This is a genomic window from Symbioplanes lichenis (assembly GCF_030709675.1).
Lineage (GTDB): Bacteria > Actinomycetota > Actinomycetes > Mycobacteriales > Micromonosporaceae > Actinoplanes > Actinoplanes lichenis.
This window is the reverse complement of sequence record NZ_JAUZQD010000024.1, coordinates 1-57671: the sequence shown is the minus strand read 5'-3', so window position 1 is coordinate 57671 and position 57671 is coordinate 1. Positions and strand designations below refer to the sequence as shown.

At 71.6% G+C, this 57671-nt stretch carries 47 protein-coding genes, 2 pseudogenes and 1 riboswitch (1 of these 50 running past the window's edge); of the genes and pseudogenes, 33 read left to right on the top strand and 16 right to left on the bottom strand.

Annotated features, from left to right (window positions below):
- The 3 genes from RAN62_RS38765 to RAN62_RS38755 form a co-directional block, all read left to right on the top strand.
- Positions 1-837, top strand: the 3' portion of a protein-coding gene (locus tag RAN62_RS38765) for a polysaccharide deacetylase family protein (RefSeq protein ID WP_305789869.1). 183 nt of this gene lie to the left of the window's left edge; 837 of the gene's 1020 nt are visible here — the last part of the coding sequence; its start codon lies off the left edge, out of view; the stop codon is at positions 835-837.
- Between the two features lie 89 nt (positions 838-926).
- Positions 927-1235 carry a DUF3303 family protein gene (locus RAN62_RS38760; RefSeq protein WP_305789868.1) on the top strand — a complete coding sequence of 103 codons (309 nt, stop codon included), beginning with the start codon at positions 927-929 and terminating at the stop codon, positions 1233-1235.
- Positions 1236-1266: 31 nt separating this feature from the next.
- On the top strand, positions 1267-1896 hold the full coding sequence (locus RAN62_RS38755) for a trimeric intracellular cation channel family protein (protein ID WP_305789867.1): 630 nt from the start codon (positions 1267-1269) through the stop codon (positions 1894-1896).
- Positions 1897-1922: 26 nt separating this feature from the next.
- Here the strand turns inward: RAN62_RS38755 and RAN62_RS38750 are convergent, their stop codons facing one another.
- Positions 1923-2474, bottom strand: coding sequence for a sigma-70 family RNA polymerase sigma factor (locus tag RAN62_RS38750; protein WP_305789866.1), 552 nt, complete (start codon positions 2472-2474; stop codon positions 1923-1925).
- A gap of 99 nt (positions 2475-2573) precedes the next feature.
- Positions 2574-3599: a serine hydrolase domain-containing protein gene (locus RAN62_RS38745; RefSeq protein ID WP_305789865.1), complete on the bottom strand. Its 1026-nt coding sequence runs from the start codon at positions 3597-3599 to the stop codon at positions 2574-2576.
- Between the two features lie 99 nt (positions 3600-3698).
- On the opposite strand from RAN62_RS38745, the gene RAN62_RS38740 reads away from it, so the two are divergent.
- From RAN62_RS38740 to RAN62_RS38730, 3 genes are read left to right on the top strand one after another with little or no spacing between them, the layout of a single operon-like run.
- On the top strand, positions 3699-5681 hold the full coding sequence (locus RAN62_RS38740; protein ID WP_305789864.1) for a bifunctional copper resistance protein CopD/cytochrome c oxidase assembly protein: 1983 nt from the start codon (positions 3699-3701) through the stop codon (positions 5679-5681).
- Positions 5682-5723: 42 nt separating this feature from the next.
- Entirely contained in the window at positions 5724-6260 is a 537-nt protein-coding gene (locus RAN62_RS38735; protein ID WP_305789863.1) for a copper chaperone PCu(A)C, read from the top strand.
- Complete coding sequence (locus RAN62_RS38730) at positions 6257-7426, top strand: Dyp-type peroxidase (protein ID WP_305789862.1); 1170 nt, start codon at positions 6257-6259, stop codon at positions 7424-7426. The genes RAN62_RS38735 and RAN62_RS38730 overlap by 4 nt, the downstream gene beginning before the upstream one ends.
- Before the next feature lie 22 nt (positions 7427-7448).
- On the opposite strand, the gene RAN62_RS38725 is transcribed toward RAN62_RS38730, so the two are convergent.
- The gene (locus tag RAN62_RS38725) at positions 7449-8885 is read right to left on the bottom strand and encodes a PepSY-associated TM helix domain-containing protein (protein ID WP_305789861.1); all 1437 of its coding nucleotides are present in this window, start codon (positions 8883-8885) and stop codon (positions 7449-7451) included.
- 64 nt (positions 8886-8949) lie between these two features.
- Complete coding sequence (locus RAN62_RS38720) at positions 8950-9468, bottom strand: CGNR zinc finger domain-containing protein (protein ID WP_305789860.1); 519 nt, start codon at positions 9466-9468, stop codon at positions 8950-8952.
- 25 nt (positions 9469-9493) lie between these two features.
- On the opposite strand from RAN62_RS38720, the gene RAN62_RS38715 reads away from it, so the two are divergent.
- A complete protein-coding gene (locus tag RAN62_RS38715; protein WP_305789859.1) occupies positions 9494-10030 on the top strand; it encodes an alpha/beta fold hydrolase in 537 nt (178 codons plus the stop codon).
- A 42-nt stretch (positions 10031-10072) separates the two neighbouring features.
- On the opposite strand, the gene RAN62_RS38710 is transcribed toward RAN62_RS38715, so the two are convergent.
- On the bottom strand, positions 10073-12310 hold the full coding sequence (locus RAN62_RS38710) for a carbohydrate-binding protein (RefSeq protein ID WP_305789858.1): 2238 nt from the start codon (positions 12308-12310) through the stop codon (positions 10073-10075).
- 92 nt (positions 12311-12402) lie between these two features.
- Here RAN62_RS38710 and RAN62_RS38705 point away from each other — a divergent pair, with 92 nt between their 5' ends.
- The 7 genes and pseudogenes from RAN62_RS38705 (at position 12403) to RAN62_RS38675 (ending at position 20128) form a co-directional block, all read left to right on the top strand.
- Complete coding sequence (locus RAN62_RS38705) at positions 12403-12981, top strand: DUF4232 domain-containing protein (RefSeq protein WP_305789857.1); 579 nt, start codon at positions 12403-12405, stop codon at positions 12979-12981.
- A 196-nt stretch (positions 12982-13177) separates the two neighbouring features.
- Positions 13178-14140 (top strand): S1 family peptidase, encoded by a 963-nt coding sequence (locus RAN62_RS38700; protein ID WP_305789856.1) that lies wholly within the window; start codon positions 13178-13180, stop codon positions 14138-14140.
- 100 nt (positions 14141-14240) lie between these two features.
- Positions 14241-14448: riboswitch (cobalamin riboswitch) on the top strand.
- 175 nt (positions 14449-14623) lie between these two features.
- A pseudogene (locus RAN62_RS38695) lies at positions 14624-16831 on the top strand (ribonucleoside-diphosphate reductase subunit alpha); the annotation flags it as partial.
- Positions 16831-17826, top strand: a complete 996-nt coding sequence (locus RAN62_RS38690) for a ribonucleotide-diphosphate reductase subunit beta (protein ID WP_305789854.1) — start codon at positions 16831-16833, stop codon at positions 17824-17826. The pseudogene RAN62_RS38695 and the gene RAN62_RS38690, both read left to right, overlap by 1 nt.
- Before the next feature lie 72 nt (positions 17827-17898).
- Entirely contained in the window at positions 17899-18462 is a 564-nt protein-coding gene (locus RAN62_RS38685; protein ID WP_305789853.1) for a GNAT family N-acetyltransferase, read from the top strand.
- On the top strand, positions 18459-18944 hold the full coding sequence (locus RAN62_RS38680; RefSeq protein ID WP_305789897.1) for a sigma-70 family RNA polymerase sigma factor: 486 nt from the start codon (positions 18459-18461) through the stop codon (positions 18942-18944). Before RAN62_RS38685 ends, RAN62_RS38680 begins: the two co-directional genes overlap by 4 nt.
- The gene (locus RAN62_RS38675; protein ID WP_305789852.1) at positions 18941-20128 is read left to right on the top strand and encodes a hypothetical protein; all 1188 of its coding nucleotides are present in this window, start codon (positions 18941-18943) and stop codon (positions 20126-20128) included. Before RAN62_RS38680 ends, RAN62_RS38675 begins: the two co-directional genes overlap by 4 nt.
- Here RAN62_RS38675 and RAN62_RS38670 read toward each other — a convergent pair.
- On the bottom strand, positions 20122-20541 hold the full coding sequence (locus tag RAN62_RS38670; protein ID WP_305789851.1) for a BLUF domain-containing protein: 420 nt from the start codon (positions 20539-20541) through the stop codon (positions 20122-20124). The genes RAN62_RS38675 and RAN62_RS38670 overlap by 7 nt on opposite strands.
- Positions 20542-20669: 128 nt before the next feature.
- On the opposite strand from RAN62_RS38670, the gene RAN62_RS38665 reads away from it, so the two are divergent.
- Positions 20670-21446 (top strand): DNA-formamidopyrimidine glycosylase family protein, encoded by a 777-nt coding sequence (locus RAN62_RS38665; RefSeq protein WP_305789850.1) that lies wholly within the window; start codon positions 20670-20672, stop codon positions 21444-21446.
- Between the two features lie 406 nt (positions 21447-21852).
- Positions 21853-23157: an MFS transporter gene (locus tag RAN62_RS38660; protein ID WP_305789896.1), complete on the top strand. Its 1305-nt coding sequence runs from the start codon at positions 21853-21855 to the stop codon at positions 23155-23157.
- Between the two features lie 99 nt (positions 23158-23256).
- Here the strand turns inward: RAN62_RS38660 and RAN62_RS38655 are convergent, their stop codons facing one another.
- Both RAN62_RS38655 and RAN62_RS38650 read right to left on the bottom strand, forming a co-directional pair.
- Positions 23257-23697 (bottom strand): GvpU-like protein, encoded by a 441-nt coding sequence (locus RAN62_RS38655; protein WP_305789849.1) that lies wholly within the window; start codon positions 23695-23697, stop codon positions 23257-23259.
- A 503-nt stretch (positions 23698-24200) separates the two neighbouring features.
- A complete protein-coding gene (locus RAN62_RS38650) occupies positions 24201-25100 on the bottom strand; it encodes an ATP-grasp domain-containing protein (RefSeq protein WP_305789848.1) in 900 nt (299 codons plus the stop codon).
- 203 nt (positions 25101-25303) lie between these two features.
- Here RAN62_RS38650 and RAN62_RS38645 point away from each other — a divergent pair, with 203 nt between their 5' ends.
- Complete coding sequence (locus tag RAN62_RS38645) at positions 25304-26782, top strand: hypothetical protein (protein ID WP_305789847.1); 1479 nt, start codon at positions 25304-25306, stop codon at positions 26780-26782.
- Positions 26783-26952: 170 nt separating this feature from the next.
- On the opposite strand, the gene RAN62_RS38640 is transcribed toward RAN62_RS38645, so the two are convergent.
- Positions 26953-28476 (bottom strand): alpha/beta fold hydrolase, encoded by a 1524-nt coding sequence (locus RAN62_RS38640; RefSeq protein WP_305789846.1) that lies wholly within the window; start codon positions 28474-28476, stop codon positions 26953-26955.
- A 187-nt stretch (positions 28477-28663) separates the two neighbouring features.
- Here RAN62_RS38640 and RAN62_RS38635 point away from each other — a divergent pair, with 187 nt between their 5' ends.
- The 4 genes from RAN62_RS38635 to RAN62_RS38620 all read left to right on the top strand — a co-directional run bounded on the left by RAN62_RS38635 (position 28664) and on the right by RAN62_RS38620 (position 33783).
- Positions 28664-29203, top strand: coding sequence for a DUF5565 family protein (locus tag RAN62_RS38635; RefSeq protein ID WP_305789845.1), 540 nt, complete (start codon positions 28664-28666; stop codon positions 29201-29203).
- Positions 29204-29366: 163 nt separating this feature from the next.
- On the top strand, positions 29367-31625 hold the full coding sequence (locus tag RAN62_RS38630; protein ID WP_305789844.1) for a catalase: 2259 nt from the start codon (positions 29367-29369) through the stop codon (positions 31623-31625).
- Positions 31626-31744: 119 nt separating this feature from the next.
- Positions 31745-32338 carry a GNAT family N-acetyltransferase gene (locus tag RAN62_RS38625; RefSeq protein WP_438874603.1) on the top strand — a complete coding sequence of 198 codons (594 nt, stop codon included), beginning with the start codon at positions 31745-31747 and terminating at the stop codon, positions 32336-32338.
- Between the two features lie 323 nt (positions 32339-32661).
- Positions 32662-33783 (top strand): DUF6807 family protein, encoded by a 1122-nt coding sequence (locus tag RAN62_RS38620; protein WP_305789843.1) that lies wholly within the window; start codon positions 32662-32664, stop codon positions 33781-33783.
- Positions 33784-34236: 453 nt separating this feature from the next.
- Here the strand turns inward: RAN62_RS38620 and RAN62_RS38615 are convergent, their stop codons facing one another.
- The 5 genes from RAN62_RS38615 to RAN62_RS38595 all read right to left on the bottom strand — a co-directional run bounded on the left by RAN62_RS38615 (position 34237) and on the right by RAN62_RS38595 (position 42126).
- Positions 34237-35343 (bottom strand): Gfo/Idh/MocA family protein, encoded by a 1107-nt coding sequence (locus RAN62_RS38615; protein WP_305789842.1) that lies wholly within the window; start codon positions 35341-35343, stop codon positions 34237-34239.
- 384 nt (positions 35344-35727) lie between these two features.
- Positions 35728-37287 (bottom strand): mannitol dehydrogenase family protein, encoded by a 1560-nt coding sequence (locus RAN62_RS38610; protein ID WP_305789841.1) that lies wholly within the window; start codon positions 37285-37287, stop codon positions 35728-35730.
- A complete protein-coding gene (locus tag RAN62_RS38605) occupies positions 37284-38570 on the bottom strand; it encodes an enolase C-terminal domain-like protein (RefSeq protein WP_305789840.1) in 1287 nt (428 codons plus the stop codon). The genes RAN62_RS38610 and RAN62_RS38605 overlap by 4 nt, the downstream gene beginning before the upstream one ends.
- Positions 38571-39105: 535 nt before the next feature.
- Positions 39106-40572: a glucuronate isomerase gene (gene uxaC / locus RAN62_RS38600; RefSeq protein WP_305789839.1), complete on the bottom strand. Its 1467-nt coding sequence runs from the start codon at positions 40570-40572 to the stop codon at positions 39106-39108.
- Between the two features lie 264 nt (positions 40573-40836).
- Complete coding sequence (locus tag RAN62_RS38595; RefSeq protein WP_305789838.1) at positions 40837-42126, bottom strand: Gfo/Idh/MocA family protein; 1290 nt, start codon at positions 42124-42126, stop codon at positions 40837-40839.
- A 326-nt stretch (positions 42127-42452) separates the two neighbouring features.
- Between RAN62_RS38595 and RAN62_RS38590 the strand changes: the two genes are divergently transcribed.
- The 8 genes from RAN62_RS38590 (at position 42453) to RAN62_RS38555 (ending at position 50317) form a co-directional block, all read left to right on the top strand.
- Positions 42453-43442, top strand: a complete 990-nt coding sequence (locus RAN62_RS38590; RefSeq protein WP_305789837.1) for a LacI family DNA-binding transcriptional regulator — start codon at positions 42453-42455, stop codon at positions 43440-43442.
- 76 nt (positions 43443-43518) lie between these two features.
- Positions 43519-44745 carry an ABC transporter substrate-binding protein gene (locus RAN62_RS38585; protein ID WP_305789894.1) on the top strand — a complete coding sequence of 409 codons (1227 nt, stop codon included), beginning with the start codon at positions 43519-43521 and terminating at the stop codon, positions 44743-44745.
- 14 nt (positions 44746-44759) lie between these two features.
- Positions 44760-45713, top strand: coding sequence for a carbohydrate ABC transporter permease (locus tag RAN62_RS38580; RefSeq protein WP_305789836.1), 954 nt, complete (start codon positions 44760-44762; stop codon positions 45711-45713).
- On the top strand, positions 45713-46549 hold the full coding sequence (locus tag RAN62_RS38575; protein ID WP_305789835.1) for a carbohydrate ABC transporter permease: 837 nt from the start codon (positions 45713-45715) through the stop codon (positions 46547-46549). The genes RAN62_RS38580 and RAN62_RS38575 overlap by 1 nt, the downstream gene beginning before the upstream one ends.
- 6 nt (positions 46550-46555) lie before the next feature.
- Entirely contained in the window at positions 46556-47221 is a 666-nt protein-coding gene (locus tag RAN62_RS38570; RefSeq protein WP_305789834.1) for a hypothetical protein, read from the top strand.
- Between the two features lie 62 nt (positions 47222-47283).
- Positions 47284-47922, top strand: a complete 639-nt coding sequence (locus RAN62_RS38565) for a GntR family transcriptional regulator (protein WP_305789833.1) — start codon at positions 47284-47286, stop codon at positions 47920-47922.
- Positions 47909-48922 (top strand): 1-aminocyclopropane-1-carboxylate deaminase, encoded by a 1014-nt coding sequence (locus RAN62_RS38560; protein ID WP_305789832.1) that lies wholly within the window; start codon positions 47909-47911, stop codon positions 48920-48922. Before RAN62_RS38565 ends, RAN62_RS38560 begins: the two co-directional genes overlap by 14 nt.
- Positions 48923-48973: 51 nt before the next feature.
- Entirely contained in the window at positions 48974-50317 is a 1344-nt protein-coding gene (locus RAN62_RS38555; RefSeq protein ID WP_305789831.1) for a DUF4832 domain-containing protein, read from the top strand.
- Here RAN62_RS38555 and RAN62_RS38550 read toward each other — a convergent pair.
- The gene (locus RAN62_RS38550; RefSeq protein WP_305789830.1) at positions 50288-50827 is read right to left on the bottom strand and encodes a hypothetical protein; all 540 of its coding nucleotides are present in this window, start codon (positions 50825-50827) and stop codon (positions 50288-50290) included. The genes RAN62_RS38555 and RAN62_RS38550 overlap by 30 nt on opposite strands.
- A 146-nt stretch (positions 50828-50973) precedes the next feature.
- Here RAN62_RS38550 and RAN62_RS38545 point away from each other — a divergent pair.
- Positions 50974-51204 (top strand): annotated as a pseudogene (locus RAN62_RS38545) (STAS domain-containing protein); the annotation flags it as partial.
- A gap of 57 nt (positions 51205-51261) precedes the next feature.
- Here RAN62_RS38545 and RAN62_RS38540 read toward each other — a convergent pair.
- Positions 51262-52425, bottom strand: a complete 1164-nt coding sequence (locus tag RAN62_RS38540) for a PucR family transcriptional regulator (protein WP_305789829.1) — start codon at positions 52423-52425, stop codon at positions 51262-51264.
- 75 nt (positions 52426-52500) lie between these two features.
- Here RAN62_RS38540 and RAN62_RS38535 point away from each other — a divergent pair, with 75 nt between their 5' ends.
- The 3 genes from RAN62_RS38535 to RAN62_RS38525 all read left to right on the top strand — a co-directional run.
- Entirely contained in the window at positions 52501-53421 is a 921-nt protein-coding gene (locus RAN62_RS38535) for a proline dehydrogenase family protein (protein WP_305789828.1), read from the top strand.
- 10 nt (positions 53422-53431) lie between these two features.
- A complete protein-coding gene (pruA, locus tag RAN62_RS38530; protein ID WP_305789827.1) occupies positions 53432-55051 on the top strand; it encodes an L-glutamate gamma-semialdehyde dehydrogenase in 1620 nt (539 codons plus the stop codon).
- 343 nt (positions 55052-55394) lie between these two features.
- Positions 55395-57671, top strand: a 2277-nt coding sequence (locus RAN62_RS38525; RefSeq protein WP_305789826.1) for a DNRLRE domain-containing protein, incomplete at its 3' end; no start/stop codon positions are given.

Below are 57671 nucleotides of genomic sequence, written 5' to 3'. Positions count from 1 at the left end.
TCGAACACGACGACCCTGCTGAACACGTTGCGGCAGAACAACGTCCGGGCGACGCTCTTCAACGTCGGCCAGAACGCCGCGGCCAACCCGTCCCTCGTCGCGGCCGAGGTGGCGGCCGGCATGTGGGTCGCCAACCACAGCTACACGCACCCGCACATGCTGACGCTGAGCGCCTCGGCCATGTCGTCCGAGCTGTCCCGCACCCAATCCGCCATCCAGGCCGCCGGGGGCGGAACACCGAAGATCTTCCGGCCCCCGTACGGCGAGACCAACGCCACCCTCGAAGCGGCCGCGAGCGCCCTGGGCCTGCGTACCGTCACGTGGCAGGTCGACTCCCAGGACTGGAACGGCGCCAGCACCGCCCAGATCGTGCAGGCCGCGAGCAGGCTGACCGACGGCCAGCTGATCCTCATGCACGACCAGTACGCCACCACGATCGCCGCCATCCCGCAGATCGTTGCGGGCCTGACCAGCCGGGGTCTCTGCGCCGGCATGATCTCCCCGACGACCGGCCGCGCCGTGGCCCCGGACGGCGGCAGTGGCGGCCCGACCACGCCGCCGCCCTCGGGTGGCAATTGCACGGCGACCTATAGCGAGGGCCAGAAGTGGAGTGACCGCTTCAACGGCCAGGTCACGGTGGCCGGCTCGAACGCGTGGACGGTCACGGTCACCGTCACGTCCCCGCAGCGGGTCATCAACACCTGGAACGCGGCCGTGAGCTGGGACAGCACGGGCAACGTGATGACGGCCCGGCCCAACGGGAGCGGGAACACGTTCGGCTTCACGATCCAGCACGGCGGCAACTGGAACTGGCCCGCCCTGACCTGCCGCGCCTGACGGCCCCGGCGCGACCATTGACGTCTCGCCGCGACATCACTACGGTGATGTCTCGGCGGGACATCAGGTTGTCCCCGGAAGGACGGATCATGCCCACATCGACGAGCCCCACCTTCATGGTGGTGGCGACCCTCCGGCCGGACACGGATCTCGCGGCGTTCAACGCGTTGCGGGAGGACGAGCACAAGCAGCTGGAAGTGCTGCGCGCGGAGAAGAAGGTCGGCGCGCACTACATCTCCCCGGCCCGCGGAGCGACCTTCGTCGAGGTGATCGCCGCGGACGAGCAGGAGGTGGCGGCGACGCTCGCCACCCTGCCGTTCGCCCGGTTCTTCGACGCCGAGGTCTATCCGACCGCGCCGCCGGACGCCGCGGAGGTCGCGCACCGCGCAAGGCTCTGAGCACGCCGGGCCCGGCTGGGAGACTGCTGTGATGTCTCCCGGTACGGTCGTCACGGTCCTCGAGCTCGTCGGGCTCTCCGTCTTCGCCGCGTCCGGCGCGCTCATGGCGATCTCGAAGGAGTTCGACGTCGTCGGGATCGTCGTGCTCGCGCTGCTGACCGCGCTCGGGGGCGGGGTGCTGCGCGACGTGATCATCGGGGCCACCCCGCCGGCGGCGTTCAGCGACGTCACGTACCTGCTGGTGCCGCTGAGCGCGGCGGCGGTGTGCTTCTTCGCGCATCCGCTGGCGGAGCGGCTGCGGTTCACGATGCTCGTCTTCGACGCGGCGGGGCTGGGGCTCTTCGCCGTGACGGGGACGCTCAAGGCGCTCGGGGCCGGGCTGGGGTCGGTGCAGGCCGTGCTGCTCGGTGTCACGACCGCGGTCGGCGGGGGAGCGCTGCGCGACATCTTCGCCCGCGAGACCCCGGCGGTGGTCCAGGTCCACACCGACCTGTACGCGATCCCCGCCGCGACCGGCGCCGTCCTCGTCGCCGCCGCGCATCCCACGCCGCTGCCCCTGCCCGTCGTCGCGGTGACCGCCGCCGTGCTGGTCTTCGCCTTCCGCCTCGCCGCGATGACGCGCCACTGGAAGGCCCCGCAAGCCTGGCACCGCAAAGCCTGACCGGCCCGCAGCGCCGGCAGGCTCGATCAACCCGCGCCGCGGACGGACGGGCGGGCCTCGGCGAGCGCGGCGGCCAGGTCGTCCCGGGCCCGCGCCACCCGGCTGCGGATCGTCCCCACCGGACAGCCGCAGATCTCCGCCGCCTCCGCGTACGACAGCCCCGCCACCTGTGTCAGCACGAACGCCTCCTGCCGCTCGGGGGCCAGCCCGCCCAGCAGGTCACGCAGCGCGTGCTCCTCCTCGAAGCGGACCGAGTCCGGCTCGGCCACCCCGTGCCAGTCGCCGAGCGTGACCAGCCGGGGCCGGCTCGACGCGTGCCGCACCGCGTCCGCGGCCACCCGTTTGGCGATGGCGAACAGCCAGGTGCGTACCGTCGACCGCCCGGCGAAACCCGGCAGCGCCCGGAACGCGCGCAGGAACGTCTCCTGCGTCAGGTCCTCGACGTCGCGCCGGTGGGCGAGGCTGCCCAGGAAGCGCATGACATCGCGCTGCGTGGCCCGCACGAGCGCCGCGAAGGCCGCCGGGTCCCCGCCCGCGGCGGCTCCCGCGAGCGCGTGCAGGTCATCCTCCGGCGGCACGGAACTCCTCGGGCTTGAGCGATCACAACCGTCGGATCACAAGTCGCTCGGCTCGGTCCATAAGTTCCCGGCGTCGCGCACCATGCCAAGAGGAAGCAGTCAGGTGCCGCAGAACACGCGATCCATGAACGCGTCGACGGCGGCGTCGACGTCGCCGGTGAAGTCGGGTGTGAAGGCGATCGTGGCCTGCCGGCGCCGGTCCGCCGTGGCGTAGGAGAAGGTCTGGTAGGCCAGCGCGTCGCCGTCGTTGCCATAGACCGTGACGCCGCACGTGGTGTGCTGCCACCACGCGAGCCCGAGCCCGTACGCCCGGGTGCTCCGGGTGGTCTTCATCTCCCGCAGCAGGCCGGCGGGCAGGAGCCGGCCGCCCAGCAGTGCGCCGAAGAAGCGGTTGAGGTCGGCCGTCGTGGAGATCATCTCGCCGCTCGCGCCCATCACCGAGGGGTTCATCACCGTGTAGTCGACCAGGCCGCGGTCCTCGATCGGCACGTAGCCGTGCGGGTGCGCCCCGGGGATGCGCGGCGACGTCCCCGGCAGCGAGGTGGCGCGCAGCCCGAGCGGCCGGATGATGCGGCGCTCGATCTCCCGGGCGTACGGCCGGCCGGTCACCCGCTCGATCAGCTGCCCGAGCAGCAGATAGTTGGTGTTCGAGTAGGCGAAGACGCCCGGCGTTCCTTGCTCCCGGGCGCGCGCCCGCTCGATCAGCTCGGCCGGCGTCCACGTGCGCCGGCGGTTGTCCAGGAACGCCGGGTCCGGGGGCAGCGTCAGCGTGGGAAGGTAGTCGGGCACCCCGCTGGTGTGATCGAGCAGCGGCCGTACGTCGTCCAGCCGCACTCGTCCCTCGGCGACGAGCTGCAGCACCACCGTGGCGACGAACGTCTTCGTGACGCTGCCCACCCGGAACCGCCCGTGCACCGGCACCGGCCGCCCCGAGCCGCGGACGGCGGCGCCGCTCACCCCGCGCCACACGCCGTGCTCGTCCCGTACCTCGGCCAGCGCCCCGATCGCCCCCGCGGCCACCACCGCGTCGAGCCGTCCCTGCAGGTCATCCGTCGGAGCCGCGACGGCGGCGGCCGGCCCGGCCAGCACCGCCACGATCGTCGCCCCCGCGATCGTCATCCTCATGCTCCTGACCCTCGCCGACCCGCGCGTGTGACGGAACCGGGACCTCCCTTAGGGAACTTTCCGGCCGGCCGGAGCGACTGTTGCGGGGTGCGTAGTGCGGTGAAGACGCCGTCCCTGGTCGCTGCGGCGACGGGGACGGCCGTGGTGGTCCTGGTGGCGGCGTTGCTCTTCGGCGGGGCGGTGGACGGCAGCGTGCTGCCCGGCATCCCCAGCCCCGGCGGCCTGACGCTGTGGGGGCTGCCCGCGCTCACTATGCTCGCGAACGTGCTCGGCGTCCTGACCGTCGGCCTCACCGCGACGGCGGCGTTCCTGCTGCCCGGGGACGGTCCGAGCGTGGCGGCGCACGGCTGGCGGCTGCTGCGCACGACCACCTGGCTCGCGCTGGGCTGGGCGGCGACCTCCGGGGCGCTCGTCGCGTTCACCGTGTCCGACCTGCTCGGCGTACCCCTGGGGCAATTGACCCGGCAGTCGGTGACCAGCTTCGCCTTCTCGATCAACCAGGGTCAGGCCCTGGTCGCGCAGGCCGGGCTCGCGCTGCTGCTGGCCGTCCTCACCCGCTGCGGGGTGTCGCGCGCGCTCGCCGCCGTCACCGCCGTCGTCGCGATGATCGCGCTGCTCCCGCCCGCGTTCACCGGGCACTCGGCGGGCGCGGGCGACCACCAGATCGCGGTCACCAGCCTGGCCCTGCACGTTCTCGCGGCGTCACTGTGGGTGGGTGGTCTGGCCGGACTGCTGCTCGTACGCCGCCACCGCCGTTTCGTGGACACCGCGGACCGCTACAGCCGGCTCGCCCTCGCGTGTTTCGTGGCGACGGCGATCAGCGGCACGGCCAACGCGGCCGTCCGGCTCGGCACGTGGGACGCCCTGCTCGATTCCCGGTACGGCGTCCTGGTCCTGCTGAAGGTCCTGGCGCTGCTGGCCGTGGGGCTGCTCGGGGCCGCCCACCGCAGCCGCACGCTCCCCGCGCTCCGGGCCGGCCGGCCGGGCGCCTTCCTCCGTCTCGCCGCCGGTGAGCTGATCGTGCTCGGAGCCGCGGTCGGCCTGGCCGTGGCGCTGTCCCGCAGTCCCACGCCCGTGCCGGAGACGGAAGCCGTGCCGGATCCACTGGTGGAGCTGCTCGGCTTCGACCAGCCGGGGCCGATCACGGCGGCGCGGCTGTTCGGCAGCCCGTTGCTCGACATGTTCTTCCTCACGGTCGTGGCCGTGGGCGTGTTCGCCTATCTCATGGGTGTCCGGAGGCTGCGGCGGGCCGGGCACGCGTGGCCAGTGGCACGCACCGCCTCCTGGGTGGCCGGCCTGCTGATCCTCGGCGCGGTCACCTGTCTCGGCGTCGCCAAGTACGCGTACGTCCTCTTCAGCGTGCACATGGTCCAGCACATGGTGCTGTCGATGGTCGTACCGATCCTGCTGGTCGGCGGCGCGCCGGTCACCCTGGCCCTGCGCGCGCTGCGCAAGCCGGCCGACCCGCAGGTGCGCGGCGCCCGCGAGTGGCTGCTCATCGTCCTGCACAGCCGGGTCTTCCGGGTGCTGAGCCACCCGGTGGTGGCGCTCGGCATCTATGTGGCCAGCCTCTACGGGCTCTACATGAGCGACCTGCTCGGGACGGTCATGCGCTACCACCTCGGGCACCTGGCCATGCTCGTGCACTTCGTGCTGGCCGGCTACCTGCTCTTCTGGGTGCTGATCGGCATCGACCCCGGCCGCCGCCGCATCCACCCCGCGCTGCTGACCGTGGTGCACTTCCTGTCCATGGTGGCGCACGCCTTCTTCGGTTTCGTGCTGCTGCAGTCCACCGACGTCATCGCCGCCGACTGGTACGTCGCCGTGCATCCCGCGTGGGCGCAGTCCCTGCTGGCCGACCAGCACCTCGGGGCCGGGCTGGCGTGGGCGTTCGGCGAGGTGCCGGCCGCGGTCATCATGCTGCTGCTGGTCCGCCAGTGGATCCGCTCCGACGAGCGCGAGCAGGCCCGCCTCGACCGGGCCGCCGACCGCGCCGAGGCGTCGGGGGAGGAGGACGAGCTCGCCCGCTACAACGCCTTCCTGGCCGCGGCCGCGCGAGACGCGTCACAGCGGGAAGGTTGATCTCGCGGGAACTACTCCCGCGCCCGGCCCGACGAAACCTGCATGCGAAACACTTTGACCCTCGCGGCCGTGGTCCTCGCCACCTGGGGGCTCACCGGCTGCGGTTCCGACACCGGCTCCGCCGACGCCGCGGCGACGCCGGCCCCCTCGGCCGCCACGACGCTCACCATCAAGGACCCGTGGGTGAAGGCGGCCACCGCCGGCACCATGACCGCCGCGTTCGGCGTGCTGACCAATGACACCGGCGCGGACGTCACCGTCGTCGGCGTGGAGTCCCCGGCCTCGCCCATGGAGCTGCACGAGATGGCCATGCAGGACGGCCAGATGGTGATGCGGCCCAAGGAAGGCGGCTTCGTCGTCAAGGCGCACGGCACCCACGAGCTGGGCCCGGGCGGTGACCACCTGATGCTCATGAAGCCGGCCGCGGCGATCGAGGCCGGCGACGAGGTGTCGTTCACGCTCAAGCTGGCCGACGGCACGACGGTGCCCTTCACCGCGGTGGCCAAGCCGTTCGCGGGCGCCGGCGAGAGCTACGCCCCGTCGGCCCCGGCCATGCCGATGGGGAGCATGGCGCCGTGACGTCGCGCCGCCGCATCCTCACCGGGGGCGCGGTGGCCGGGCTGGGTGCGGTCGCGGGGGCCACGGTGGTCGCCGCGACCCGCCCGGAGACGCCGGTCCCGGTCGCGGCCACGACCGCCTCCGACACGGGTACGGCCACCGTCCCGTTCCACGGCCCGAGGCAGGCCGGGGTGGCCGAGGACCCGCCCGCGCACGCCGCGTTCGTCGCGTTCACCCTCGCCGCCGGCACGGACAAGCGGGCCCTGGGCCGCATGATGCGCCTGCTGTCCGACGACGCCGCCCGTCTCACCCGGGGCACCCCGGCGCTCGGTGACACGGACGCCACCCTGGCGGCGCTGCCGGCCCGGCTGACCGTGACGTTCGGCTTCGGACCCGGCCTCTATGCCCGGGCGGCCGCGAAGTCCCCGGTCGCCGATCTGCCCAGGTTCTCCATCGACCGGCTGCAGAAGCAGTGGTCCGGTGGCGACCTGCTGCTGCAGATCTGCGCCGACGACCCGCTGACGGTCGCGCACACCCAGCGCATGCTCATCAAGGACGCCCGGCCGTTCGCGGCGGTGCGCTGGGTGCAGCAGGGCTTCCGGCGCAGCCCGGGCGTCCAGGCGCCCGAGCACACCCAGCGCAATGTGCTCGGTCAGCTCGACGGCACGGCCAACCCGCGCGGCGCCGAGATCGACCCGGCGGTGTGGAACCCGGACGGCTCGACGCAGCTGGTCGTGCGGCGGATGCGGGCCGAGATCGAGAAGTGGGACCTGCTGGCCGTGGCCGACAAGGAGAACGCCGTCGGCCGCCGCCTGGACTCCGGCGCCCCGCTGAGCGGCACGAACGAGCACGACAAGCCCGACTTCGCGGCGCTCGACGACTCGGGGCTGCCCAAGATGCCGGACTTCTCGCACGTCACCCGGGCCCGCGTCGAGGACCCGGCCCGCAAGATCCTGCGCCGGCCGTACAACTACGACGGCGCCCCGGACGCGCTCGGGCAGCCGGACGCGGGCCTGATCTTCGCGGCGTACCAGCGGGACATCGCCGGGCAGTTCGTGCCCATCCAGCAGCGCCTGGCCGACAAGGACCTGCTCAACGAGTGGATCACCCCGATCGGCTCCGCGGTGTTCGCGGTGCCGCCGGGGTGCGCCGAGGGCGGTTGGATCGGTGAGCACCTCCTGGGCTGACTTTCCGGCCGGCCGGGAGCGCTCAGCTCCCGGCCGGCGCCGGGGAGACCGGGACGGGCGGCTTGCGCTTGCGGAGCGCGCCCACCAGGACGTCGACCAGCAGGAAGACGGCCAGCGGCAGCCCGAACAGCGGCAGGAACCAGCCGATGGCGAAGACCACGGGCACCCCCACGACGATGGCCCAGGCGGGCAGCTGCTGCCAGGCGCCGCGCGCGGGCGCAGACCCGACCGGGGCCCGGCGACCGGAACGGGTGGGCCGGCGCTGCCACCACATCCGGTAGCCCCAGACGATCACCGTGATCAGGCCCAGCGCGAGCGCGGCGAGCACGATCTGGTTGGCCGGTCCGAAGAGGTCGCCCATGTGCGCGTAGATGCCCCACTGCGTGAGCTTGGCCATGACCGGCCACCCCGCGAAGTCGATCCGGTCGCTGATCGCGCCGGTGGTCCCGTCGACGGCGATGCTGTCGCGCCCGACCGGCCAGCGCGCGTCCTCCTCGGTGACGGTCCAGGCCGTACCGGCGTCGGCGGGCGGGGTGACCGTGAGCCGGCCGCCGATGCCGTTCTCCGTCGCCGTCCGCATGACCCGGTCGATGGCAGCCGGGTCGACGGTCGCCGCCCCCGCCGGTGCGCCGCCCCCGTGCTCGGCGTGCTCCCCGGTCGCCGGGGCCACGGCCGGAGCGGCGAGCGCGGTGGACACGGCAGGCCGGCTGCCGTGCAGGCCGTCGACGAGCTGGCCGAAGTTGGCGCCCGCGTACTCCGACCAGGTCAGCCCGGTGGCCGACAGGAACAGCAGACCGACCGACAGCCACAGGCCCAGGGAAGCATGGAAGCTGCGGGTGCGCCGGACGCCCTTCCTCGCGGCGAGATCCGGGGCGAGCAGCTTGCGGGCGCTGCGCCGGCCCCGCTGACGCCGCCACCACAGGACCACGCCGCCCAGCACGACGACCCACAGCCAGCTGGCGGCGAACTCCGAGTAGTAGAGGCCGATCGGGCCAAGGTTGAGATTCGTGTGCAGGTCGTCGAACCACGTGCGGACGGGGGTGGCCGCCCACCACGTGGTCAGCTGACCGGTGACCGTGGCGGTGTACTGGTTCACGTACACCGTGTGCTTGTGCTCCTCGTCCAGTCCCGCCGCCGTGAAGTCGACCTGGGTGGCCGTGTCCCCGGTCCCGGGCCGCACCGCGGCGACCGTCCCCTCGGGATGCGTGACCCGCGCCGCGGCGATCTGCTCCGACAGCGCCCGGGGCGCGCCGCCCGGCGTGACGACGAGCTCGTCGGCGTAGACGGCCCGCTCGATCTGCGGGGTGAACGCGTACGCCAGCCCGGTCAGCGCCGCGACCAGGATGAACGGCGCGACGACGAGGCCGGCGTAGAAGTGCAGCCGGAGCAGCAGGGGCCCGAAGCCGCGCCGGGACGGCGGCGCCGGGGGAGCGGAGGTGGCTTGCACGGTCGCAGTCATGCTGCATAGGTCGCCCCGCGCGGCCGCCCGGTTCCCGCGGTTTCCGGCCCGGCAAAAGGTCAGATCAAAGGGCCCGGCGGCTGCGGTGCCGGCGGACGGCGTCACGGTTGGCGCAGCGCGTCGAGCAGTAGCGCTGCCGGCCCGTCCGCGAAAGGTCGGCGAGGATCAGCGAGCAGTTGCCGGCCGCGCAGCGCCGCAGCCGGTGCATCCCGCGCCCGGCCAGGTGAAAGGCCGTGCCCACGGCGACGAGCGCATGGAGTACGGCCCCGAGCGGCCGGCCCTCGTCGCGATAGTGCAGATGCCAGCCGCCGCCGTGGCTGGTCAGCCGGGGGTAGGCCGCGGCCGCCGCCAGCATCGCGTTCAACCGCGCGGCGCGCGTCTCGTCGTCGCCGGCGTCGACGACCGCTTCCCAGTCGTCCAGCATGGACTTCACGTGGATCAGATCGTCCTCGCCCGGCGGGCCGTCCAGCAGCAGCCCGGCCGCGCGGCACCGCTCGGCCAGCGCTTCGGGCGTCGCCGGCCGCTCGTTGGCCAGCGCGACCGCCAGCCGCACGGCGTCGGCGCCGTAAGGGTTGAGCTGCACACGGGAATTACACCACGATGGGTCCGTGGAACCGGCCTTCGTGCTCCTGCACAGTCTCCTGCTCGGCCCGCGCACCTGGGCGCCCGTGGCGGCGGAGCTGACCGCCGCCGGCGCCACGGTGGTGATGCCCACGCTGATCGCCGGGGAGGACCTGGCCGCCACGGTCAACGCGGCGCTCGCCCATCTGCCCGGGGAGCAGCCAATCGTGCTCGTCGCCCACAGCAACGCCGGGCTCTGGGTGCCGGCGTGGACGACGTGGTGGCCGGAGGCCGACGTCACTCGCTTGTTTCCCGACGCCGAGACGCGGGCGGCGGTCGAGGCGGAGCAGCCGCGCCTGCCCGTGAGCTACTACGAGCAGCGGATCCCCGCGCCGGCCGGCTGGGACGACCGGCCGTGCGGGTACCTGGTGTTCGGGCCGCCGTACGACGCCGTGGCCCGGGACGCCCGGGACCGCGGCTGGACTGTCGCCGAGGTCCCGGGCGGGCACTTGCACCAGCTCACCGATCCGGGTGCGGTGGCTGCGGTCCTCCGGCGGTTCCGGACCTGGACGCCCCCGGCCTGACCGGCCGTGGCGAGCACGGCAGCAGGGCGGGGACGGCGAGGATCAGGTGTCGGCGGGGACGAACTCGAAGTAGTCCATGCCGTGGTGGTAGCCGCTGCTCGCCGCGTTCTTGCCGGTGACCGTGCAGGTCAGCTCGACCGGGCCGGGCCCGTGCAGGTCGAGCACGCCGACCTCCTGCGGGCCGTAGGCCGGGCTGACCGCGTAATGGTCCTTGGGGGTGCCGATCGCGGCGCCGTCCGACGACCACTGGCAGATGCCGCGGTTCGGGAACATCTTGACGCCGGTGGTGAGCTTGTAGCGACCGGCGACCGGGACGGTGAAGCGGTAGCGGACGGCGTTGCCCACGGCGGTGAAGCCCGCGGTGACGTAGCCCTTCGCGCTGGCGGCGTCCTCGGCGAGCACCAGCACCTGGTGGCCGGTCGGGCTCACCGGTACCCGGTTCTCCGCCTCGACGCGGAAGCCGTACTGCGGTTCCAGGACGAAGGTGTCGACGCCGATGCTGTGGCTGCCCTCGGCCCCCGGCGCGGTCACGGTGAAGGAGACGGTGTTGTCGCCGGCCCGCAGGGTACGGACGCCGAGATCGTGGTCCGTGAACGAGTAGCCGGTGGAGTAGAGGTCGATCGGGGCGCCGATCGGGGTGCCATTGATCGCGACCTGGGTGACGCCGCGGGCGGGGGCGTGCTTCATCCGCAGGCGTACGCGGTGCGGGCCGGCCGCCGGCACGCGCAGGGTGTACGACGCCTGGTCGCCCACCGCGTCCGGCTCGAAGAGGCTGAGCAGGCCCTTGCTCGCCGCCGGGTCGGTGATGTCCCAGGCGGGGTCGCCGGCCGACGTGACCGGGGTGACGTCCTCCGCCTCGACGGACGTGATCGGCGACAGCACCACGAGCGACACGGCGTTGGGGCTGAGCGTGTACGACGCGGGGGCCGCTGTGGTGCCCGCGGGAAGCACGTAGTCCTCGACCTTCTCCAGCTCGCCGCCGGACTTGGTGACGTTCCAGTTGCTGTGCGTCGCGTCGACCAGGTAGCGCTGGACGCGTACCTGGCGGCCGTTGAACGTCGCCGGGGGCAGCGTGACGCTGAGCTGCACCGTGTTGCTCGCGGTGCCGGTGTACTGGTAGTTCGTGGTCATCAGCGCGACGCCGGACTCGTCCCGGGTCGCCAGCGTGTTGACGCCGATGCCGTTGGCCGGGGCCGTCCCGGGCGTCGCGAGCCGGTTCTTCTTCAGCATCGTCTGCATCTTGACGACGTTGTAGTACGGGAAGACCGCGCCGTCCACGGCATTGTTGAACATGGACTTGCGCGGGTTGTTGTGCTCGTAGACCCAGTGCATCGGCATGTCCATGCCGCCCTGGACGTAGTAGTTGCCGAGCGTCGCCATGGCGGCCGCGTGGATCACCTGGTCCTGCTCGACCGGGCCCACCGACTGGTCACCGGCGAAGATCCCGTACTCCGTGACGAAGACGGGCGTGGTCGTGCTGCCGAGCCAGGACTGGACCTGCGCCTTCTGACCCTGGACCGCGCTGGGGTTGGCGTCGTGCGAGTAGTCGTGGAACGACACGAAGTCGAGGCGCTTGGCCGGGTTGGTGTCGGCCTGGTAGAGGTTGATGAAGTCCTGCAGGTACCGCGCGTCGAACTCGTACGCCGCCGGCCCGCCGATCCGCAGCTTGAGCCCCGGATCCAGCTCGGCGTTGACCTCGTTGATGATCGAGTAACCGATCTGGTACCACTTGTAGTAGTCGCCGACCGGCAGCCTCGTGTCGGTCTCGGGCGGCGACGGGTCCCAGATCTTGTCCGGCTCGTTGAAGAACTCGATGTACTGCAGCCCCGGATAGCGCAGCTTGCGGTCCCGGATCCCGGTCTTGAGCACCTCCCGGCACTTGGCCGGCGCCTGCAGCGTCATGAGCACCTGGTCGCACTGCCCGAAGTTGATCAGCATGCGGTCGGCGTAGCCCGCCGCCTGGTCGAACGTCTTGTTGTTGAAGGAGTACGTGTCCTTGGTCTCGTCGTAGTACCAGGTCACGTTGCCCCAGCCCCGGCCCACCCGGGGCGCGAGCTCGTCCACCCGGGCCAGATCCCGCTCCCCGAGCTCGGAGAAGTTCTGGTACCAGGCGGGATTGTTCAGCTCGCCCACCGGGTCGGCGGCGGCGTTCACGCTGATCGTCGTCGTGGCCGCCAGCGCCGGTCGGGCGCTGACAGTCGTCAGTGACAAGCCGGTCACCACGGTCGCGGCGGCCGCCGCGGCCACGACCCGGCGACCCGCATTCTCGAAGATGGACATCGCGCGAAGGTACCAACTTCGATCTTGGCTGTGGGTGCACGTGGCACGAATCCGTGAGCAGTCGCGCTCGTGATCTCAATACCGTCTTTCCTGTGCGCCGGACCACGACGGTCCGGCCGGGACGAGGGGCTCAGGTCATGCGGGTGCTGGCGATGGTCGTGGCGGGGATCGCTGTGGTGGCGAGCGGGTCGATCGCGCACGCCGCGACGGCGGAGGCGGGGACGGCGAGCCCGTGCGCGGAGGGGGCGCTCGCGGTCGTCGGGGAGGACGCCGGCATGACCGGGGACGAGGACGCCTGGTTCGAGGAGGTGCGGCTGACGCTCACCAACACGGCGTCCGCGGCGTGCCGGGTGGAGGGGCCGCTCGGGGTGCGGCTCACCGGGCCGAGGTCGCAGGCGTTCACGGCGGCCTTCGACGTGCCGGCGGGCGCCGGCCCGCACGGTGAGGTCGTGCTGGGTGCGGGCGACTCGGCCCACGCGACCGTACGGGTGCAGGTGCTGCCCGGCGCCGAGGACGTCTGGGAGCCCGACTGGATGCGGGTGCGGCTGGCGGGCACGGGCGTGTCACTGGTCGCGGCGTGGCCCGAGGGGCTCGCCATCACGCAGCTCACGGCGCCGCTGCCCGGCACCGGCCTGCCCAACAGCGTCGGCCCGCTGACCGCGGGGGCATGACCGCGCGGGACGCCCCGGCTCGACAAGATCGATTATCGTCCCGGCCATGCAACGAATCGGCGGCGGCTGAGCGTCGAGTGATCTGGAGACCGAGCAGTCACCGCGGCTACCTTGGCGCGGCACCGGACCAGTCGGGAATGAGTGGATGAGCGACCCTGAGCATCGGCACCTCGCACGCACGGGCAGGAAGGGAGTGGTGGCCGCCGGCCTGATGGTGACCGCGGCGCTGGTCGCCCTGCCCGCGGCGCCCGCCGGGGCGATCGCGCGCGGGCAGAACGCGCCGGTCGGCAAGTGGCCGTTCGCGGTGAAGATCATCGACAACGGCATCCCGACCGCGGACGGCGGCACCCGGGACAGCGCCTGCTCCGGCGGGCTCATCTCGCCGAGCTGGATCCTCACCGCCGGGCACTGTTTCAAAACCTTCTCGGGCAAACATGTCTCGCGCACGGTGGCCGAGGAGACGATCGCGGTGATCAACCGGGCCGATCTCACCACCGACGAGGGCCACGAGATCGACATCGTCGCGGTCAAGCAGAACAAGAGCGCCGACGTCGCCCTGGCGAAGCTCGCGCGGCCGGTCACCGACGTCACCCCGATGGTGCTGACCCGCAAGGCGCCCAAGGTGGGCACGACGGTCCGGCTCACCGGCTACGGCTTCACGAGCCGCAACGCGACGAAGCTGCCGCAGCGCATGCAGACCGGCACGTTCCGGGTCACGTCGATCAGCGACATCGAGATCGGCATGGAGGGCAAGTCGCCGCACGGCAACACGAGCGCCTGCGAGCACGACTCCGGCGGGCCCTACTTCACCGAGGCCGCCGACGGCACGGCCACCGTGGTGGGCGTGGTCAGTCATGGTCCGTCGTGCCCGCACACCGGCTCCGACGCGGCGGGACGCATCGACAACATCCTGCCCTGGATCAAGTCCGTCGTCGGCAAGGACCTCGACCGGCCCTCGCCCAGCCCGTCGCCGAGCCGCACCCCGAGCACCGCACCGAGCACCGTCGCCGCCCCGCCCGCCACGACCGCCGGGTTCGAGGTGCCGAAGGCGGCCTGGCTCGCCGTACCCGTGGGCGGTGTGGCCGTCATCGGCGCCGCCGTCGCCGCAGCCACCCGCCGGTCCCGCCGCCGCAGCGACCGCTTCCGCCACGGCCGGTGAGCCGCGCCCGACAAAGCGAGGCCAGGTGAAGCGAAGCCGGTGAGATGCACCACAGCGCGACACACCATCTGGTGTTGCGACGCCGACGGCACGCCCATATATGGTGTCTCTCGCAGCTGGTTCGGCCGCCCGTCCGCGGGCGGCCGAGGCAAGAGGGAACCCGGTGCGAGTCCGGGACTGCCCCGCAGCGGTGAGTGGGAACGACCGCCGTCACACAGCACTGGGCCCCCGGGCCTGGGAAGCGACGGCCAGTAGGAGCATGCACGGCGCCCGCGAGTCCGAAGACCTGCCAGCGCGCCGCGCACCGACCGGTGCGCGGCGGTCGAAGGCCGCGCGGGACGGCCGACGCCGTCATGCCGCTCCCGCGCGCTCTCGCCCGGGAGCCGGTGGCGTCCCCCCTCGCGCGTCCCTGGCTCGCGAGGAGAGAGCATGCAAGTCGCCCCCCACGACATCGCCGAGGCGATCGGGCGTCACGCCGCCGGCCTGGACGAGGTCGATCCGCAGCGGATCGCCACGAGGACCGTCAACGGCCTGCCCGCCGGCGCCACGGCCGAGCAGCGCGATCAGCTGGCGATCCGGACCGCCGCCGAGCTGATCGGCGAGGAGCCGCAATATTCGCGGCTCGCGGCCCGGCTGCTGGCCGCCTTCGTGGCCGGGGAGGTGCGCGGCCAGGGCGTCGAGACCTTCAGCCAGTCCATCCGGTACGCCCACAGCCTCGGCCTGATCGGCGACGGCACCGCGGCGTTCGTGGCCGCCCACGCCCCCGAGCTCGACGACGCCCCCGACCCGGACGGCGACCGGCGGTTCGAGTACTTCGGACTGCGTACCGTGGCGGACCGTTACCTGCTGCGCCACCCGCACACCCGCGCGGTGGTCGAGACTCCGCAGTTCTGGCTGCTGCGCGTGGCCTGCGGGCTGTCCCGGACGCCGGCCGAGGCGATCGGCTTCTACCGGCTGATGTCGTCGCTGGCGTACCTGCCGAGCTCGCCGACGCTTTTCAACAGCGGCACCCGGCACACCCAGATGTCGTCGTGCTTCCTGGTCGACTCGCCGCGCGACGAGCTGGACTCGATCTACGAGCGCTACCACCAGGTCGCCCGGCTGTCGAAGTTCTCCGGCGGGATCGGCATCGCCTGGTCGCGCGTCCGGGGCCGGGGCGCCCTGATCCGGGGGACGAACGGCCGGTCGAACGGCATCGTCCCGTTCCTCAGGACCCTCGACGCGGGCGTGGCGGCGGTCAACCAGGGCGGCCGGCGCAAGGGGGCGGCGTGCGTCTATCTCGAGCCGTGGCACCCGGACGTCGAGGAGTTCCTGGAGCTGCGCGACAACACCGGCGAAGACTCCCGGCGTACGCACAATCTGAACCTGGCCCATTGGATCCCCGACGAGTTCATGCGCCGCGTCGAGGCCGACGAGGACTGGTCGCTGATCGACCCGTCCGACGCGCCGGAGCTGCCCGACCTGTTCGGCGCCGAGTTCGAGGAGGCCTACCGGGCGGCCGAGAAGAAGGCCGTCAGAACCGTCAAGGCCCGTGACCTGTACGGCCGGATGATGCGCACGCTCGCGCAGACCGGCAACGGCTGGATGACGTTCAAGGACCGGTCCAACGCGCTGTCCAACCAGACCGGCGCGCCGGGCAACACGATCCACCTGTCCAACCTGTGCACCGAGATCCTCGAGGTCAACAGCGACGCCGAGACCGCGGTCTGCAATCTGGGCTCGATCAACCTCGGCGCCCACGTCGGCCCGGACGGCGTCGACTGGGACCGGCTGCGCGCCACGGTCCGTACGGCGGTCACGTTCCTGGACCGGGTGATCGACATCAACTACTACCCGTCCGAGCAGGCGGCGGCGTCGAACCCGCGCTGGCGGCCGGTCGGGCTCGGGCTGATGGGTCTGCAGGACGCGTTCTTCACCCTGCGCCTGCCCTTCGACTCTCCTGCGGCGCTCGAGCTGTCGACCCGGGTCCAGGAGGAGATCTTCCTCACCGCGCTGGAGGCGTCGGCGGAACTCGCCGCACAATTCGGGCCCCACCCCGCGTTTCCCGAGACTCGCGCGGCGCGCGGCGACCTGCACCCGGACCTGTGGGGCGCAACGGTCTCGCAGCCGTCGCGCTGGTCCGCGGTGCGGGAGGCGGTCCAGGAGCACGGGCTGCGCAACTCGCTGCTCGTCGCGATCGCGCCGACGGCCACCATCGCGTCGATCGCCGGCTGTTACGAGTGCATCGAGCCGCAGGTGTCCAACCTGTTCAAGCGCGAGACCATGTCGGGCGAGTTCCTGCAGATCAACACCTATCTGGTACGCGAGCTCAAGGCGCGCGGCCTGTGGACGGCCCCGATCCGGGAGCAGATCCGGCGGGCCGAGGGTTCCGTGCAGGGCATCGAGGCGTTGCCTTCCGAGGTTCGCGAGCTGTTCCGGACCGCGTGGGAGCTTCCGCAGCGGGCACTGATCGACCTGGCGGCGGCGCGGGCTCCGTACATCGATCAGTCGCAGTCGTTGAATTTGTTCTTGAGCGCGCCGACCATCGGCAAGCTCTCCTCGATGTATCTGCACGCCTGGAAGTCCGGGCTCAAGACCACCTATTACCTGCGCTCGCGCCCGGCGACGCGCATTCAGCAGGCGACGGTGTCCGTGACGCCGGCCGAAGCCTGTTCCCTGGAGAACCCCGATTCCTGTGAGGCCTGCCAGTGATGCTGCTCGACCCCGGCCTGGATCTGACCCTGCGCCCGATGAAGTACCCGCACTTCTTCGACCGCTACAAGGACGCCATCAAGAACACCTGGACCGTCGAGGAGGTCGACCTGCACGGTGACCTCGCCGACCTGGCCGCGCTCGCGCCCGCCGAGCAGCACCTGGTGTCGCGGCTGGTCGCGTTCTTCGCCACCGGCGACACCATCGTGGCCAACAATCTGGTGCTGAGCCTCTATCAGCACATCAACTCGCCCGAGGGGCGGCTCTATCTGTCGCGCCAGCTGTTCGAGGAGGCCGTCCACGTCCAGTTCTATCTGAACCTGCTGGACACCTATGTCCCCGATCTCGGCGAACGGCAGGCGGCGTTCTCGGCGGTGGAGAACATTCCGTCGATCGCGCGCAAGGCGGAGTTCTGTTTCAAGTGGACCGACTCGGTCTTCGAGGTGCGCTCGCTCACCACGAAGGCGGACCGGCGGGCCTTTCTGCTCAACCTCATCGCCTTCGCGGCGTGCGTCGAGGGCCTGTTCTTCTACGGCGCCTTCGCCTACGTCTACTACCTGCGCTCCCGCGGCGTCCTGCCGGGGCTGGCGAGCGGGACGAACTGGGTGTTCCGCGACGAGTCGATGCACATGGCCTTCGCCTTCGACGTGGTCGACACCGTCCGCGCCGAGGAGCCCGACCTCTTCGACGCCGGGCTGGAGCAGCAGGTGCGCGCGATGATGACCGAGGCCGTCGAGTGCGAGGTGCAGTTCGCCGAGGACCTGCTCGGCGGGGGCGTGTCCGGCATGAGCAGCGCCGACATGCGCGAGTACCTCCAGCACGTCGCCGACCGCCGGCTGGCCGTGCTCGGCCTGGCCCCGCTCTACGGCTCGCGGAACCCGTTCGCCTTCATGGAGCTGCAGGACGTCCAGGAGCTCTCGAACTTCTTCGAGCGCCGCGTCTCCGCCTATCAGGTCGGCGTCACCGGCGGCGTCACCTTCGACGACGACTTCTAGCCCCACCGGTTGACCAGAGGGAGGAGCGGCAGGCGCAGCATCGTTCGTCAGTGGCACGTCTAGGGTGACTGCGTGACCGGGTTTCCGATTGCTGAGTGGTCGAGCGCGCGGCTGATCCTGCGGCAGGTCGAGGAGCGGGACGCCGGCGAGGTGCACGCGGTCTGGCAGGACGAGCGGTTCGTGCGGTGGGCGCCGGTGGGATATCCGCATGCTCACGGCGACCTGGCGGCGGCGACCGAGTGGTGCACGAGCGGGGCCGAGAAGCGGCGGGCGGATCGGCGCACAGTGGAGTTCGCGCTGCAGCCGCGGGGCGGGGAGCGGATGGCCGGGCTGGTCGGGCTGTTCGGCACCGACTGGGACAACGGCGTCGCCGAGATGCATTACTGGACTGCACTGTGGGCGCGCGGGCGGGGCTATGCCGCCGAGGCCGCCCGGGCGGTGGGGGAGTGGGCGCTGCGCGACGCGGGGCTCGAGCGGATCGCTCTGGTGGCGGCGGCGGGCAACGCGGCGTCACGGCACGTGGCGGAGGCGGCCGGCTTCCGGCTCGAGGGGATGCTGCGCAGTGCGGCGGCGGTGCGCGGCGGAGGCCGTACGGATCATGCGGTCTATGGGTTGGTCCGCGCCGACCTGGCCTGAAAGTTTCTCGCGGGGCGCTGCAACCGGATCCGCGCGGATCCCGTCTTTGTCTCCGGCGCCAGGCGGACGACCTGGTGCAGGAGACGCTCACCGCGGTCTACTCGCGCTGGCACCGGGTCGCGCAGGCGGACAACATCGACGGGTACGTGCACCGCATGCTCGTCCGGACGTTCCTCGACGAGCGGCGGCGGGGCTGGTGGAAGATCGGCCTCTTCGGCGACCGGGTGGTGGACAGCGCCGTCCTGGACACGGGAACCGAGGAGCGCACGATGCTGCGCGCCGCCCTCGACCGGCTGACGCCACGCCAGCGGGCCGTGCTCGTGCTGCGGTTCCTGTGTGACCAGAGCGTCGCCGACGTCGCGCACCACCTCGGATGCGCCGAGGGCACGGTCAAGTCGCAGACCAAGCACGCGCTCACCGCCCTGCGCAGGATTCTCGGCCCCGCAACGCCGGACATGACGAGCACAGGAGGACGGCAATGACTTCCCCCGACGAGCGCGCGGCGGCCGACCTGCTCGGCCCGCTGGCGACGGAGCCGCCCGGCCCGTCCCGGGTGGACGTGCCCGAAACCATGCGCGCGGGCGCCCGCCGCCGGCGCAACCGTCGCCGTCTGGCCGCCGGGGGCGCCTTCGCCGCGGTGCTCCTGGCCGGCGGCAGTCTCCTTCTCGTCCCGGACAAGGAGGTCAAGGTGCCCGTGCCCACCGCGTCCCGGTCGGTCGCCCCGGCGCCCCGGCTGCCTCCCAGCTGCCCGGTCACCCGGCTCCCCACCGGCGACGTCAAGAAGGCGGTCGTGCACGCCGTCGACTCGAGCGGGCGGTACATGACCGGGCGGACGTATCCCGACGGGCGCGCCTTCGGGACGTACCCGGTGACGATCTGGCGGGACGGCAAGCTGCTGACCACCGTCGACTTCCCGGGGTCCGACCAGTCCCTCGACGCGATCAACCGGTCGGGCGACGCGGTGGGATCGTCGTTCACCGGCGACACCCCTTATCCGTACGTGTGGCACGACGGCACGCTGACGCAGCTCAAGGGCGGCGCGGGCAGTGCGTCCGCGATCAGTGACGCCGGCGTCATCGTGGGCGTGCTGGGGACGCGGCCGGCGCGCTGGGCATCCTGGGACGCCGAGCCTGCCCTGCTGCCGCTGCCACCGGGGACCACCCAGGGCTCGGCCGTCGACGTCGACGAGGACGGCACGGTGCTCGGGATGGTGGGGCCGCCGATCGGGCCGGGTGCGGACGACACCGCGTACCTGTGGCTGCACGGCGGCGAGGTCCGCAAGCTGCCGCCGCCGCCCGGAGCCGGCTTCTTCGCGGCGGCCGCGCTGCGGCACGGGTGGGTCGTCGGCAATGCCGGGTACGCGGACGACGATTCGCTGACCTGGGCAGGCTATCGCTACGACATCGCGAAGAACCGGATGGAGCCGTTGCCGGCGGCCGCCGCGTCACCGGTCGACGTGGCCGCCAACGGCTGGGTGGCGACCGAAGGTGGCGGACCGGACCCGGCGGTGGTCGCCGACGGGGACACGATGCGTCTCGCTGCCTACGGCGCCGGTGACTATCAGATCTGGGGCATCAGCGACGACGGGACGACGGTCGTGGGGAGCTTTGTCCCGGCACAGGACCTGGCCAACGAGCCGTTGGTGTGGCGCTGTCGTCCTCAGTAGGACATGCGGAGCGTACGCATCCGTTGCATGACTGTGAGCGCGGTCGCGGAGCCGATGCGCTGGGGGCTCAGGTCCAGGTCCGGGAGCACGTCGGCCAGGGCTCCGCGGAGCTCGGCCGAGGTGGCGTCGACCAGGCCCATCGACCAGTCGGGGAAGCTGCGCTCGGGCACGTCCTGCACGGCGAGCAGGGTGGCGTTGGTGTGGCGTGGGTCGCCGGCGATCGTGCAGAAGGCCTGGGTGACGAGGCCGGCGTCGCCCTCCAGGCATTGCAGGAAGTACTCGCGGTTGAACAGCAGCACGCCCGTGATGTCGCGGCCGGCGTTGTTGGTGCGGGCCTGGTCGCGGATCTGGAAGATGCTCTCGGGCGGGGCGGTGGTGCGCTGGCTGCTGTAGATCAGCTGGGTGGCGGCCATGGGTTGAATGTACGCTTTGACCCGAGTGTCGCGGCTTCGGTTCGATCTTTCTCGGGCATGGCGTGGCTTTCGCGCGGTCGTGGCGTGGCTGTCGTGGGCCGTGGCGTGGCTTTCGTGGGGGGCATCGCGTGGCGGAGGGTGATTCGATCCGGCGGCTGGCGGGCCGGCTCGGTGCTGCCTTCGCCGGTCGAGTGACGGTTGCGGCGTCGGCCCGGGCCTTCGCCGGCGACCGGCTGCTCGAGGTGGTCCCGGTGGGCAAACATCTGCTGATGCGCTTCGCCGGCGGGTTCACCGTGCACAGCCACCTGCGGATGCAGGGCGCGTGGCGCCAGCACCGGCCCGGCTGGCGCCCGTCCGCGCGGTCCGTCCGGCCGGTGATGTGGTTCGACTTCGGGGCGGCCGGGGTGCTCGCCGCGCACGAGATGCCGGTGCTGGAGATCCTCGCCACCGCCGACGAGCAGCGGGTCGTCGGCCATCTCGGCCCGGACATCCTCGCCGGGGACTGGCCCGAGCGGCTGCCCACGGCGGCGGCCGCGGTGGGTGCGCAGCCCGCGCGGCTCATCCGGTCGGCGCTGCTGGACCAGCGCAACGTGTGCGGGATCGGCAACCTGTGGGCCGTCGAGGGCCTGTTCATCGCCGGGGTGTGGCCGCACACCCCGGCCGGGGACGTGGATGCCGTCAAGGTGCTGGAGCTGGTGGGGCGCATGATGCGTCTCGGGCTGCGGCAGGGCACACAGAGCACGACCGGCAACCTGCGCAGAGGCCAGACCCACTGGGTGTACGGACGGTACCGTCGCCCGTGCCGCCGGTGCGGGACGCCGGTAGCGTTCACCGCGGCGGGCGCGGATCCCTACGCGCGCGAGACATGGTGGTGCCCGTTCTGTCAGCCGGCGCCGCTCGGGTGACTCTCGTGCCGGGCCTTCCTTGAGTCGCGGCTCCTGAGTCACGGCTCTTCTATGCGGCCTGCGAGGTTTCGCCCTGATAGTCGTGGCCGCCTTGCCCCTGAGGTCCTGTCGTGCCTGCGCTGGTGCGTTCTAATCGCGGCGTCGAGGGTTGCGGCGGAGGAGGACGGCCCGCCGATCGGCATGTCGACGCCACCGGGTGTGGGGGATGGTTCGGCCCCGGGGATAGCGGGGTCGTGCGGGATAGTGAGGCAGCGTGACTCGTATCTGATACGGTCGCCGGTGGCGAGACAGGGTGTCTCGAAACTGGAGGGCCCTCGCTTCCATGTGTGAGAACTGCACTTCGCGTCCGATCGGCCACACGGGCGAAGACGGCTCTGCCATTTCCCCGGTCAGCGCGGACGCCGGCATAGGCGGGGCAGCGGCAGGCGGCGACGACAGGGCGACCGGCTCGGCCGGGGAAGTCAGGGCGGCGGGGCGTGCTCCCCGGTTCGCGGCTTTACGAGTTCGGGACAGCCGGACGTACCTGATCGGCACCGGTCTCGCGATGATGGCCGACAACATCGAGCACGTGATCACGTACTGGATGCTGTGGGAGAAGTTCCATTCGCCCACGCTGGCCGGGTTTCAGGTGATCAGCCACTGGGTTCCTTTCCTTCTCTTCTCCGTTGCCTTCGGGGCGCTGGCCGACCGGTACGACTGCCGGCGGGTCATCCAGGTGGCTCAGCTGCTCTTCATGGTGGTGTCGGCGGGTTGGGGCATCCTGTTCCTGACCGACTCGTTGCAGATCTGGCACGCCTGCGTGCTCCTCGTGCTGCACGGGTGTGCGGGCGCCCTGTGGGGGCCGGCCGAGCAGATGATGCTGCACGACTTCGTGGGGCGGGAGGCGCTGCCCAGCGCGGTGCGGCTCAATGCCACGTTCCGGAGCCTCGGCGTCCTGTGCGGGCCGGCGGTCGGGTCGGCGCTGCTGCTCGGGCTCGGGCCCACGTGGGGCATCTTCGCGAACATCCTGTTCTATCTGCCGCTGACGTTGTTCCTGTTCCGGACCCGCTACACCGGGCATGTCCGGGACGCGGCGCCCGGCCGGGCGAGGGTCGGGTTCCGGGACGCGTGGCGGACGTTGCGGGGGCTGCGCGGGGATCACACGCTGGTGGCGATGATCGTGCTGGCCGGGCTGGGATCGTTCTTCGTGGGCGCCTCGCTGCAGTCGACGATGCCCGAGTTCGCGGCCTCGCTGGGCGGCGGCTCGGAGGGCACGGCCTACGGCGTGCTGCTCTTCGCGAACGGCGCCGGCGGGGTGATCGGCGGCATGGTGCTCGAGGCGACCGGGTGGATCCGGCCCAGCGTGCGGGCCGCCCTGGTGTGCACCCTGCTGTACGGCCTGACGACGCTCGCCTTCGCGGTGACCAGCAACTATCCGTTCGCCCTGCTGATGCTGGTCGTCGGGGGCATCGCCACGCTCGCGTCGACCTCGATCGCCCAGACCGTCGTGCAGTTGCGCGCCCCGGTGGCGCAGCGGGGGCGGGTGCTCGGGGTCTACAGCATGTCGTCGAGCGGGCTACGGCTGGGCAGCGGCTTCACGGTCGGTCTGGCCGGCGCGGCGGTCGGCGTGCACACGTCCCTGGCGGCGAGCGCGGCGGCCCTCTGCGCGGGCACGGTCGCCATCTGGGGATACACGCGCACCAAAGGACGAGGCATGGCCCAGCCCGACTGAAAAGAGCCGACCTGAGACGCCGTGACTTGAGACGCTGTCACTCAGCCGGATGATTCGGCGGGTCGGAACCCGCGGTGATCGGTGGGCGAGGCCGGATGGTCAGGCCGTCGGGCTCGCGGGCGACCACCCGGAGACGTCGCTGAGCCGCCCGCGCCACAGGCTGCCCTCGTTGCCGGTGGAGACGCGAGCGTTGCGCAGGTGGATGTACTTCGTGGGCGCCGACAGCGCGAGGTGCTGCTTGTGGGACACCTCGTGCCCGGCGTCCCGGACTTTCACCGCTTCGTGGGCGAGGTCGGACTGCTCCTTCACGTACTCGGCCATGCCGGTGTAGAAGGCGTCCTCGTAATTGCTGAGCGCGCTGACCTCCGCGAACCACTGCCACTGCGGAATCAGCTCGCCGGTCACGACCAGTCCGCCGACGGTCAGACTCAGCTTGATCCCCGGCTCGGCCCGCTCGGTCAGCTGATCCATCAGCGCCACATACGTCGCCAGCACGCTGTCCGGCTCGAACCAGTCCCGTGCGTCCGTCCCGTCCAACATGAGCCGAATCTAAGACACCCGCCACCCCGCCCGCGCCCGAACGACGATCTTCCCGCACCCGCACCCCGCACTGGCGCACCCCGCGCAGCCCGCACCCCGCAGCCCGCACCCCGCGCAGCCCGCACCCCGCGCACCCCGCGCCCCGCCCGGCGGCCATCAAGGCGCCAGCCACCCAAGCAAGCGACGGTCCGGCGACCTGCCCGGTCCTCGAGCGTGGCCGAGCGAGCGCCCGCCGCGTGCGCGAGGAGCAGCTGGCCACAGGCGCACGGCGGCCGTCGAGGCATGGCATGGCGGCGAGCTCGGCGGTGACCCGGCGCGTAAAAGACGTAGAGGCCCGGCGGTGACGCGCGTGAGGAAGGCTCGGCTGCTCCGAGATGTCGCAGGCGTCGGTGCATTCGGCGCTGCGCGGCGGGGCGACAATCTCGCGCTCTCGCAGTAGTTCGCTGCCGCCCGCTGTCGTCGGGTGGGCCACTGCTGCTGTCGTCGGGCGGGGCCGGGGAGGGTCAGCGCACCACCGCCCGGGCCCGGTCGGCGATGGCCTGGGCGAAGCGATCGAGGGCCGCGGCGCCGCCGAAGGCGAAGCCCAGGCTGGGCTCGGTCAGCTCGACCTCGAGGACCAGCGGGCCGTCGGCGCCGGTGACGATGTCGACTCGGGCGTAGAGCAGAGCGCTCACGTCGATGCCCAGCTCGCGGGCGGTCGCCGCCAAGGCCTGCTCGGCCACGGCTCGGGTGGAGTCGCCGGGGCTGGCCGGGGAGAGCTTCTCGCTGAGGTAGAGGTCGTCGGTCTCGACCGCGCCGCCTTGGAGCATGGGGCCCTTGGTGAACGCGTGGGAGTAGCGGCCGGCGAGGTAGACCAGCGCCGACTCGCCGTGTTCGTCGACCGTGCGCTGGTAGGGCTGGACCAGGGCGACCGAGCCCGCCGCGTGCAGTCTCCGCAGGTGGGCGTGGGCCTCGTCGGACTGGGCGGCGGTGAAGCGGCCGGCGCCCCGGGAACCCGCGCCCACAGCCGGCTTGATGACGATCTCGCCCTCGGCGGTGTCGGTGCGGCCGGTGAGCTCGTCGAGGGCAGCGAGCGCCGGGGCCAGTTGCTCGCCGGGTGGCACCAGGCGGGTCGGGATCACGGGCACGCCGGCGGCCGCCAGGGATACGAGATAACTCTTGTCTCGGTTGTGGCGCACCACCTCGGAGCCGTTGGCGAGATGCGGCACCGAGGCGCACCAGCGGTGGAACTCGTCGAGCCGGTCCGGGTAGTCCCAAGTGGCCCGGAGCACGACGAGGGTGTCGGTGCTCATTTCGTCACCCCACGGCTGCCACCGCGCGGGGAGGCCGTGCACCCGGAGGGCCTCGACCAGCCCCGCCTCGTCGCCGTCGCCCTCCGGCAGCCCGGCGCAGGAAGCCAGCATGACCTGCATGTTCGTACCCCCGTGAGGTTGTGGTCGGTCCTTGCCCGCACACATTGACACGGGCGAGGGATCCGCCGCCAATGGAACGCCGCCGGCCTGTGGATAACTTTTCGGGCCGCATCGGCCCCTGTGGACAGAGGATCGCGAACTTCGACTTCGGCCGGTACGGTGTGGCGATCCATCGACGATCGGGGGAACGAAACATGTCCGCAGGGTTGCATCGACTCATACCGGTCCTGGTGGCGGTGACCACGGCGGTGGCCGTGCTGCCCGCCGCCGCGGTCGCGGCACCGGAGCGCGGCCCGCTCGTCCCGGTGACCGAGGGGTCGATCGAGTCCGGCCGCCCGACGCCCGCCGCCGTCCGGCCGGGATATGTCTCACGCGGCCCGATCGGCGTCCGCAACTCGGGCCGGGCGCCGGTGACCGGGCTGGTGGCCGAGGTGCATCTCAACGACGACCGCCTGCGGTTCTCCCGGCTCTACGACAACTGTTGGTACGCGCTGGAGGAGGAGCCCGACACGGCCTGGTGCGAGTTCCCCGACGAGATCGTCGCCCAGTCGGTCCTGCAGATGAAGGGACCGGTGTTCTCCCTCGCGGCTGGGACGGAGCCCGGCGCCCGGATCGCGAACGTCACGTTCGGCTGGGCCAGCAAGGAGTGGGCCGACGCCAACGGGGGCATCGAGGCGCTCGCCGCCGCGGAGGCCGCCGAGGGCACCGAAGCGGTCCAGGGCGACCAGGGCACCCTCGCCCTCGAGCCGGGATCGCCCCGGCTGCGGCAGGGGCCGAACACCACGACCGGGTTCCTCGGCACCACGGTTCTGCCCGCCACCGGCACTCCTCCGGACGGGCTTCCGGCGATCCCGCCCTCCGACCCCGACACCGCCCGGCTTGCCGCAGTGCAGGAGGCGTCGGACGAACCCTCCCAGGGCCCGGTGTACGACCTCGGGCCGCGCCACACGCTCGGTGGCGTCGTGGGCGTCCGCAACACCGGTGACGCCCCGGTCGACGGGCTCGTGGCCGAGTTGCGCCTGTCCGACACCGACCTGAGCTTCGCCGGGCAGTGGAGCAACTGCTGGTTCGCGACGGAGGACAAGCCCGGCTCGGCGTGGTGCGAGTTCGACGGTGCGCTGGCGCCCGGCGCCACCCGGAAGATCGACGGGCCCGTGGCGGTCACCGGTGCGGAGGGCCGGGCCGAGATCTTCAAGGACGTACGGTTCCACTGGGTCAGCAAGGCGTGGGCGGCCGGCCACGGCGGCATCGAGGCGCTGGCCCGGATCGACGCCACCCCGGGCACCGAGCCCGTGCGCGGCACCGGCGACACGCTGACCTTGACGACCGCCCCGGCCGGGCTGGTCGGGCACCTGCGCGGGTCGACCGACTTCGTCCTCGGACTCTGGCCGCCGGGAGCGACCGAGCCGACGCCCAGTCCCACTGCCACGTCCAGCCCCACCCCGAAGCCCACCACCTCCACCTCGCCCGCTCCCGGTAACGGCGGGGACGACAACGGAGGCGGCACGGGCGGCGAGGACGACGGCACGCCGGGCGGCGGGGGCGGTGGCGGCGACTCGCTGCCCATCACCGGCTCCCCGGTGGCCGTGACGGCGGGCGTCGGCGTGGCGCTGCTGCTCGCGGGCCTGCTCACCTTCTTCACAGCGCGGCGCCGCATGCGGACGACCGTTTGACCGTCCTGAGGCGATGATTCGCCCTGGGCTGGTGGCGCTGTGTGCGGACGACCGTCTGACCGTTCCCGGCGCGATGATTGGCCGGCGCTTTGGAAGGGGGCCTTCCGCGGGCGCCGGCGGGTGGTTCCGGGGCCGCCGTGGCCGGGGAGAGAGCCGCGGCGGCCTGGGAATCACGGGGCGGGGAACGGGGGCAGGTCCTGGGCGCAGCGAGTGCCGCGCGGGGGGACCTGGCCGGCCAGGAGGTAGCGGGTGTACCAGGTGGTGACGCAGGCGCTGAAGCTGCTGGTGTGGCCGAAGCCGTCCAGGGCCAGGAGGCGGGCGTTGCCCAGCTCGCGGGCCATGTTCTGGGCGAAGCTGTAGCGTGTGGCCGGGTCGTGGGTCGGGTTGACGAGCAGGACCGTCTGGGATGTGCGCTTGTTCCACGGTCCGGCGTAGCGCTCGTTCGTGCGGATCCAGTTGGCGCAGCCGACCTCGCTGAACGCCTCGGCGCGGCCGAAGGTGCGGTGGGCGGATTCGAACCGGTCGGCGATGGCGGGGTAGGCGGCGGGGTTGCGGGGCAGGGGCGCGTCGAGGCAGTTGACGGCCTGGCCCGCGTCGTTGCTGTTGAACGAGTAGTCGCTCGGGGCCCGGGGCGACAGGCCGGCCGGGAGGGCCCGCTTGACGGTTGCGGCCGGGGGAGAGCCGAAGAGCTCGTCATGGAGGGTCCGCAGGTCGGCGGCCGTGGTCGGGAAGGACGCCACGTCGTACATGCTGGAGTAGACGTAGCTGGTGAACAGGTCCAGGTCCACGACGCCGAAGGTGGGTGAGGTGAACGGGCCCCGGCGCAGACGCTCGCGGACGGCGTCGAACTTGCGGCGGGCATGGCCGGCGAGGGCGCAGTTCGGGCCCGCCCTGTCGCAGGCGGCGAGGAAGCCCTTGAGCGCGATCTCGAAGCCACCGGCGCGGTCGAACTTGTTCGCCAGGCGGCGGTTCGTGCGCTGGGCCGGATCCACGTTGCCGTCGAGGATGACAGCGCGTACGCGGTTCGGGTACAGGTTGACGTACGTGGCGCCGATCAGAGTGCCGTAGGAGTATCCGATGTAGCTCAGCTTGGCGTCGCCGACGGCGGCGCGCAGCTGGTCGAGGTCCTTGGCGACGTTGAGCGTACTCATGTGGGCCAGGAGGGGGCCCGCGTTGCGCTTGCAGGCCTCGGTGTACCGGTAGTTGGCCTGGAGGGTGTCGCGGATCTGCTGTTTGGTGATCGGTACGAGCGCGATCCGGGCGATCAGGGCCTCGGCCTCCGCGTCGGTGGCGAAGCACTGCAGCGGATCGCTCGCGCCGATGCCGCGCGGGTCGAATCCGACGAGGTCGAAGCGGGCTCGGACCTCCGGGGCGACGATCTCGGCGGCCGCCGTCACCAGGCCGCGGCCGGGGCCGCCCGGCCCGCCCGGGTTGACGAAGATCGTGCCCAGGCGCCGGGCCGGATCGTCGGCGGGACGGCGGGCCAGGGCGATCGTCGTGGTCGCGCCGCGCGGCTTGTCGTAGTCCAGGGGCACTTCCCGGGTCGCGCACTGATAGCCGGCCAGGTCCTCCTCCGCGCAGGGGGCCCAGGCAAGGCTCGGCGCGGCGGCGGACGAGGGGGTCGGGAGCAGGGCGGCGGACACGGCGGCCACGAGCGCGGCGGCGAGCAGGCGCCGGGGCGAGGAACGGGACATGACGGAATCCCTCCGGTCGATGGACGAACCGGTCGCCAGCGTGACACCAATCGATGGACGACATTGTCCGAGATCCGATCAGGACGACTTCCGAGCTGGGAGAGGTTCGGCAGAACCAGGTCCGAGCGGGAAAGAGAGCCGGGCCCGGCGTACGAAATCGGGTTGTCGGCGTTGAGAGCATGGACGCATGAAGAAGATCCCCACGCTGTTCCGGCGCGACCCGGAGGACCGCAAGCGACTCCTGCGCGATGTGCATCCCGACTGTGAGTGGGTGCTTGCCGGCGAGGGCGTTCCGACCCGGAAGTACGACGGGACGTGCGTGCTGCTCGACGAGGACGGCAGCTGGTGGGCACGGCGCGAGGTGCGGCCCGGGCGACAGCGGCCGCCCGGCTACCGGCCGGTGATGACCGACGAGGCGACGGGCAAGACGGTGGGGTGGGAGCCGATCGGGCAGTCGGCCTACGCCCGGTACTTGGCGGAGGCGCTCGCGTCGTCGGCGGTGGGCGCGCCGGGGACGTACGAGCTGGTGGGGCCCAAGGTCAACGGCAACCCGGAGGGTACGGACGGCCACGTGCTCGTGGCGCACGCCGACGCGGAACGGCTCGATGCGCCCCGCGACTTCGACGGGCTGCGCGCGTGGCTGCTGGCCCATCCGGCGTACGAGGGAATTGTCTGGCATCACCCGGACGGTCGCCGCGCCAAGCTGAAGCATCGCGACGTCGCGTGACGGCCTATCCATTTCGCGCAGGGCCGGGGTGCGCGCCGGGGCCTGAGTAGGCCAGAGATCTGGAAGCGATCCAGAAAACGCAGCCACTTATTGTGTCCGTTTGGTTACTCAATGCGCGGGTATGGCTTGCGCACCCAGACGGTCAACGAAGGATGCGGTGCAGATGGATGCCAGCAAGCCTGCCCGAGTGGTGAAGGATGCCGTGGAGCATGCCACGGCGAAGGTGGCCGACGCGTTGACGAACGACATCCCCGGCAAGCCGGGCAGCGCGCCGGCGACGCTCGAAGAGCCGACCACGCCGGTGGACCCGCTTCCGCCGAAAAGCGAACAAGGCACGCCCGAGACCGTGACGCCGACCGGTGCGCACACCGGGGTGCCGCCGACGGCCAAGGGACAGCAGGGTGCGTACCTAACGACGGCGACCGGCACGCGACTGCGTGACACGGACCACTCGCTGAAGGCCGGCCCGCGCGGCCCGATCCTGCTGCAGGATCACCACTTCCGCGAGAAGATCACGCACTTCGACCACGAGCGGATCCCGGAGCGGGTCGTGCACGCGCGCGGCGCCGGGGCGCACGGCACGTTCACCGGGTACGGGACGGCCGAGGGCGTCACGAAGGCCGGGTTCCTGGCGAAGGGCAAGGAGACCCCGGTCTTCGTACGCTTCAGCACGGTCCTGGGCTCCCGGGGCTCGGCCGACACGGTCCGGGACACGCGCGGCTTCGCGACGAAGTTCTACACCGACGAGGGCAACTTCGACCTGGTCGGCAACAACATCCCGGTGTTCTTCATCCAGGACGCGATCAAGTTCCCGGACATCATCCACGCGGGCAAGCCGCACCCGGACCGCGAGATTCCGCAGGCGCAGAGCGCGCACGACACGTTCTGGGACTTCGTGTCGCTGCACACCGAGGCGCAGCACCACACGATCTGGAACATGTCCGATCGCGGCATCCCCCGCTCGTACCGGACGATGGAGGGTTTCGGGGTCCACACCTTCCGCGTGATCAACGCGGCGGGGGAGACCGCCCTCGTCAAGTTCCACTGGAAGCCGAAGCTGGGCGTGCACTCCCTGGACTGGGAGGAGGCGCAGCTGATCGCGGGCATCGACCCCGACTTCCACCGCCGTGACCTGTACGACGCCATCGAGGCCGGCGCGTTCCCGGAGTGGGAGCTCGGGATCCAGGTGTTCCCGGACACGCCCGAGGAGACGTTCGCCGGGATCGACCTGCTCGACCCGACGAAGATCGTGCCCGAGGAGCTCGCCCCGGTGCAGGCGGTCGGCAAGATGGTGCTGAACCGGACGCCCACCAACTTCTTCGCCGAGACCGAGCAGGTCGCGTTCCACCTCGGCCACATGCCGCCCGGCATCGACCACACGAACGACCCGCTGCTGCAGGGGCGCCTCTTCTCGTACGTGGACACGCAGCTGAGCCGGCTCGGCGGCCCGAACTACAACCAGATCCCGATCAACCGGCCGCACGCCGACGTCAACGACATGCTGCGTGACGGCTTCCACCAGCACGCCGTGCACGCGGGTGTGGCGCCCTACCGGCCGAACTCGCTCGACGGCGGCAACCCGTTCACCGCTCCCGACGACGAGGCGTTCGTCGACGTTCCGGTCGTGGTGGCCGAGGCGCCCAAGGTCCGGGCCAACCCGGCGTCGTTCGACGACCACTACAGCCAGGTACGTCTCTTCTGGGCGAGCATGACGCCGGTGGAGAAGGAGCACATCGTCCGGGCGTACACGTTCGAGCTGGGCAAGTGCTACGAGCAGGCCATCAAGGAGCGTCAGCTGCTGGCGCTCGCGAACATCGACCCGGTGCTCTGCGAGCAGGTCGCCACCGGGCTGGGCCTGCCCGCGCCCGAGCCGACCGTCCCGCTGGCCGAGGTCACCCCGAGCCCGGCGTTGTCGCAGGTCGGCGGCGTCTACCCGCCCGACGGCCGCATGATCGGCATCGTGGTCGACGCGGACGGCGACCTCGACGGCGTGCACGCCGTCCGGCGCGAGATCTTCAGCGCGGGAATGGTCCCGCTGATCATCGCCGCGCACGGTGGCATGGTGGGAGACCTGGCTGTCCAGCGTACGTTCGCCACCGCGCGATCGGTCGAGTTCGACGCGATCCTCGTGGCCGGCGCGCCGCTGCCCGCCCCCGACGCCCTGCCCGCGCGCGACGCCAAGGCCGGCGCCGCCACCACCCCGGGCGTGGACCCGCGCGTGGCCCTGCTCGTCGAGGAGGCCTGGCGCCACGCGAAGGCGATCGGCGCGTGGGGCGCGGGCACCGCGGTGCTCGAGCAGGCGGGCCTGGCCGGCACGCCGGGCGTCGTGACCGCCGATTCCGGTACGGCCGCCCTCACCGAGCTGTCGGCGCTGCTCGGGAAGCACCGGGTGTGGGAGCGGTTCCCGGCCACGGTGGCCTGAGCCTGTCGGATCCTTCGCTGCCCCCGCTTCCGGCGGGGGCAGCGCTGTTTCTTGTACTCACCACTGCCCGGCCTTTATTGTGCTCGCCATCGCCCGGCCCGCTGGGGCATCGTGGGGGCGTGGCCATCACTCAGCCTGTTCTGCACACCGAGCGTCTGGTGCTCGAACCCCTGGCCGACCGCCACTTCGACCGCGAGGTGGAGCTGGACTCCGACCGGGAAGTGTTGCGCTACCTGTACGCCCGGGCGCGTACACGGGACGAGATCAAGGCCGCCCACGAGCGGCGGCTGGCGGCGGCCGACGACGCGGGGCTCGGGTTCTGGGCGGCTTTCACGGAGCCGGGAGACTTCGTCGGACTCATGATGCTGCCGGCCTGGCACGAGCAGACCGCGGGTACGGGTCCGGAGCGGCGCATCGTGTCCCGGGAGGCGGAGCTGGGCTACCGGCTCGCGCGGCGGCACTGGCGGCGGGGGCTGGCGACCGAGGCGTCCCGGGCATTGCTCACGCACGGCTTCGGTACGGCGGGAGTGAGTCGCGTGGTCGCGCAGACGATGGCGGTGAATTCGGGGTCGCGCGGGGTGATGGAGGCGCTGGGGATGCGGCAGGTGCGGACGTTCTTCCCGGAGTGGGAGGATCCGTTGCCGGGGTCCGAGGCGGGCGAGGTCGAGTACGAGCTGACCCGCGAGATGTGGGAGCGGCGCGCGGCCGGTTGATTCCGTTCGTTGCCGGGCTGGTCGTTGCCGGGTTGGTCGTTGCCGGGCTGGTCGTTGCCGGGCTGGGCGCTGCCGGGTTGCGCGCTGCCCGGCTGGGCGCTGCTGGGCTGGGCGCTGCCGGGCTGGGCGCTGCAAACATCCTGCACGTTCTCACGCCTTCACATCGGCGCCGGTCCATGTTGTGCTGGGAACACTTGCTCAAGATTGTTCTGTGAGCGCTTGCCTGAGGCTGTTCTGAGATCGCTTGCTCGAGGTTCTCCGAGAGCGCTGGCACAGGGTAGAACGGGCGCTGCGCTCGGTACGACGACTCGGCGGGATGGTCCTTGTCTACCTTCGACGTAAGTAATACACCGGTCGCGACTTACGTCATCGCGCCGCAGCTCGACATCCGCCTCGGCCCCCGCCCGTACCTCCATCCGGTCACAACCCTGAGCGGCACCACCGTGACCGATGCGCTCTGCCAGGACCATCCGTGGCACCTGGGGGCGTCGCTCGCGCTGCAGGACGTCAACGGGATCAACTTCTGGGGCGGCCGCACTTACGTCCGCGACCAGGGCTACACCTGGCTGGACGACCACGGCCGCATCGTGCCGGTCACGTCTCCGCCCGATGGCGCCGGTGTCTCCGCGTCGTCAGCTTCCAGCGCTTCTTCCGCTTCCGGCGTCGGGACCGTCGCCGCTTCCGGGGCCGTCGCCGCTGCTCCATCCGGCGGGGCTGCCACCTCGTCGGCTTCCGGCGCTGGGGTCGGCGCTTTCCCTTCGGGCGAGGCTGCCACCTCGTCGGCTTCCAGTGCTGGGGTCGGCGCTTCCCCCTCGGGCGGGGTTGCTGCTTCGTCGGCTGCCGGCGTCGGAGCCGGCGCTACCCCCTCCGGCGGCGCTCCTCCCTCCGGCGGCGCTTCTCCCTCCGGTGGCACGTCGATCGACGGCGCGCATGTCTTCGCCTGGCAGGACGAGCGCGGAACGACCCTCCTCACCGAGCGCCGCGAGCTCAGCGCTGACCTCGCGCCGGGCGGCTGGCAGCTGACTTTGCGGTACGCCTTGAGCGCCCCGGCTACGCAAGCGGTCACCTTGGGCAGTCCCGCCACGAACGGTCGCCCGGGCGGCGCGGGTTACGGCGGCTTCTTCTGGCGGGCCGCCCCCGTCCCCGTCTCCGGCGAAACGCTCACTTTCACGCAGTCCCGCATGGGCGAACACGCAGTCAACGGCAGCGCCGAGCCGTGGCTGGCCCTGCGCGCCGGAGACGCCTACACGCTGGTCTTCCGGGGCCTGCGCGACAACGATCGCTGGTTCGTCCGCACCGCCGACTACCCGGGCGTCTGCGCGGCCCTCGCCTTCGACCGGCCCTTGACCCTCCCGCCCGGCGCCGCCCTCGAACGCGAGATCAAGGTCCTCATCAGCGACGACGCCACCCTCGAGCCCGACGACATCGCCAAGCTCATCGCCTAGCGTCCGGGCCGAGTGCCAGCCGCGCAGGATCGCGCGATGCAGCTCAGTCAGCTCCGGCCCCCGTCGACCGCCAGCTCTGGCTCGCGTCGACTTCCACCTCTGGCTCGCGTTGACTTTCAGCGCTGGCTCGCGTCGACTTCCAGCTCTGGCTCGCGTTGACTTTCAGCGCTGGCTCGCGTCGACTTCCAGCTCTGGCTCGCGTCGACTCCCGGCTTCGGCTCGCTTCGACTTCCCCCTCTGACTCGCGTCGATTCCCAGCTTTGGCCCGCGTCGATTTCCAGCTTCGGTCCTGGACCGACGCCCAGCTTCGGCGGGCAGCTCACCACGCCGGATGCGGAACTACTGGGGGACCGGGGGTGGCAGCGGCCGCGCCTAAGTCGCTGCGCGGAGCTGGTGGCGGTGCTTGAGTCGGGGGCTCGGCGGCTGGTGTCTTCGCGGCTGGTGTCGCCGGGTTCAGCGGGGCGGCGTTCGCGCCTCGGCCGGTGTGGCCCAGGGGACGCCCAGCTCCGAGGGGAGTGAGCCCGTCTCGGCCACCTGCCGCAGAAGCTCGTTGATGCCGGTGATGATTCTCGTGCCGGCTCGGTTCTCGACGTACGGCGACGCGAGAAGGGTGGGCGGCGCCAGGTCCGGGGCGGTGATGGTCTGCAACACGGCGGTGAAGATCGCGGTGCGGTCCAGCGGCGCGATGAGGGGCGCGCCCGTGGTGCGGTGCGCGATCAGGTTCTCCAGCAGTCCGGTGCGGTCCGAGGGGTCGGCGGGGTCGGAGGCGGGCAGGGTGAGGCGGTCGGTCGGGTACTCCAGCACGGCCCGCCCGGCCGGGCTGTCGACCACGATGTCGCCGGCGATGAAGTCCTCGCCGGCCAGGGTGACTGCTGCGATCAAACGAACATTGCTCGGATAGGTCAAACGCGCAAAGGCCGTGTCGTCCGCCTCGATGGGACGCGTCCGGTAGCGCTCGATCTCCAGCGTCGCCCACTCACCGGCTCCGGCGGCGCGCGCGGTTTCCAGTGCTTGCATGAGTGCGTGGGCGAGCGGGTTGACCAGCACGCCGTCGATCACCGGCCGGCCGTCGACCTGCCGCCGACCGGCCCATGGCGCCCGGGCGTAATAAGCGTCGTCGCGCTGCCAGGACGCCACTGCCGCAATGCTCGTGACCTTGTCGGAGGCGACGAAGTCCCACAGCCGGGCGGCCGCGTGTGATCCGAGGGCTTGGAAGCCGACCTGGCACGCGCGGCCGGTCTCCGCGATCACGGCCGCCAGGCGACGGTGCTCGGCCAGCGTGCGTACCGGTGGCTTCTCCAGCAGAACGTCGGCCCCCGCCCGCAGGACGTCTTCCGCGATCGCCAGGTGCGTGTGCGGCGGCGTGCAGATCACAACCACGTCGGGCCGCGTCTGCGTCAGCAAATCCCGATGATCGCGGAACACCCGGGCGCCCTGCGGATCCCCCTCCACCGGCTGCGGATCCGCCAGACCCACCAGGTGTACGCCCCCCAGCCCCGCGATGACCCGCCGATGATGCTGCCCGTGCCCGTTCGCCCCGATGAGCGCCACGCGTGTCATACGTTCAGACCTTCCGTCGTCCGATGAAGGCTCGACGCCTCCCGAATGTCGAGCGCGGGCACGCTGCCTCACCGCGCGCCTGCTTCGCGCGCGGCGCTCCCGCGTGCTTGCCTCGCGGACGGCGTCGATCAGAAGCAGCGGCGCCGGTGCACTTGCCGCGATGGCAGGGTTGGGCGGCAGCTGATGGAGGCGGCCGTACCTGTGTGGTTGCCGGTTGCCCGCAACGGTCGGGTCGTGGCCCGCACCGGCGCGATGGCAGGTCGGATGGAGCTCGGATGAGGGGGCGGGGTGGTCACTGAGCGCCTGCCATGGTGGTGGTCGCTGGGCACCTGCCATGGTGGTGGTCACTGGTCACTGGTCACTGGGCGCCTGCCATGGTGGTCGTCACTGGGCGCCTGCCACGGTGGCGGCGGCGCCGTGCTTGTCGAGGAAGGTGAGCCACTTGGTGATTCCGGTGCGTACGGTGGCGTCCTCGGCGAGGGATGGCGGGAAGATCTCGTGGATCCGGAGGAGGGCGTCGGTGATCCCTTCCGGTCCTGGAGAGGCGCCGGCGAGCTGGGCGCGGATCCGATCGGCCAAGGGATCGTTGAGGGGCAGGTCGCGGCCGTCGTCGGTGCGGCCCTGTACGAAGCGCATCCAGGCGGCGACGGCCAGGAGGGCCCAGTGGGGGTCGGCTCCGGCGGCGCGGCGGTCGCCGATCGTGTGCAGGATGCGCTGGGGCAGCTTCTGGGAACCGTCCATGGCAACCTGCACGGTTCGATAAACGACCGCGGGGTTGGCGAAACGCTCAAGCACGGATGCGCCATAGGCCGGCACCGTCACGCCGTCCGGGGGTGCCAGCGTCGGGGCGATGTCGTCGGCGATCAGGCGCTTCAGCAGGGTACGCATGCCCGGCAGCTCCAGCGCCTCCGCGATGGTCTCGCAGCCGGCCAGTGCGCCGAGATACGCCAGCGCGGAGTGCACGCCGTTGAGCGTTCGCAACTTGAGGCGTTCCCAGGGCTGGGCGTCGCCGGTCAGCACCACGCCCGCCTGTTCCCATGCCGGGCGACCGCCGGGGAAGTCGTCCTCGATGACCCATTGCCGGTACGGTTCGCCGGCCACTGCGGCCAGGTCGTCGGCCCCGAGTGCCGCAGCCGCCGTGGCCAGAGTGTCCGGGGTCGTGGCGGGCACGATGCGGTCGACCATCGAGCCGGGGAAACCGACCGAGGCGGCCACCCATTCGCGCAGTCCGGGCACTTGCTCACTGAGCGTTTCGATCACTCCGCGGAGCCAGCGGCCGTTCGACGGGAGGTTGTCGCAACTCAGCAGGGTGATCGGTCCCGCATCCGCCCGGCGCCGTGCCTCCAGGGCCCGGACGAGCAGTACGGGCATCGCTGCCGTGGGCGCGTACCCCTTCTCGGTGATCGTCAGCGTGACCACCCGGACGCCGGGGCTTGCGAGCAGCGCGACCACTTCGTCACCCGCTGACGGAGCGTGCAGAACGCCGGTGAGCGAACCGACAACTCGCGTCAGCCCGGAGCCTCCGGAATCGGCACCCGAGGAGGAAGGAACCGAGGTAGATGACGCCGAGGAGCGCGACAACGAGGACGGCGGAGACGTGGGAGAAGAATGCCCCGCGGCGCCCGGCGACAGCGTCGTCACGCTGAACAGGCCGTCCTGCGCGCGCAAGGTGTCGGCAACCCCGGTCGAGTGCGGCGCCACCACGGTGATGCCCCAGTCGCCGCCCGCTGCCGCTATCGCTTCCTCGGTGTAGACGGCCTGGTGGGCTCGGAAGAACGCCCCGGGCCCGAGATGCACGATTCCGGTCCTCAGGTCGCGCGCGTCGATGAGCGGTTTGCTCGCCGGCGACAAGGAGTCCAGCACGCCGAAGCCGAGGCGGCGGGGGCCGAGGTTGCCGGCGCGGCGGGTGTTGGCGTCCAAGGAACCCCACTTCTCCGTGCTCATCGCCACACCGGCCCGTCGGGGAAGCGGAACTCCGCGATCGACGCGGGCCGCATTGTCGCGCTGTAACCGGGCTGCTCGGGCAGCACGTAACGGCCGTTGCGCGTACGCACAGGGTCGGTGAAGTGTTCGTGCAGATGGTCCACGTACTCCACCATGCGCCCGTCGAGGCTCGTGCCCACGCGCAGGTAGTCGAAGGCGAACAGATGTTGCACGAGTTCGCACAAACCGACACCGCCGGCGTGCGGGCACACCGGGACGCCGTACTTGGCCGCCAGCAGCAGCTCCGCGAGTACCTCCGGCACGCCGCCCACGCGGCACGCGTCGATCTGCACCACACGTACGGCGTCGGCCTGCAGCAGTTGCTTGAAGATGACGCGGTTCGCGGCCACCTCGCCCGTGGCCACCCGGATCGGCGCGACCGCCTGCTGGACCCGGGCGTGCCCGAGGACGTCGTCGGGGTGCGTCGGCTCCTCGATCCAGTACGGGTCCGCGACCGCGAGCTCCGCCATCCGATCGATCGCCTCGCCGACGTCCCACACCTGGTTGGCGTCCATCATGAGCAGCGCGTCCGGCCCGATCTCGGCGCGGATGATCTGCGCGCGGCGCACATCGGCGGCCGGCTCCCCGCCCACCTTCATCTTGACCGCGCGCCAGCCCTCGGCCCGGGCCGCGCGCGCGAGGTCGCGCACCTTCTCGTCGGGATAACCGAGCCAACCCACACTCGTCGTGTACGACGGCAGCCCTTCGCGAGCGAGTACGGCGCGACGATCGTCCTGTCCGACCAGCCCCTTGTCCAGGATCGCCGCCGCGTCCGCCGGGGTGAGCGCGTCGCTGATGTGATGGAAGTCGATGCTCGCCACGAGCTTCTCCGTGGGCAGTTCGCTCAGGAAACGCCACATCGGCTTGTCCGCGGACTTCGCGTGCAGGTCCCACACGGCGTTGACGAGCGCGCCGGTCGCCATGTGGATGACGCCTTTCTCAGGGCCGAGCCAGCGCAACTGAACATCCTGACTGAGCGAACGCGCAAACCCCGCCGGGTCGGCCCACAGCTCCTCGAGCGTCCGCCCCTCGACGTGATGCGCCAGCGCCCGCACGGCCGCGCAGGTCAGCTCGTTGCCCCGCCCGTTCGTGAAGGTGAAGCCCGCCCCGGTCAGCGACGTGTCGGTCCGCAACTCGACGTAGGTCGCCGAGTAGTCGCCCCGGTTGATCGCATCCGACCCGTCCCCGCGCGCCGCCGTAGGGAAACGAACATCATGCACGTCCACGCCGACAATCCGCGTCATCACGCGACCTCCTGTGCTTCGGCCGAAGAAAGCGAGTTCCCGTCGGGATGCGGTGCCGCGGTGCGCGAATGCACGCTCGCGCCGGTGCCTGGTGCTGCGGTGCGCGAGTGCGCATCGGCGCCGGATCGTGGTGCCGTGGTGGGCGGGTGCACGCTCGCGCCGGTGCCTGGTGCTGCGGTGCGCGAGTGCGCGTCGGCGTTGGGGTGCGGTACCGCGGTGCGCGAGTGCGCATCTGCGCCAGGGTGCGGTGCTGGGGTGGGAGACTGCGCGCTCGCGCCGGGTCGTGGTGCTGCGGTGCGCGAGTGCACGTCTGCTCCAGGTTGCGGTGCTGCGGCGAGTGGGCGCGTGTCCGTCGCGCGGTTTCGGTTCAGCGCGCGGCTTCCCGTGGCGCGGTGGGTGGTTGCGCGTTCGCGGCCGGTTGTAGGGCTGCAATGAGCGAATGCGTTGTCGCGCTGGGCTGCGGTGGGCGAGTGCGCGTTTGCGCCGGGTCGTGGTGCTGCGGTGGGGCGGGTGCGTGCTTGCGGCGAGGTTCGGGTCATTGCGGGGCCTCGTCACGCGGGGTGGGGGAAGCGGCGGTGGTGGGGGCACTGGGCGGGGAGTCGAGGCGGAAGATCTTCTTGGGGAGGTGGTAGGCGAGGTCGGCGATGGTCTCGGCGGCTTCGTCGTAGGGGAGGCGGTCCTGGGCCACGAGGGAGGCCAGGTAGGCGGCGTCGGAGCGGCGGGCTATGTCGTGGCGGACGGGGATGGAGCAGAATGCTCTTGTGTCGTCGACGAAGCCGGCCGTGTTGTAGAAGCCGGCGCTGTCGGTCACAGACTCGCGGAAGCGGCGCAGGCCGTCCGGGGTGTCGAGGAACCACCACGGCGCGCCCAGGTAGAGAGCCGCGTAGCCGCCTGCCAGCGGGGCCAGTTCCCGGCTGTACGTGTGCTCGTCCAGCGTGTAGACCACGATCCGCAGCCGGGGGTCGTTTCCGTGTTCCTCCAGCAGCGGCCGGAGGGCGTGGACGTAGTCGGTGGCCTGCGGGATGTCGCCGCCCACGTCGCGGCCGTGGGTCTCGTGGAGCCAGCGGTTGTGGTTGCGGACCGCGCCCGGGTGTAGCTGGAGGACCAGGCCGTCGTCGAGGGACATGCGGGTGAACTCGAGCAGCATGTGCGCTCGGAACAGCTCCGCGTCCGCCGGTGAGGCCGTGCCGCGGAGTGCGCGTTCGAACAGGGCTTGGACGTCTGTTTTGCTCAAACGCTCGGTACGGGCGGTGAGGTGCCCGTGGTCGGACGATGTCGCGCCCGCTTCGATGAACGCCGCTCGGCGGGCGCGCAACGCATCGAGGTAGCCGGTGAACGTCGTCGTGTCCGAGCCGGTCAGCTCGCCGAGCCGCGCGATCTTGGACGCCCAGCCGTCGAACTCGATGTCCACCACCTCGTCCGGCCGGAACGTGGTGATCACCCGGCCGCCCGGGCCGCCCCAGCCGTCGGCGGCCAGCTTGGCGTGGCGGGACAGGTCGTCGAGCGGCGACTCGGTGGTGGCCAGCACCTCGATGGTGAACCGCTCGAACAGGGCGCGGGGGCGGAACGCCGGCTCGGCCAGGCGCTCGGCGATCGCGTCGTAGAGCAGGTCGGCCGTCTTGGCGCTCAGCGGCGTGTCGATGCCGAACACGCGCGTGAACGTCTGCTCGAGCCAGAGGCGCGACGGCGTGCCGCGGAAGAGGTGCCAGTTCTGGGCGAGCAGGCGCCAGATCGTGCGGCCGTCGGTCTCCACCGGGCTGCCGTCGCGCGTGGGCACGCCGAGGCGCGCCGGCGGGATGCCCTGGCTGAGCAGCATCCGGGTGACGTAATGATCGGGTACGACCAGCAGGTGCGCCGGATCGGGGAACGGCTCGTCGCCGGCGAGCAGGCCGGGGTCGACGTGCCCGTGCGGGCAGATCAGCGGCAGGTCGCGGACGAGCGCGTGCAGCTCGACGGCGATGTCCCGCTGCCGGGCGTCGGTGGCGAAGACAGGATCGGGCACGGTCACCTCGAAAGCAGTCGGTCACAAAACGAGCAGACGAACACGAGCAAACGAGCAGAACGCTCAGCAACGCACGGAGAAGACAACAAGCGAAGAGACAGGGGGCGAAGAGAGCGGCGAAGGGACGAGGGGCGGCGAACAAAGAGGGCGGCAGAAGGGAGAGCGGGCGGCAGAAGGGAGAGCGGGCGGCAGAAGGGAGAGCGGGCGGCAGAGGCAGGACGGGAGGCGAAGGGAGGAGGCGGCGAAGAGGCGTAGGGGCGGGGGCTAGAAGAGGGCGAGGTCTTTGACGGCGACGGGCGCGCCGGTGCGCAGGGATTCGTTGGCGGCGAGGCCGGTGGCCAGGGCGAGGGCGCCGTCGCGGGCGGTCGCGGACCGGGCGAGAGGATCGGTTGCGGTGCCGAGGAGGACGGCGGTCATGCGCTCGTCGGCGCCTCCGTGCCCGCCGCGCGGTGACGAGGGGAGATCGATCTCGCGGGCGGGCTCCCAGAAGGGGTGCAGGGTGAGGCGGCGGTGGCCGTGCTCCGGGTTCTCGGTCATGCCGTGCACCGCGGCACCCTTGAGGGAGCCGGCGGCGGACGGGCTGACGTGGTCGTTCTCGACGACTTCGAGTTCCAGGCGCCCCCGGCTCCCGTTGACCATGAGTCGATAGCCCTCCCACGGCGAGTACGCGGTCAGGTGGTACGTCATCGTCGCGCCCGTGTCGTAGCGGACCAGCACCGCCATGTCGTCCTCGATGGTCACGCCCGGCGCGAAGACGTTCTGGTCGCGGTGGTAGCCGTCGAGTTGCTCGGCGTCGAGGTAGAGCGAACGGAGCCGGGGATTGTCCGCGAGGTGCAGGGCGAACGGGTCGTCCGTGGCGGCCGGGCTGCCGTGGACGCGGTCGTACTCCCGGGCGTACCCGTGGCGCTTGCCGTTCTCGCCGTAGAAGAAGAGCTTGCCGGAGGCGTAGACCTCGGCCGGGGCCGTGCCGAGCCACCAGTTGACCAGGTCGAAGTGGTGGCCCGCCTTGTGCACGAGCAGGCCGCCGGAGTTGGCCTTGTCGCGGTGCCAGCGGCGGAAGTAGTCGGCGCCGTGCCGGACGTCGAGCAGCCACTCGAAGTGCACCGACCCGATCTCACCGACCGCGCCCTCGGCGAGCAGCATCCGTACGCGTTCGTGCACCGGGTTGAAGCGATAGTTGAACGCTACGGACACCTGCCGCCCTGTCCGCGCGATGGCGTCGAGGATGGCGCGGCAGCCGGCAGCGTCGGTGGTCATCGGCTTCTCGGTGATGACGTCGCAGCCGGCCTCGAGCGCGGTGACGATGTGCCCGGCGTGCGTGGCGTCGACGCTCGTCACGATGAGGACGTCGGCGCGCTCACGGGCGAGCATCGTCGCCAGGTCACCGGCCGCGTAGGTGGGCACGGGCGCCGGCAGCCAGCCGTTGTGGACGGCCATGCGGTGCTCGTTCGTGTCGCAGAAGGCGACCAGCTGAGCGGCCGGCGACGCGGTGATCGCCTGGACGAACATCTCGGCGCGAGCCCCGGTTCCCACCAGAGCGAAGCGTCGGTTCATGTGAACCCCCGAAGCTACAAACGTTTGCAAGGAAACTAGGCACGTCAATGTCTGCCCGTCAACGGACCGTGCCGCTATGTCCGCTTCTGACCGGCTGCGTCACCACATTGGTCCCGGCCCGGTCACCCATTCGCAACAAACAACCATTGACACGGCTGCAACCGCTTGCATTAATGGGCCAACGCAGTGACGCACGCCACTGTATGGGATCGCTCCCACGAAACGGAAGCAACCCCGGAACACGAAGCGGAACCAACCCCGGAAATTGATCAAGAAAGCCCGGGGAAACACCGGTAATCGATCATGAAAGCGAAGGAGGCGCCCGCATGCCGGCCACGATTCGCGACGTCGCCCGCGCCTCCGGCGTGCACATCTCCACGGTCTCCCGCACGTTCTCCGCCCCGCACCTGGTCAACGTGGAGACCCGCACCCGGGTGCTGGCCTGCGCCGAGCAGCTCGGCTACCGCCCCAACCGGGCGGCCCGCGCGCTCATCACCGGCCGCACCTGCAACATCGGCCTGATCGTGGCGGACATCGCCAACCCGTTCTTCCCGCCGCTGATCAAGGCGGCGGAGAGCCAGGCCCGCAAGCACGACCACCACATCTTCGTGGCCGACACCAACGAGGACGCGATCGCCGAGGAGGAGCTGGTCCGGGCCCTGGCCAAACAGGTCGACGGGGTGCTGCTGTGCAGCCCCCGGATGAGCAACAGCCTGATCGAGCAGCTCAGCCGCGAGGTGCCGCTGGTCGTGGTCAACCGGCAGATCACCGGGCTGCCCGCCGTGGTCATGGACGTGGCCCAGGGCGCGCGGCTGGCGATCGAGCACCTGACCGGGCTGGGGCACCGGTCGATCGCGCTCGCGGCGGGGCCCCGGGGGTCGTGGACGAGCAAGGAGATCCGCCGCTCGGCCGCGGCTGCCGCCCGTACGGCGGGAGCTGATCTGCTCGTCACCGGCCCGAACGCGCCCACCGAGGACGGGGGGCTCGCCGCGGCCGACGCCGTCGCCAAGGCGGGTGTCACCGCGGTGCTCGCCTACAACGACCTGATGGCCCTGGGCCTGATCGAGGGCCTGCACGGCCGGGGCCTGCGGGTGCCCCGCGACGTCAGCGTGGCCGGCATCGACGACATCGCGCTGAGCCGCCTCACCCGCCCCAAGCTGACCACGGTGGCGACGCCCACCGCCGCCGCCGGCAGGGCGGCCGTCGACATGCTGCTCGCGTACGGCGACGACCGCCGCACCACCGCACTGATCAATCTGCAGACCGAGCTGGTGGTGCGCGAATCCACGAGCACGGTTCCCGAGAAAGCCTTGTGACGACTGGAGTGCCATGTTGCGCACACAACTCCGGCGGCGCCGCCTGCTCGCCGCCGCGCTGACCGTACCTCTGCTGATGGGCGCCGCCGCGTGCGGTGGCGACGACGACTCCGGTGACGGCCAGGTCGAGCTGTCGATCTTCTGGTGGGGCGCCGAGAACCGCGCCCAGCTCACCGAGAAGGCGCTCGACCTCTACCACCAGAAGCACCCGGACGTGACCTTCAAGAAGACCTGGCAGGCCAACCAGGGCTACTTCGACAAGCTCGCGACGCTCACCGCCGGCGGCAACCCGCCGGACATCTTCCAGATCGACGACAACTACATCGCCGAGTACGCGACCCGCAACGTGACCCTGGACCTGACGCCCTACCAGCAGAGCGGCAAGGTGGACACGTCGAAGTTCCCCGAGGGCCTGTGGAAGTACGGGGTGGTAGACGGCAAGCTCGCCGGCCTGTCCTTCGGGGAGAACACCCAGGGGCTGGTCTACAACAAGACGCTGCTCGCGAAGCACAAGCTGCCGGAGCCCACGATCGGGATGAGCTGGGACGACCTGATCAGCTGGGCCGCCAACGTCAGCAAGGTCACCAAGGTTCCGGGCACCCAGGACCCCAGCGCCACGTACCAGGCGTTCTGGGTGTGGATCCGGCAGCAGGGCAAGGACCTCTACAACGGCAAGGAGCTGGGGTTCACCGAGCAGGACGTGACCGCCTGGTTCGACCTGTGGAAGAAGGCCCGCGAGCAGGGCGCCACCCCGACCCCCGACGTCATCCACGAGGGCAACGTCACCGACATCAGCAAGCAGCTCGTCGTCACCGGCAAGGCCGCCACCAGCTGGGTGTGGGCCAACCAGATGCCGGAGCTGAAGAAGAACACCGAGGACGAGCTCGGCGTGGTCTCCTACCCGGGCGACCCGAGCGCGCAGTGGGCCCGCGCCTCCATGTACTTCTCGGTCTTCCGCGGCAGCAAGCACAAGGAAGCGGCCGTCGACGTCGTCAACTTCCTGGCCAATGACCCGGAGGCCGGCAAGATCCTGGGCACCGACCGCGGGCTGCCGTCCAACCTCGACATCCGCAAGGAGGTCGCCGCGACGACGACCGACCCGGCGATGAAGGCGTCGATCGCCGTCGAGGACCAGCTCGTGCCGAAGTTCGGCCCGGCGCCGGCCGTCCCGCTGCCCGGCCACAGCAAGGTCAAGACCGAGCTGGTCAAGGCCGCGGAGGAGGTCCAGTACGGGCGCCAGACGCCGGCCGCCGCCGCGGCCGCCTACGTCGCCGCCGCCAAGGCCGCGATCGGGCAGGGCTGACGCACGTGGCCGTCATGAGTCCGGCACCACCCCGGAGGCCTGCCACCCACCGGCAGGCCCCGGGCCTGGCCCGCCGCCGCGAGAACCTGCCCGGCTACCTGTTCCTCAGCCCGTGGCTGCTCGGCCTCGCGGTGATCACGGCGATCCCGATGCTGCTGTCGCTCTACCTCAGCTTCACGAACTACGACGTGCTCACCCCGCTGTCCGAGGCGGAGTGGGTGGGCTGGGACAACTACCGGCGGATGTTCACCGACGACCCGTCGTACTGGCACTCGGTGCGCGTCACCGTCACGTTCGCGCTGGTGGCCGTACCGTTGAAGCTGGCCGCGGCCCTCGGGGTGGCGCTGCTGCTCAACAAGGTCTTCCGCGGGGTCGGGCTCTTCCGCGGGCTGTTCTATCTGCCGTCGCTGCTGGGCGGCAGTGTGGCCCTGGCGATCGTCTGGGTCAGCATGTTCAACCGCGACGGCGCCTTCAACTCGCTGCTGAGCATCGTCGGCATCGAGGGCGCGCCCTGGGTCAACGACCCGAAATGGGCGCTGGAAACGCTCATGCTGCTCGCGATCTGGCAGTTCGGCGCGCCGATGATCATTTTCCTGGCCGGCCTCAAACAGGTCCCCACGGAACTCTACGAGGCGGCGTCGGTCGACGGCGCCGGCGCGTGGCGGCAATTCGTGCACATCACGCTGCCGATGCTGTCCCCGGTCATCTTCTTCAACCTGGTGCTGGAGACCATCAACGGCTTCCAGGGATTCACGTCCGCCTTCGTCATCAGCAACGGTGAGGGCGGCCCGGTCGACTCCACGCTCATGTACACGCTGAATCTCTACATCAACGGCTTCGTCCGCCTCGACATGGGTTACGCGTCCGCGATGGCGTGGGTCTTCCTGCTCGCCATCGGGCTCATCACGGTCGTGCTCTTCCGCACCGGCCGCTTCTGGGTCCACTATTCCGACAGCGAGGGCCGCTGATGCTTGTCCGTCGCCGGTTGCGCGTTCTCGTACTGCTGCTCATCGTCGTCGTGGTGCTCTATCCGCTCATCTGGATGGTCGGCACGTCGTTCAAGTCGCCGCAGGAGATCGCCAGCAACATCGGGCTGGTGCCCGAGACGTTCACGCCGTCGAACTTCACCAACGGATGGAACAACTTCGACGTCAGCTTCGGGCGCTTCTTCCTCAACAGCGCCCTGGTGTCGATCCTGACGGTGGCCGGCAACGTGATCAGTTGCCTGCTCGCCGCGTACGCGCTGGGCCGCTTGCGTTTCCGCCTGCGCGGCCTGTGGTTCGCGGTCATGATCGGGACGCTCCTGCTGCCCGGGCACGTGCTGATCATCCCGCAGTACATCCTCTTCCGGACGCTCGGCTGGGTGGGCGGCGACTTCCCGTATCTGCCGCTGCTCGTGCCGCAGTTCCTGGCGACCGAGGCGTTCTTCGTCTTCCTCATGGTGCAGTTCATGCGCGGCATCCCGCGCGAACTGGACGAGGCGGCGACCATCGACGGCGCCAATCCGTACAAGATCTTTCAGCACGTCATCCTGCCGCTCAGCCGCCCGGCGCTCGTGACCACGGCGATCTTCTCGTTCATCTGGACCTGGAACGACTTCTTCCGCCAGCTGGTCTATCTGTCCGAGCTGAACGACTACACCGCCCCGGTCGCGCTGACGCTCTTCATCGACTCCACGAGCGAGTCGGCGGTGGGACCCATGTTCGCCATGTCGTTGTTGTCGCTCGTCCCGGTGTTCCTGTTCTTCGTCGCCTTCCAGCGACTGCTCGTCGAAGGCATCAACACCAGCGGACTGAAGGGGTGAATCGCTGTGCGTCGTGACTGGCGTGAATCCGCTCGTACGGCCGCCGATCTCGCAGTTCTGGGCTTTCTCGTCACGGGGGCGGCGCTGCCGGTGGTCACGGCGGGCGCGGCCGTCGCCACCGGCAGCGCGGCGATCCGCCACCACCTCGACCACGACGCCTGGCCGTCGCCGCGCGCGCTGGGCGCGACCTTCGCGCGCGCACTGCTGCCCGGTCTGGGCTGGTCGGTCGCGCTGGTCGCGGCGGTCGCGCTGATCACGATTGACTTCCTGGCCGTACGCGCGGGAGCGGCGCCCGGTGGCCCCGTGGCTCTCGCCGCGCTGCTCGTGGTGGCCCTCGGCGTGGCCGGTCTCGCGGGCCTGCTCGCGGTGACCGCCTCGCCGCCGGCGGCCTGGCGCCTCGCCCGCCCGGGTCCCCTCCTCGCGTCTGCCGGGGTGGTCGGACTAGCGGCGCTGCTGGCCGTGCTCGTGCACCCGGGCCTGATCCCCGTGCTGGCCGGCTACGCGCTGTTCGCCCTGCACGTGGTGGCCCGGCGCGCCGGGCCACCACCCCCGCGTCAGGCCGAGACCACGGGTCCGCGCACATTCGCCGGGCGGCCCGGCGCCTTCGTGGGCCGGCCCCGCCCCAAGCTCCGGCCGCTGCCCGAACCGCCGGCCTCGCCCGCCACCCGATAGCGCGGCACCCTCCACCGGCGCTGGTCTTTCGCTGCCGGTCGTTGTCATCTAACATTTCAGTGGTGGAGCGAGTCGGGCGGAGCTTGTTGCGGGACGCGGCGTATCAGCGGCTGCGGGCCGCCATCGTCGACGGCAGCCTGGCGCCCGGGGTGGCGCTGCGGCCCGACGATCTCGCGGACAGCCTCGGGCTCTCCAAGGCGCCGGTGCGCGACGCGATCAGCAGGCTCACCGCGGAGGGGCTCGTCGAGAGCAAGCCGCAGAGCTACACGCGCGTGACGCCGCTGGTGGAGAAGGACGTCGCCGACGCGGCGGCCGTGGTCGGGGCGATGCACGACCTGGCGCTGCGGTCGGTCACGCTCACCGCGGGGCAGCTCGACCGCATGCGTACGGCCGGGGCCCGCTTCGCCGCCGCGGTGCGCGGAGGCGACCTCGACGCCGCGCTCGACGCCGACGACGAGCTGCACGCCGTGCCCGTTCTCGCCGGGGGCAACGCCGCCGCCGCGCTGACCATCGAGCGTTTCACCCCGCTGATCCGCCGGGCCGAACGGTTGCTGTGGGCATCGCCGCACGGCGAGCGCTCGGTGCGGCAGCACGACGAGCTCATCGAGGCGCTCACCAGCGGCGACACCGCCCGGGCGGTCGCCGTCAACCGCGTGATCTGGGGCCACATCCACCAGGGGGACCACCATGGCACTGACTGACTTCGAGCGTTACCCGCTGCTGCTCGGGCCCTCGCCCGTACACAAGCTGGACAGGCTGACCCGGCACCTGGCCGGCGCCGAGCTGTGGGCCAAGCGGGAGGACGTCAACTCCGGCATCGCCTTCGGCGGCAACAAGACGCGCAAGCTCGAATATCTCGTGGCCGACGCGCTGGCGCAGGGCTGCGACACGCTGGTGTCCATCGGCGGCGTGCAGTCCAACCACACGCGGCAGGTCGCCGCCGTCGCGGCGTACGCGGGGCTGAAGTGCGTGCTCGTGCAGGAGAGCTGGGTCGACTGGCCGGACAGCGTCTACGACAAGGTCGGCAACATCCTCATCAGCCGGCTCGCCGGGGCGGACGTGCGGCTGGTCAAGGCCGGCTTCGGCATCGGCTTCAAGGAGAGCTGGGACCTCGCGCTGGCCGAGGTCGAGGCGGCGGGCAGCAAGCCGTACGCGATCCCGGCCGGCGCCTCCGACCACCGCCTGGGCGGCCTGGGCTTCGCGGGCTGGGCGGCCGAGGTCGCCGAGCAGGAGGCGTCGCTGGGCGTGTTCTTCGACACGATCGTCGTCTGCTCGGTCACCGGCAGCACCCAGGCGGGCATGATCGCGGGCTTCGCGGCCCTCGGCGACGACCGGCCCCGCCGGGTGCTGGGCATCGACGGCTCGGCCAAGCCCGTGGAGACCCGCGACCAGGTCGCCCGCATCGCCCGGGCCACGGCCGCGCTCATCGGCGTCGAGCGGGAGCTGACCGAGGAGGAGATCATCCTCGACGACCGGTACCACGCGGGCACGTACGGGATCCCGGACGAGGCCACTCTGGACGCCATGAAGCTGGGCGCGCGTACCGAGGGCATGGTCACGGACCCGGTCTACGAGGGCAAGAGCCTGGCCGCGCTGATCGACCTCGTGTCCTGCCGCGAGATCGAGCCCTCGTCCACCGTCCTCTATGCCCACCTCGGTGGACAGCCGGCACTGAACGGCTACTCGGCACTGTTCTCCTGACGCCGGCCGCATGTCTTGACGGAATTACCACGGAGACCATAAATATAGAGCGTGATCGCTGCCCTTCTCGCCGGCGTGCTCGCCGCCACGATGCTCGGTGCCGTTCCGGCGGCTCCGGCCGCCGAGCGTGTCGTCTACACGCCGGACACGGCCGACATCGCCAACCCCGACCGGGGGCTCTACCACCACACCGGCGACTGCGACGCGACGACGTTCGACCCCGCCGTGCTGCGCGCCTACCGGACCGAGGAGCACATCTCGCTGGTGATGTGCGTCTTCTACCTCCGGGGGTTCCAGGACGCGCCGATCAGCGCGGCGGCGCTGCGCCATCTTGAGGATCAGGCCGCCGCGGTACGGGCGGCCGGGCTCAAGATGGTGCTCCGGTTCGCCTACACCGACGACCCCGCCGGGGACGACGCCCCCGTGGAACGCGTGCTGTCGCACATCGGGCAGCTGACGCCGTACCTGCGGGAGAACGCCGACGTCATCCACGTGATGCAGGCGGGGTTCGTCGGGGCGTGGGGCGAGTGGTACTACACCCAGCACTTCGGCAACGAGGGCGTCGTCTCCGCCACCGACCAGGCGAACCGGCGCCGGGTCGTCGACCGGCTGCTGCAGGCGCTGCCCGCGTCACGCCAGGTGCAGCTGCGCACGCCCGGCTACAAGCGCACCTTGTACGGGACGGAGCCGGTCGGAGCCGGCGCCGCGTACACGGATACGCCGCAGGCGCGGGTCGGGCACCACAACGACTGCTTCCTCGCCCCGTACGAGGACTACGGCACTTACGTGGATCCGGCGGTCGAGTATCCGTACCTCCGGGCGGAGACCTTGTATGTCGCCATGGGCGGCGAGACGTGTGTCACGAACCCGCCACGCAGCGACTGCCCGACGGCCCTGGAGGAGCTGAGCGGCTTCCACTGGACGTTCCTCAACACCGACTATCAGCCGGACGTGCTCCGCGGCTGGGCGGCCGGCGGCTGCCTGGACACCGTGCGGCGCTCGCTGGGATACCGTCTCCGGCTCACCGAGAGCACGGTGTCGGTGCGGGCGCGGGAGCTGACCGTACGGCTGGGAGTGCGCAACGACGGCTGGGCGGCGCCGATCAATCCCCGGGGCGCCGAGCTCGTGCTGCGCGACGGCGCCCGGGTGCACCGGGTCCCGATCCCGTCCGACCCGCGGCGCTGGGCGGGCGACGTGAGCTTCACGGTGCCGACGGCCGGGATCCCCTCCGGGCGCTATCAGCTGCTGCTCAACCTGCCCGACGCGAGCCCGGCCCTGCGGAACCGGCCCGAGTACTCGATCCGGCTCGCCACCGTGGACACCTGGGAACCGGCCACGGGATTCAACGACCTGCACCAGACGGTGTCAGTGACCGATGGCCACCTTCACCAGTGAGACGCCGGCGGCCGCGGCGGCCAGCAGCACGCCCGCGAGCAGGGTACGTGCGGACGGGCGCCCCGATCGGAGCCGCTCGACCAGCAGCCCGATCAGCGCCATGCGCAGCAGCAGGTAGACCTCGGACGTGACGATCGCCGCTCGCTCGGGCAGCCAGTGCCAGGCCCCGGCCAGGAGCAGCGCCGCGGGGATCAGCCCCGAGGTGAGCACCGGCCACGAGTCGCGCAGCTCGTGCCCGAGATCCGCGCGGGTCAGGGGCAGCTCCGAGCGGACGTTGTGCCCGACGATGTCGGCGAACACGTGCGCGAGGTAGGTCGACGCGGCGACCCCGAGCACGAGCAGCGTGGCGTGGGCGTGATGCAGATCGTCCGGGGTCAGCGGCACGGTGGTGGCGAAGACGATGATGTTGCCGTACACGTACGCGGCTATCCGGGCCGCCGCCTGATCGCGCGGCAGCCCCGGATCGGCCCGGTAGCGGACGATCCGGTCGCGCAGCCTTCGATCTTGCATGCCGCCACGCTACCGTCGCCCGGTCTACTACGGGTGCGGTACACCGATGCCTACGGCGGGATGATGCGGGGGCGCGTCTCGCGGGGCAGGGTGGAGCGGTGACCATCCTGGCAACCGTTCCGGCCGTGCTCCCGTGGCAGGGTGACCGGGCCGCCCTGACCGCCGCCGCCGAGGCCGGGCCGCACGTCGTCGTCGACCTCGCCGCCGTGCCGGGCCTCGACCACGACAGCCTCGCCCTGCTCGTCCGCGCCCGGCAGGACCTGCGCCGGCGCGGCGGCCACCTGTGCCTGGCCGCCCCCTCGCGCCTGGTCCTCACCGTGCTGCACACGATGCGGCTGGAGGCGGCGTTCCCGACCTTCGCCACGCCCGCCGCCGCCCTGGAGTGGCTCGCGGGCGACCCGGCGGACGAGACCCCTGTGCCGTTGTGGCTCGGCTCAGGGATCGAGGTCGGCCAGGGTTAACACCAGGTGCAGGGTCAGGCGATCGGTGCCGTCCTCCAGGTCGTAGCCGGTCAGGGCCGTGACGCGGCGCAGCCGGTGGTAGAGCGTCTGGCGGTGGACGGCCAGGGCGGCGGCCGTGCGCTGGGCGTTCCCGGCCAGGTCCAGATAGGTACGCGCGGTGCGCACCAGCTCCGGGTCGCCGTCGAGCAGGCGCCGGGCGCGGTCGTCGCCGAGCGTGGCGGCCAGGGCGGCGGGCTCGGCCAGGGCCAGCAGACGCAGGGCGCCCAGGCCGGACCACGACTGCACGCTCGTGCCGCCCGGAGCCGCCCGCAACGCCAGGCGCAGCGCCGCGCCGGCCTGCCGCCACGCGGTGTGACCGTCGGTGGGCTCGACGGTGCCGGAGACGCCCGCCGCCACGCCGCCGTGGTGCTCGGCGAGCAGTGACCGGGCCGCCTGCTCGGCGATGGCCGCGGGGTCGGGGGTGCCCGCCGGGAGGACCAGGGCGCTGCGCTGGCCGATCGGGGTGCTGAGCACGCCGCGGGGGAGCAGCCAGGTGTTGACCGGGCCGACCGGTCCGGCGTCGAGGCGGGCCAGGGCGACCAGCACGATGCCGTCGCGGGCCGGGATCAGACCGTCGCGGCGCAGGTCCTCGGCGGCCCGGGCCCGGGCGCCGGCGTCGGGGGCGAGGAGGTCGGCGACGGCCAGGGAGGTGCGGTCGCTGGCCCGGGCGCGGCGGGCCATCGAGACGGCGAGCTGGTCGACGATGCCGGCGAGGGCGCGCACGGCGGCGACGGGCACGGACTCGTCCGGGTCGAGGAGCCACAGATAGCCGTACGCGACGCCGCGCCAGCGGACCGGGACGCACCAGCGCGCGTAGAGGCCGGGGATGGCGTCGGCCGGGATGCGCAGCGGCTCCTCGGCGGCGGCGATGCCGAAGGCGGCGAACTGGCGCTGCACGTCGGGGCTGGAACGGCGGCGCAGGATCGAGCGGCGGCGGACCTCGTCGAGCACCTCCTCGTGGCCGGAGGAGGCGACCAGGTGCAGCTCGCGGTCCTCGAGCGTGGTCGGGGCGCCGGTGCGGGCGGCCACGGTGTCGACCAGGTCCTGCAGCTGCGCCGGGTCGCCCTCGATCATCATCCAAATGTACAACAGCGTCATCAGATCAGATGACATTTGTCTCTGGTGCGGGCCGCGTGATCTTTCTAGCGTTCGAGGGGGAAGAGGGAGGCCATCATGTTCGGACGGCTGGTGCTGGCAGTGGCCGGCAACACCGCGGTGCGGTCCACGGTCACGCGCACGCCGCTGGCGCGCCCGGTGGTGTCCCGGTTCGTCGCCGGGGAGCGGTCGGCCGACGCGCTGGCCGCCGTCCGCGAGCTGCACGGCGCGGGGCTGCGCGTCACGCTCGACCACCTGGGCGAGGACATCACCGACTTCGCGACGGCCGAGCGCACCGTGGTGGCGTACAAAGAAATCGTCACCCGGCTCGCGGCCGACGGCCTGGCCGCGGGCAACGAGATCTCCGTCAAGCTGTCGGCCCTGGGCCAGTCGCTGGGCGCTGACGGGCCGGAGCGCGCCACCGCCTTCGCGCTGGAGCTGGCCGGGCACGCCTATGCCCACGGCGTCGACGTCACGCTCGACATGGAGGACCACACCACCGTCGACCACACGCTCGAGACGCTGCGCACGCTGCGCAAGGACTTCCCGCGTACGGGCTGTGTGCTGCAGGCCATGCTGCACCGCACCGAGGGCGACGCGCGTGACCTCGCCGTCCCGGGATCCCGGGTGCGCATCGTGAAGGGCGCCTACGCCGAGCCGTCGACGGTCGCCCACTCGGCCAAGAGCGACGTCGACCGCGCCTATGTGCGGATCCTGCGCATCCTCGGCGAGTCCGAGGCCTACCCGATGGTCGCCACGCACGACCCGCGGATCATCGACATCGCCGAGCGGCTGCTCACCCCGCTCGGGTCGGACGCCGAGTTCCAGATGCTCTACGGCATCCGCGCCGCCGAGCAGCGCCGGCTGGCCGACGCGGGACACACCGTGCGCGTCTACGTGCCCTACGGCACCGACTGGTACGGCTACTTCTCCCGGCGGCTCGCCGAGCGCCCCGCCAACCTCGCCTTCTTCCTCCGTTCCCTCGCCACCACGTCCTGAAAGGCCCGCCGTGACCATCCAGGTGCCCCCGGCTCGCAACGAGCCCGTCCTCAACTACGCGCCCGGTTCCGCGGAGCGGGCCGAGCTGGAGAAGCGCCTCGCCGAGATCGCCGGCGAGCGCCACGAGCTGACCGCCACCATCGGCGGCGCCCAGCGCAGGCCCAGCGGCGACGCGTTCGACGTCGTCGTGCCCCACCGGCACGCCCACGTGCTCGGCACCTCGGCCCACTCGACCCGGGCCGACGCCGCGGCCGCCGTGCACGCCGCGAAGAGTGCGGCCGCCGACTGGGCCGCCCTGTCCTTCGAGGACCGGGCCGCGGTCTTCCTCAAGGCCGCCGACCTGCTCGCCGGCCCGTGGCGCCAGACCCTCAACGCGTCCACCATGCTGGGCCAGAGCAAGACGTCCTACCAGGCCGAGATCGACGCCGCGTGCGAGCTCATCGACTTCTGGCGCTACAACGTCCAGTTCGCCACCGAGATCCACGCCGAGCAGCCCGTCTCCGGCCCCGGCATGTGGAACCGCCTCGACCACCGCCCGCTCGAGGGCTTCGTCTACGCGGTGACGCCGTTCAACTTCACGTCGATCGGCGCCAACCTGCCCACCGCCCCGGCGCTCATGGGCAACACGGTCATCTGGAAGCCGGCGCCGACCCAGCAGCTCTCCGCGCACTTCACCATGCGCCTGCTCGAGGCGGCCGGCCTGCCCGCCGGCGTCATCAACATGCTGCCCGGCGACGGCCTCGCCGTGTCCGACGTCGTGCTGGCCGACCCCGACCTGGCCGGCATCCACTTCACCGGCTCGACCAAGGTCTTCCAGCACCTGTGGCAGACGGTCGGCACCAACATCGCCTCCTACCGCAGCTACCCGCGGCTGGTCGGCGAGACCGGCGGCAAGGACTTCATCGTCGCCCACCCGTCGGCCGACCCCGCCGTGCTGCGGACCGCGATGATCCGCGGCGCCTTCGAGTACCAGGGCCAGAAGTGCTCGGCGGCCTCCCGGGCCTACGTGCCGCGCAGCGTCTGGAACGTCATCAAGGACGACCTGATCGCCCTCACCGACGGGCTGCCCATGGGCGACCCCGCCGACTTCGGCAACTTCCTGAGCGCCGTCATCGACCGCCGCTCCTACGACCGGCTGGCCGGCGTCCTCGACCGCGCCCACCGCGACGACTCGCTGACGGTCATCGCGGGCGGCACGGCCGACGACAGCGAGGGCTACTTCGTCCGCCCCACGATCATCGAGGGCACGGATCCCACGCACGACGTCTTCACGACCGAGTTCTTCGGCCCGGTCCTCGCCGTCCACGTCTACGACGACGCCCAGTACGAGACCGTCCTGCACCAGATGGAGTCCGCGGCGCCCTACGCCCTGACCGGCGCGATCATCGCCCAGGACCGCGCCGCCATCGCCCAGGCCCAGCACTTCCTGCGCCACGCGGCCGGCAACTTCTACATCAACGACAAGCCCACCGGTGCCGTGGTCGGCCAGCAGCCCTTCGGCGGCGGCCGCGCCTCCGGCACCAACGACAAGGCCGGAGCGGCCAGCAACCTGCGCCGCTGGACCAGCCCGCGGGCCGTCAAGGAGACCTTCGTCCCCGCGACGGACCACCGCTACCCGCACATGGGCTGACCCGCGCCGGGGCCCCTCCCGCACGACGGGAGGGGCCCCGCCGCGTTCGTGCGGGCGAGTTTTGTCGGACCCCTTGGCTACGGTGGCGGAGCTGAAGGGGGCGAGACGTCGTGGGCATGGTGCTGCTCCTCATCTCCTGAGGGCCGGCACCCGCGGCCGGTTCTAACGGGCTCACATGAACAGCGGGCCAACTCGGCCCGGTTACCGAGCTGTTACAAGTAACACATGCCGATCTCTCGATCTAGGGGTTGCGCGCTGTGTCGGTGAGGTGACATCTTTGCCCGGCGCCGCGGCACCGAAGCCTGTCTATGCCGGGCGCGCAGCCTCACGGGGGAAACTTCACATGCGACACGGCGGCCTTCGGCGTGCCCGGAACTCGGCGCTGACCAGAACCTTCCACCTCGGACTCGCGGCCGGCGCCGTGATCCTGCTGACCGCGGGCACCGCTCAGGGCGGCACGACAGCCGTCCAGCTCAACCCGCGCCCACCGGCGGCGAAGCAGCACGCCCCGAAGCCCGCGCCCGAGCAGCGCTGGGGCGACGCGTCCGGGCTGGACCCGGTGGCCGGTGGCGGCAAGAAGAACACCTGGAACCCGCCGTCGCTGCGGTCGAAGTACCCGCTGCGCAAGGCGGCGCAGGCCCCGGCCAACGTCGCCGAGGTCAAGCCGGCCCCGGCCGCGAAGCACACCGGCTTCCGCTCCGGGACCAGCAAGGAGCTGCCGGCCGAGCGCCGTGCCCACGAGCGTACGTACGCCAACGCCGACGGCACCGAGACCACGCAGTTCTCCGCCACGCCGCTCAACTACCGGAAGGCCGACGGCACCTGGGCGCCGGTCGACTCCACGTGGCGGGCCGATCCGGCCGGTGGCTGGCAGCGGGCGGCCGACGCCGTGCCGGTGCGGCTGGCGAAGACCGCGGACGCCGGCGAGTTCGTCCGGGTGACGCTGCCCGGCGGGGGAGTGCTCGCCTACGGCGCCGAGGGCGCGGCCCCGGTCGAGGCGACCGTCAGCGGGGACACCGCCAGCTACCGGCAGGTGTGGCCGGGTGTGGACGTCGAACTGCAGGCGCAGGCCGGCGGGGTCAAGGAGACACTGGTTCTCGGCTCGGCCCAGGCCCCGGAGACGTACGTCTTCCCGCTGCGCCTGACCGGCTTGACGGCCGTGCTCGACAAGGGCGCCGTGCTGCTGCGCAACGCCGAGGGCGCCACGGTCGGCACGATCCCGGCCGGGTACATGGTGGACGCCAAGTCGCAGATCTCGCACGCGGTGACGTACACCCTGGGGAAGGACGGCTCGCTCCGGGTGACCGTCGATCGGGGCTGGCTCACCGACCCGGCGCGGGCCTTCCCGGTGCGCGTGGACCCGCCGGTCATGGCCAACGGCGCCGCCACCGAGAGCCTGGTCGTGTCGGGCGACAGCTCGCGCGGCGGCGGCGACACGCTCGAGGTCGGCAGGAAGGGCACGGTGAGCTCGGCCTCGTACGTCCGGTTCCCGGGCCTGGTGTCCCGCCTGGCGCACGAGACGATCTTTAACGCGCAGCTGAGCATCGTCGGCTACGACGCGCCGTCCTGCAAGCCGCGCCCGGTCACCGTGCATCCCGTGACCGGCTCGTGGTCGAAGGACACCAAGACGTCGTATCCCGGGCCGGCGGTGGGCGCCGCGATCGCGTCGAACTCGTTCGCGCAGGGCTATGTCTCCAACGGCCAGTCGACGTCGTCGTGCCCGGTCACCGGCACCGTGATCGACCTGGGCGCCAAGGGCCGCGACCTCGTGCAGGGCTGGGTCGACGGCAAGGCGGACAACGGCATCTCGCTGCGGGCGCCGGTCACCGACACGGGCGCTTGGAAGACCATCGCCGGCCCGGGCTCGGCCAACCCGCCGACCCTGTACGTGACCCACACCCCGTACAACGCGAAGTACTCGATCCCGAACCCCACGCCCAAGCCGGCCGTGCTGCAGAACCAGGCCGGCAAGGTGAAGGTGACCGTCACCAACAAGAGCGCGATGGACTGGCCGGCGAGCGGCTACCGGCTCGTCTACCGGCTCTACAACGCGTCGACCAACGCGAAGATCGGCCAGTACGTCGCCGGCTCGCTGAGCAGCACGCTGGCCCGCGGCGCGACCACGTCGATCGAGGCCACGATCAAGGCGCTGCCGATCGGCGACTATTTGATCGACTTCAGCATGGCGACCAGCGGCGGCAAGGTCTTCACGGACGAGAACGTGCCGCCGGCCCGAATCGGGCTGAGCGTGCGCAACATCGACCCGACGCTGCAGGACGCCTACCCGCCGAACGGCTACCAGTCACCGACCCTGACGCCGCAGCTGTGGGCGCAGGCGGTCGACCTGGACGCCCCGCCGAAGCAGACGCTGCAGTACAAGTTCGAGTACTGCGCCACCACGGCGACCGGCGACCCGACCGGCTGTACGACGACGGCGTACCAGGCCAAGCAGGCGTACACGGTCCCCGCGGGCAAGCTGAAGTGGAGCACGCCGTACGTCTGGCGGGCCTTCGTCAAGGACAACACCAGCGAGGTCTCGACCGACCGCTCGACGCTGATCACCGCGATCCCGCAGCCGGAGATCACCTCGCGGGTCGCCAACGCGCCCTACGGCACCTCG

Coding starts and splice junctions, on each gene's coding strand:
- RAN62_RS38760 (WP_305789868.1), top strand. CDS start 927: ATGCCCACATCGACGAGCCCCACCTTCATGGTGGTGGCGACCCTCCGG.
- RAN62_RS38755 (WP_305789867.1), top strand. CDS start 1,267: ATGTCTCCCGGTACGGTCGTCACGGTCCTCGAGCTCGTCGGGCTCTCC.
- RAN62_RS38745 (WP_305789865.1), bottom strand. CDS start 3,599: ATGAGGATGACGATCGCGGGGGCGACGATCGTGGCGGTGCTGGCCGGG.
- RAN62_RS38735 (WP_305789863.1), top strand. CDS start 5,724: ATGCGAAACACTTTGACCCTCGCGGCCGTGGTCCTCGCCACCTGGGGG.
- RAN62_RS38725 (WP_305789861.1), bottom strand. CDS start 8,885: ATGACTGCGACCGTGCAAGCCACCTCCGCTCCCCCGGCGCCGCCGTCC.
- RAN62_RS38710 (WP_305789858.1), bottom strand. CDS start 12,310: ATGTCCATCTTCGAGAATGCGGGTCGCCGGGTCGTGGCCGCGGCGGCC.
- RAN62_RS38690 (WP_305789854.1), top strand. CDS start 16,831: ATGCTGCTCGACCCCGGCCTGGATCTGACCCTGCGCCCGATGAAGTAC.
- RAN62_RS38675 (WP_305789852.1), top strand. CDS start 18,941: ATGACTTCCCCCGACGAGCGCGCGGCGGCCGACCTGCTCGGCCCGCTG.
- RAN62_RS38670 (WP_305789851.1), bottom strand. CDS start 20,541: ATGGCCGCCACCCAGCTGATCTACAGCAGCCAGCGCACCACCGCCCCG.
- RAN62_RS38655 (WP_305789849.1), bottom strand. CDS start 23,697: ATGTTGGACGGGACGGACGCACGGGACTGGTTCGAGCCGGACAGCGTG.
- RAN62_RS38650 (WP_305789848.1), bottom strand. CDS start 25,100: ATGCTGGCTTCCTGCGCCGGGCTGCCGGAGGGCGACGGCGACGAGGCG.
- RAN62_RS38645 (WP_305789847.1), top strand. CDS start 25,304: ATGTCCGCAGGGTTGCATCGACTCATACCGGTCCTGGTGGCGGTGACC.
- RAN62_RS38640 (WP_305789846.1), bottom strand. CDS start 28,476: ATGTCCCGTTCCTCGCCCCGGCGCCTGCTCGCCGCCGCGCTCGTGGCC.
- RAN62_RS38635 (WP_305789845.1), top strand. CDS start 28,664: ATGAAGAAGATCCCCACGCTGTTCCGGCGCGACCCGGAGGACCGCAAG.
- RAN62_RS38630 (WP_305789844.1), top strand. CDS start 29,367: ATGGATGCCAGCAAGCCTGCCCGAGTGGTGAAGGATGCCGTGGAGCAT.
- RAN62_RS38615 (WP_305789842.1), bottom strand. CDS start 35,343: ATGACACGCGTGGCGCTCATCGGGGCGAACGGGCACGGGCAGCATCAT.
- RAN62_RS38610 (WP_305789841.1), bottom strand. CDS start 37,287: ATGAGCACGGAGAAGTGGGGTTCCTTGGACGCCAACACCCGCCGCGCC.
- RAN62_RS38605 (WP_305789840.1), bottom strand. CDS start 38,570: ATGACGCGGATTGTCGGCGTGGACGTGCATGATGTTCGTTTCCCTACG.
- RAN62_RS38595 (WP_305789838.1), bottom strand. CDS start 42,126: ATGAACCGACGCTTCGCTCTGGTGGGAACCGGGGCTCGCGCCGAGATG.
- RAN62_RS38590 (WP_305789837.1), top strand. CDS start 42,453: ATGCCGGCCACGATTCGCGACGTCGCCCGCGCCTCCGGCGTGCACATC.
- RAN62_RS38585 (WP_305789894.1), top strand. CDS start 43,519: ATGGGCGCCGCCGCGTGCGGTGGCGACGACGACTCCGGTGACGGCCAG.
- RAN62_RS38580 (WP_305789836.1), top strand. CDS start 44,760: ATGAGTCCGGCACCACCCCGGAGGCCTGCCACCCACCGGCAGGCCCCG.
- RAN62_RS38575 (WP_305789835.1), top strand. CDS start 45,713: ATGCTTGTCCGTCGCCGGTTGCGCGTTCTCGTACTGCTGCTCATCGTC.
- RAN62_RS38560 (WP_305789832.1), top strand. CDS start 47,909: ATGGCACTGACTGACTTCGAGCGTTACCCGCTGCTGCTCGGGCCCTCG.
- RAN62_RS38550 (WP_305789830.1), bottom strand. CDS start 50,827: ATGCAAGATCGAAGGCTGCGCGACCGGATCGTCCGCTACCGGGCCGAT.
- RAN62_RS38540 (WP_305789829.1), bottom strand. CDS start 52,425: ATGACGCTGTTGTACATTTGGATGATGATCGAGGGCGACCCGGCGCAG.
- RAN62_RS38535 (WP_305789828.1), top strand. CDS start 52,501: ATGTTCGGACGGCTGGTGCTGGCAGTGGCCGGCAACACCGCGGTGCGG.